The organism is Actinoplanes sp. G11-F43 (assembly GCF_050589265.1).
Lineage (GTDB): Bacteria > Actinomycetota > Actinomycetes > Mycobacteriales > Micromonosporaceae > Actinoplanes.
Genome location: NZ_JBNZCE010000035.1, coordinates 54,107 through 99,479, shown reverse-complemented (window position 1 = coordinate 99,479; position 45,373 = coordinate 54,107). Strand labels below are relative to the sequence as shown.

Below are 45,373 nucleotides of genomic sequence, written 5' to 3'. Positions count from 1 at the left end.
CCGCCACCCGGACGAGCGTAGCCAACGGGCGGGGCCGGCTGTGTGGTGGCCACGCGATCACCGCCGTCACCTCGGGAGCGTCCGACTCCGACTCCGGCCCCGGCCCCGGCCCCGGCCCCGGCCCCGGCCCCGGCTGGCCGCCATCCTCGAGCGGCCACCGGGCCGGCGGCAGCCAGCACCTTGACCGGCATCACGCCCGGTTCGGCCGTGTAGACGTCCAGCACCTTCGCCATCAATCGGCCAGGCGCGCCGGCCTTCGACACCGGCACCAGACCGGCCGGTCCGGGACGGGCGCGGCGGGTCGGGCGCTCGGCCGCCGCCACCGCGTCCAGCGCCGCCCGGCCCGCCGCATCGCGCATACCGCCCGGAGACGGCGCCGAACCCCGGTCGGCGCCCACGTCGGTGGATCGGGTGCTCAAGGCGGTGTCCTGGGCTCGGCATTCGCTCCCAGCCTGGGATGTGTGTGACGCGGACGGGCCGGGACACCCGACGCCCGCACACGAACGGGGAACATGCGCACTCGCCGGCTCCGCGGCGGGGCTCCATCGGCGGGGTGGGTTCCCCTCGCACCGCAACTCGCCACATGCCCCGAAAGCCCCCGCCGTGTGCCGATTTGCGGCTCGGATCGAGCCGCAAATCGGCACACGAACGGGGACCTATCGCGTGGCGAGCCGCCGCAGGATCTCGTCTAGGACCGGGCGGGACGTGGCGAAGTTGAGCCGCATGTAGCCGTCGCCGCCCGGGCCGAAGTCGGGGCCCGGGTTGAGCAGCACACCCCAGCCGGCCGGATCGGCCATCCGCAGCCAGGCCAGATAGGTGCCCTCCGGCGGATGCTGGCCGGGGAATGCCGCCGCCACCAGGTCACGGTTGCGGGCCAGCAGGGCGCGGACCTCGGCCAGCCACGGATCGCCGTGCTCCCAGGCGGCCAGGGTGCCCAGGATCCCGGCGGTGCCGGGCTCGCCCAGCATCCGCGGCGGCAGCGCGTCCAGGGCCTTGCGGACGTGTGGGACCGCCACGTCCGCTATCGCGCACCGCAGCCCGGCCAGGTTGAACGCCTTGCTCGCCGACGCCAGGGTGATCGTGCGATGCGGGGCGAACGATGCGAACGGCAGGTGCCGGTGCGGCTCGTAGGTCAGCTCGGCGTGGATCTCGTCGGCGATCACCAGCAGGTCGTGGGTCTCGGCGACCGCGGCGAGGGCGGCCAGCTCGTCGTGGGTGAACACCCGGCCGGTCGGGTTCTGCGGGTTGACCAGGATCAGCGCCGTGCACTCGGCCAGGGCCCGGCGGTCGATGTCGAACGTCCAGCGGGACCCGGTGTCGACCATCGGGATCGGCACCAGCCGCCGGCCCATCAGCTCGATCGTCTCCAGGAACGGAGGATAGGACGGCGTGTGCATGGCCACCGCGTCGCCGGGTGCGGTGGCCACGTACAGGATCGCCTGCAGGGCCTGAATCATCTCGGTGAAGAATCGGATCGAGTTCGGTTCCGGGCGATGACCCCATTTCGATTGGGTACGCCGGACGTACGCCCCGATCAGCGGGTTTGCTCCGGGGTCCTGTTCCCACACCGGATAGCAGAGGTCGGCGCCGGCGATCGCGTCCCGGACCGGGTCCGGTGGCGGGAAGTCCATGTCGGCGACCCAGGCCGCGATCGTGCCGCCGGTGGCCCGCGCCCATTTCAAGCCGGGACGGTGTGACAGTTCGGCGATGTCGATGTCGTCCAGCATGAGGCTACGTTAAACCGCTTTTCGTCGACGGGCATCGATGAGAAGCGCGGTTCCGGTGGCGAGCGCGCCGACCGCCTCCCAGATCGCGACACCCAGGAAACCGGCCGGTGCCACATCGATCAGCACCAATGTGGTGAACACGGTGAACGTGAGCAGCCGGAACGGCACCGTGAACACGAAGAACGGCCGCCAGTCGGTGGCCGCGGCGACCAGGTAGTAGACGCCCATGTTCAGCGAGGCCATCGAGGAGGCGGCCAGGAAGGTACGGCCGTCCGGGCCCAGCGCGTCGAATCCCACACTCGCCTGCGTCGTCTCCGGGGACACCAGCCCGGCGACCCCGAACAGCGCCGCCATCGCCCCGAACACCGCGATCGTCCAGCCCGTGACACTCCGTGGAAGCATCCGCCCATTTAAACGGTGATCGATCCGAGAAGGTAGACCGTCATGGATCGCATCGGGAACGGCCGGCCCGCCACCCTCTCCATCCGCCGGTGATCGGTGGACCACCGGCGGATCACATCGCGGTGAAGAGGACCGCTCGGTGGGCGGCTGCGGCTCGCTGGAAGAACCTCTGGAGGTCGGCGAAGTTGGTCCAGGTGTAGTCGAAATCGTCATCGTCGCCGGCGCCGCTGTAGTCCGGGTCGTCGATGAGATCGAAACGCTGCCGCAGCCACCGGCGGTCGACCTCTTGAAGCGCCTTGGCCACCTCGGGCACCTCGGACGCGGTGATGAGGACGACGTGGTACTCGTCGTGCAGGTGACGGCCGCCGGTCACCGCGTGGGACAGCGGGAACTCGCCACCGTCGGGGTCCAGCGTGCCGTCGGTGAGGCTGCGGTGGATGGCATCCCAGGCCTTGTCGGTGTCGACCTTCAACCGGTCGTCGCCCCATGACTCCTCGATCTCCGAGACGATCGACCCGACCTCGGCGAGATCGCCGTCCGCGGCCAGGAGGGCGTTCTCCTGTTCCGGCGTGATCGCGAAGTGCACACCCAGCATGGCGCCGAGTCTAGGCATCGATCCACCGGCCATCGCAAGGCCTGATGAATCGACGGGTCAGCTGATGGCCGGCAGCGACCGCCGTCGCCGAGCGGGGTGCCGCCGAGGATCGCCGGCCGGGGCACTCACTGCTCCGCGGAGAGCCGCCTGCCAGTCATGATCATGCCCGTGGACCTCACCCTACGGAAAAATGATCAGGTGAGGGCCATGATCACCGCCTGTCCCCCGGCCGCCGCGGAGCGGTAGAAGTCGCGCAGCGCGTCGTAGTAGGGGCCGAGGAAGTCGTCGAAGCCCTTGTCCGGCCACGCGCCCGGATAGACGTCGGCCTCCTCCAGGACCTCGGGGTCGTAACGGGCGCGCAGGGTCGGCGGATCCGTGGCATCCAGGGCGGACGCGACGGCGGCCACCTCGTCCGGAGTGAGGAGCCGGGGTGGGCCGTAACCGGGGTCCTCGCCGATCTCGGTGCCGCCGAGGATCGCCGAACCCACGCCCGCTGACACCCTCCCCCGAGTGCCGGTGAGCAGGTAGTGCAAGCCCTGCCAGGACTTCTGCAGATGGATGCCGGGATCGTCCAGCACCCGCCACGCCCGGCCCGGGTCCTCGATCACGGCCTGCCACTGATCCACCGGCAGCCGGCTCCCGATCATGCTGATGCCCACGTCGCCCCTCCCCGCCCATTCCAGAACTGGCCACAGGAGAACAGCGGGGTATGACAAAAACGCGGGTTGGCGGAGACTGAGGATTGTGCCCGTCACCCCTCTGCTGGCCGGCGATCCGCCGCGGCTCGGTGAGTTCGCGCTGCTCGGACGGCTCGGCGCCGGCGGGATGGGCACCGTCTATCTGGCCGAGGATCCGGACGGCCGGCGGGTCGCGATCAAGGTGGTGCGGCCGGAGAAGGCAGCGGATCCCACGTTTCTGGCACGGTTCCGCAGCGAGGTGAAGCGCGCCCGGCAGGTGCCACCGTTCTGCACCGCGGCGGTGCTGCACGACGATCTGGAGCACGATCCGCCCTATCTGATCGTGGAGTTCGTCGACGGGCCGAGCCTGGACTGGAGCGGGTGATCGCCGCCGATCCGGGGCGCGGGCTGGCCACGGTGTTCGAGGACCAGTCGCGGATCCGGGTGTTCCGGCTGGCGGCCGGCGCTGATCCGGTCCCGGCTGCGGAGATCCCCGCGTCGTGGGTGGCGGCGGCCACGTTCGACGAGGTCAGCGGGGATCTGGTGGTGGCCGAGGACAACGGCGGTTCGGAGTCGTCGCTGACCGTCTGGTCGATGACCGATCCGGCCGCGCCGCGCCGGGCGATCACCGATCCGGCCGGGCCGCGCCGGACGATCACCGATCCGGTTGTACCGCTTGTACCGCGCCGGTCGGCGACGATCGCTACGCAGGGTGGTATTCAGACGGTCGAGGCGCGCGGCGGCCTGATCGTTGCCGGTCAGCGGGACATTATCGTGTGGGATGGACAGAACGTTCGTTCTCTCCCGCGCCGTGGGCGGGCATCGGTGACGGTGAGCCTGTCCGCCGATCGCACCATGCTGGCCGTGACCGGCGGCTCCGGCACCGAACTGTGGCACCTGTCCACCGCCGACCCGCTGCTGGCTGCGGTTCTCCCGGGCCGCGCGGTCTCCGCCGCTTTCAGCCCCCGCGATCCGCTACTCACGGTCGGTGATCCCCGCGGCGTCACGGTCTGGGACGTCAGTGCCCTGCAGATGACCCTGCGTGACCCACTGTCCGAGGGCTGCCTCCGCCAGGGCGGCCTCACCGAGCCGGAATGGCGGACGCACCTGCCGACGTTGCCGTTCCACCCTGCTTGCCGATGATTCCGGTACGGGTACCGAAGCCCCGTGGCTACCCTTCGACCGTCACCCGGTTCGCGCGAATCCCCCGCGCGAGCGCTCTCCCTCGGCAGATCTTGGTCGGTTTACCACCGGAATGAGCCTTCTTCTCAGCTGCTGGCCCGCTCGCGGTCAATTCCTCGCGCGAGTGTCCGTATTCCAGCTCCGCCCTGGCCGACCNGGTGGATTTACCACCGTTTCCGGTGGTAAATCCACCAAGGTCTCTGCTGAGCGGGTCCCCACGCGAGGGATTGACCGCAAGTGATCAGGCGGTCGAGAGCAAGGCTCGAATGAGTCTTCTTCGTGGTGGAGGGCCGGGTGTTGTGCAAGTCCTCGGCTGGGCGGCTCGGCTCCGTCCCGGTGGGGGCACACCGTGGCCGGTTGTGCGCGAGCCCGGAGGCCCTGGGGCCGGTGGGGCGTCACGGTCCGCTGGTCGTGTTCCCGCGTCGGTGTCCTCGGCCTGGCCAACGCATACGAACCGCGAAAGTGTGCGCCGGCCAGGCCGGTGTCGGCGGCTGACAGCTGACGGATGGCGGATGACGGCAGACAGCTGGCGGCTGACGGATGGCGGCTGACAGCTGGCGGCTGACGGCTGACGGATGGCGGCTGACGGATGGCGGCTGACGGATGGCGGCTGACGGATGGCGGCTGACGGAGGGCGGCTTGCGCTGGGGGACGCCGGCTGGGACTACGTTCGGTGGGACAGGAGTGCCACTGCGGTCAGCATCGTCAGTAGGGCCGCTGCGAACCAGGTCATCACCGTCATCACTCCGGTGAACAATGTGGCCACGCCTATCGCCAAGGCGGAGATCGCCAGGGCCGCGTAGGCGATCAGGAACAGGCCGGCCATCGCCGCTCCCCGTTCGGTGGGGGTGGCCAGGGCCGCCACCGTGCCGATCGAGGCCTTGAAGAGGATGCCGGCTCCGATTCCGGCCAGGATCCCGCCGGCCAGGAACACCGGGAGGCTCGTCTGGTGCATGCCTGTCACCAACGTCACCACGCCGACGGCCTGGGAGGTCAGGCCCAGGACGGTTCGGGTGCGGGGTGGCAGGCCGGTGGTCAGGGTCTGCGCCAGCGCTGAACCGCCGAAGACCGCGAAGACGATCGCGCCGGCCAGTAGGCGGGACGGGTGGTGCAGGGTGCCGGCCACAAAACCGGGGGCCACCGAGGTGAAGAAGCCGAAGACCGAGAACGCGGCGAACGTGCCGGTGGCCGCGGCCAGGTAGGCCGGACCGGACGCGGTGGTGACTCGTTGCGGACGGTAACGGTAGCCGGGTTCTGGGCGGACCGTCTCCGGAGCGATCAGCACAGCGCCGATGCCTGCCAGGAGGAGGACCAGGAAGAGCAGGTACGGCGTACGCAAAGGGGCGGTGAAGTATTGGGCCAGGAAGCCGGCGAGCAGTGTGCCGAGGCCGAGCCCGCCGATGTTGGCCGCCGTGGAGACGATCTCGAAGCGGGTGCCGGTGGCGTGCGGGCGGTGGGCGGTGTGGAGTTCGTGCAGGTGGGCGGTGGCCGTCGCGGTGATCATGCCGACGCCGAGGCCGGTGATGAAGCGGGCGGCGAGGAGCACGGGCAGTGACGTGCCGGTCAGGAACAGCACGGCGGCGAGCGCTTCGAGGGCGAGCGCGGGGATGAGGACGCGCCGGCGGCCGAGTTTGTCGGAGACGTGACCGGCGAGGACCAGACTGACCACGACCCCGATTGCGTACGCGGCGAAGACGACCGTCACGGTGAACGTGGAGTAACCGTAGAGCGGGAACAACGGCGCGGGCACCGTCGAGAACGCCATCGCGATCAGGAATGCGCCCGCGACCGCCCAGAAGCCGGTGCGGGTGTCGGCGACCGGCCGGGCGCGAGTCTCCAGAAGAACCATGCGGCTGACTGTGCGCCGATCGGAGTATCAGCACCAACGAAAGTTCACGCACGTTCCGATCGCGATCAGTGATACTTCGAGGTGTGGAACTGCGCCAGCTCGAGTATTTCGTCGCCGTCGCCGAGGAACTGCACTTCAGCCGGGCGGCGGCCCGCCTGCACGTGGTCCAGTCCGCGGTCTCCGCCGCGATCAAGACCCTGGAGCGCGAGTTGGGTACGCCACTGCTGGACCGCAACGCCAAACGGGTGCTGCTCACCGACGCCGGTCAGGCTCTGCTGCCGCGCGCCCGGATCGCCCTGGACGCGGCCCGCGACGCCCGGGACGCGGTCGCCGAGGTCAGCGGCGGACTGCGCGGGACGTTGCGGATCGGGACGCTCACCTCGATCCGGATCATCGACCTGCCGGCGCTGCTCGGCGAGTTCCATCGGCGTCATCCGGGGGTGGTGCTGCGGATGGCGGTGTCGCCGACCGGTTCCGGCGGGCTTGTCGACATGCTCACCGATCATCGGCTGGATCTGGCGTTCGTGTCGGTGCCGGGGCCGCGCCCGGCCGGGCTGCGGATGACCGAACTGGCGTCGTCGGTGATGGACCTGACGGTCCCGATCGGTCATCGGCTCAGCACCGCGGCGACGATTCCGATCGAAGAGCTGGGTGGTCTCGACTTCATCGACCTGCCGGCCGGTTACGGGAATCGTGATGTGGCGGACCGGGCGTTCGCGGCGGCCAGTGTGCGCCGGCACGTCACGATCGAGCTGACCGACATAGGAACGAGCGCGGATTACGTACGAAATGGGCTCGGTGTTGCTCTTCTGCCTCGTTTTCTGGTCGCCGATCGGGAGGGGATCGTGACGATTCCGGTCACCGGGGCCGATTTGCGGTGGCCATTGTCGCTGGCGGTGCCGGACGATCGGCCGCCCAGTGCGGCGGCTCGGGCGCTGATCGCGCTGACCGGGGAGTTCGTGACTAGAGTGGGCCCTCATGAGGACGTTACGGGTGGTGGTCCTGACGGGGGCGATGGTGGCCGGGGTCGGCGGCGGGGGAGTGACCGTGTCGCGTGACGTACCGGCGCCGTCCGTGAAGTTGACAGCCGTTTCGTCCGCGCTGCCGGTTTTGCCGGCACTACCCACGCAGGCTCTGCCGGTGCCGGGTGCCGCCGAATTGGCCGCCGCCGATCGGGCGAAACAGGTGAAAGCGCTGAACGCGGCGTTGAAAAAACTCGCCGGGAAGACGCCGGATTTCTCGGTCGCCGTTCTCGATCGCCGGACCGGTTTGCGGTACGCCTACCGGGGCTCGGTCAAATTCGACACCGCCAGCATCGTGAAGACCCAGATCCTCACCTGCATGCTCCTGAAAGCGCAGGACGCCAAACGGAAACCGACCGCCGCCGAGATGAAACTGGCGCGGCCGATGATCCGGCTCAGCGACAACAACGCGACCACCACGCTGTACAAGCGGATCGGCGGCAAGAGCGCGGTCACCAAATGCAACAAACGGCTCGGACTGACCCAGACCGTGGTCAACGTTCGGTGGGGGCTGACCCGGACCACCGCGTCCGATCAGATCCGGCTGCTCAGCGAGCTGGTCGACACCGCGGGGCCGCTCAACTCCAGTTCGCGCAAGACCGCGTTCACCCTGATGAACACGGTCAGCAAAGCCCAGGACTGGGGTGTGCCGGCGATCGCCAGGAAGTCCGAGACCTTCATCGTCAAGAACGGCTGGGACACCCGCTCCGCCGACGGCGGCCTGTGGGCGGTCAACTCGATCGGCCGGGTCACCACCAAGAACGGCAAGGTCGACGTGTCGGTGGCGGTCCTCTCGCACAACAACAAGTCGATGAAAGCCGGCGTCACCCTGGTCGAAAGAATCGCCAAGTTGACCCGCCAGCACCTCAAGTACTGATCTCGCCGGGAGCCGGCAGCCTTTCCGGCGGGGGATCGCCCCGTTCGGTGGCGAACGCCGTCAACAGCTCGATCGTCCGGCCGACCAGATCCTGGCCCACCTCGTCCGGGAGCCGGCCGACCGGAGGCGTGGGCACGTCGCGGAACATCGGGTGCGCCTCGATCAGGATCGTCCACCAGACACGGTTCGAACAGTGGCCGAGGACCCGCTCGGCCACCCAGGGCTGAAACCCGGACAGCGACTGGTCCGTGCCTGCCGAGAAACCCTCGATGAATGCCACGAGCGAGGCGAAACTGTCGTCGGGCAGATACATGCGCCGTCGACGGGTCAGGTGGAAGACGAGCACGCCCAACCGCATCGGCCCAGTTTGGCATAGACGATTATCGTGACGGTGTTCGTCCGTCTCTGATCACGGGGTCGCTCAATGGGATGGCTGCTGGGACTGATCACGGCCGTCGTCGTCATCGTGCTGGCCACCTGGCTCCTGTGGGCCTTCATGGCCGGGGTGTACTGGTTCAGCGAGTACCACCCGGATCAGTTCTTCGGCGTGCTGCTGCTGCTCGTTGCCGCGCCGGTCCTGGTGATGCTGCTCAAGCGGGTGCGTGCCGGGTACCTGACCGGCGCGCACGCCACCTCGTCCGGGTGGGAGTCGATCGACGACCCCCGGCAGCACGAATGGCCGTGGAGCGGGCTCCGGCTGCGCGGCACGATCCGGGTGCGGCGGGCGTGGGCGTTCCGGGCCGGAGGGTTCCCGGTGATCGCCGGGGACGTCAAGTGGACCGGGAACGCGCTGTCCGGCGCGGTCGACCCCAGCGACGGCAGCGGGGTGTTCGTGATCGTCCGGCTGCCCGCCGAAGCGGAACCGATGGCGATGCGGCTGCCGTTCGAGATGGTCGGGGACTCGCCGCTGCTCGAACGCGCGTCGTTGCGCACGGCGTTCCTGTCCAATCGGATCCCGGCGTGGACGGCTCGCGGTCACGAACTCTTCACCATCGAGCCGGTGTCCGGCCCGATCGGTCCGGAACGGATCGAGGAGTGCGTCCAGCGGGCTCTGCTCGTCGTCGAACTGCTCCGCCCGGACGATGGGGAGCCGCTTCGGCCGGATGCCGGCGGGCCGCTTCGGGGGGAGGACGGGTAGCCGGTCAGTGGGGATCGCCGCCCGGCGGCCGCCGGGCGGTCCGGTGTGCCGCGGTGCTCGCGGGGACGACACGGGCGGTGTGGCCTGCGGTTGTGGGGCTGTGGGGCGTACCAGAGCAGGGGTTTGACCTGGGGTTTGGTGATGATTGACACGGGAGCCTCGGTCCGGGCCCGATGACCCTGGCGTGCTACGTTCCGTGGGGGAGGACGCATGCAAAGGCGCACGGATCTCATCGAAGATCTGATGGGACGATTCCCGCACATCCCGCGTGAAGCGGTGATCAAGGAAGACCTGCTGCGGGGCGGGATGGCGTTCGACGAGTCGGCGCTCACCGACAATGAGAACGGTGAGGTGAAACCGAAGTCGTATTTCATCTTCTCGTTCGATCACCGGACTCTGCCGGAGCTGGGTGAGGCGGCGCTGCGGCGTCCGCCGGAAGAGGTCGTGCTCACCGGCGGGCCCTATGATCTGCGGCGGACCGTGGTGTCCGTGCGGGTCAACCCGTCGTCACCCTATGTGGTGAAACCGACCGAGGATGGGAAGCTGATGCTTCACCTCGACGGTCGGCCGATCGCGGATGTCGGGTTGCCGCCGATGCCGGACTATTACCGGCACACGCTTGACAACGGCAAATCGGTGATGGAGGTCGCGCCCACCATTCAGTGGGGCTATCTCGTTTATCTCACCGTTTTCCGGGTCTGCCAGTATTTCGGCGCCAAAGAGGAATGCCAGTACTGCGACATCAACCACAACTGGCGTCAGCACAAGGCGGCCGGGCGGCCCTACACCGGTGTCAAGCCGGTCGAGGAGGTCCTCGAAGCCCTCGCGATCATCGACAAGTACGACACGGCGAAGACGTCACACGCCTACACGCTGACCGGCGGCAGCATCACCAGCAAGGTCGACGGGCTGGCCGAGGCCGACTTCTACGGGCGGTACGCGCAGGCGATCGAGGAGCGTTTCCCCGGCCGCTGGATCGGCAAGGTGGTGGCGCAGGCCCTGCCCCGTGAGGACGTGCAGCGGTTCTACGACTACGGCATCCGCATCTACCACCCGAACTTCGAGGTGTGGGACAAGCGGCTGTTCGAGCTGCACTGCCCCGGCAAGGAGCGGTATGTCGGCCGGGCCGAATGGCACCGTCGCATCCTCGAGTCCGCCGAGGTGTTCGGCCCGCGCAACGTGATCCCGAACTTCGTGGCCGGGATCGAGATGGCCGAGCCGTTCGGTTTCCGGACCGTCGACGAGGCGATCGAGTCGACCACCGAGGGCCTTCAGTACTTCATGTCCCGGGGCATCCTGCCGCGGTTCACGACCTGGTGCCCCGAGCCGACCACGCCGCTCGGCAAGACCAACCCCGAGGGCGCCCCGCTGGAGTACCACATCCGGCTGCTCGAGGCCTACCGCGCCACGATGGACGCCAACGGTCTCAGCACCCCGCCCGGTTACGGCCCGCCCGGCGCCGGCAACGCGGTGTTCTCGGTCAGCTCGTTCATGGACACGCTGCCGCCGGAGTGATCCGCTCCGGTTGAGCTTCGGACAGATGCCGCCTCGACGCCTTTCACAGGCGCCGGGGCGGCTCGTTTTCGCCCTCGCCTGATTCCGCCGCCACTCGTTCTGCCCGCCTGATCTGGCGCCGTTGTTCCCGCCCCGCCGGGCGCTCGTTCTGCCCGCCTGATCTGGCGCCACTTGTTCCTCCCCGCCTGATCTGGCGTCGCTGTTCCCGCCCCGCCCCGCCGGGCGGTGGAAACAGCGGCCCCGCCTCAGTTCTGGCCCTCGCGCGTGGTGGCTTTCGGTTTGGCCCGCACGTGCATCCGTTCGCCCTGGCGGCCGAAGATGCTGAGGATCTCGACCGGCTGATCGCCCGCGGTGCCGAACCAGTGCGGCAACCGGGTGTCGAATTCCACCGCCTCCCCGGGCCCGATCACGAAGTCGTGCTCACCCAGAAGCAGCCGCAACCGCCCGGACAGCACATACAGCCACTCGTACCCCTCATGAGTCCGCGGATCCGGCTCACACTGCTCCGGCGGAATGATCACTTTCCACGCCTGCAGCGACCCGGCGTGCGGGGTCAGCGGCAACACGATCCGGCCGTTCGCCCGCCGGGGAACCGGCCGCACCCGCGGATCCGCGATCTGCGGTGCGCCGATCAGTTCGTCCACCGGGACCCGGTGCGCCTGCGCGATCGGCAGCAACAGCTCCAGGCTGGGCTTGCGCTGGCCGCTCTCCAGCCGGGAGAGGGTGCTCTTGCCGATGCCGGTCATCTCCGCCAGGGCGGTCAGAGTGATGTTGCGCTGGGTACGCAACCGCCGAAGCCGCGGCCCGACCTCAGCGAGCGCTGCGGCGATTCCTTGTTCCACCTGGTCATTGCACTCCGGCCCCCGCCGATCGGCAACCTTTGTTGCCGAAACCGGGAATTCTCTGTTTCCGCAACGTTCTTTGCCGCAGCCCTGAAGCATGCGGAGGCTGTGCCGCATGAACGAGTACGACATGAACAGGTACGGCACGCACGAGTTCGCCAAGGACCAGTCCGTCATGGGCCAGCCCGTCATGAGCCAGCCCGTCATGGGCCAGTCCGTCATGGATCAATCCGCCGCGGACCAGCTCGCTGCGGCCCGGTTCGCCGTGACCCCATCCGCTGTGGCCCCGTTCGCCGTGGACCAGTTCGACGCCGTCGTCGTCGGTGGCGGCCTGGCTGGCATGAGCGCGGCCCGGCTCCTCGCTCGATCCCGGCGCCGGATCGCAGTCATCGACACCGGCTGGCCGGCTGCCGCTCGCGTGGACGGAGAGATGGCCCGGCCCAGCCATGGCGTCACGACCTTCGACGCGGATCGTCCGACCGACGCAGCCGGCCCGGATCCCGTGGTTGCTCCTGACCTCGTGGTTGCTCCTGATCCCGGGGCTGTTCCTGACCTCGCGGCTGTTCCTGATGCCGTGGTTGCCCCTGATGTGGCGGTTGCGCCTGGTCCCGTCGTTGCGCCTGGTCCCGTGGGTGTCCCTGGTTCCGGTGGACGCCTCGCTCCGGACGGCTCGCAACCGTTCGGATCATCGGCGGCGGCTCGGGCCGAGCTGATCGGCTACGGCATCGTCATCGTGCCCGGCACAGTGGTGTCGCTCACCCCGACCCTCCCTGTCGGTGTCTCCGCGGGCATGGTGGCCGGGGACGCGGGCTTCCTGGTCCGGCTCGGCTCCGGGAAGATCCTGTCCACCCGGCGGGTACTGCTCGCGACCGGTCCGCTCGGTGATCTCCCGGCCATTCCCGGCCTGGCCGAACGCTGGGGCCGCGAGGTGCTCCCCGGCCCTTACGAGCACGGCTACGAGTTGCGCGACCGGCCCCTGGGCGTGCTCGGTGGCAGCCCTGATTCCGTCCAGCTGGCGCTGCTGGTCCGGCAATGGTCAGCGGACGTCGCCTACTTCGCCCACACCCGGACACCGGCCGGCGACGAACGACAGCGGCTCACGTCCCGGGGTATCCGCATCGTCGAAGGCCGGGTGACCCGCCTGATCCGCGTCGACGACCGCCTGGCCGGCATCGAACTCGACCGGGCCAGCGTGGTGGCCCCCCACGCCTTCTTCGTCCGCCCGGTCCCGCCCCCGTGTAACGGGCTTCTCACCGCCCTCGGCGCGGTGGTGATCGATTCTCGAACCGGCCGTACCACCGTCCCCGGCCTCTGGTCCGCCGATGACCTGATCGTCCCGCAAGCCCCCGCGGCCACCGCTGCTGGTGCCGGGTTGGCTGCCGCCGTCGATCTGCACACCGACCTGATCGAGGAGGACGTCCGGGCGGCCCTCCCGTTCTCGGCAGCCCAGGAACGCCGGGTGGCCGCTCTCCGCGTCACCCTCTGAGATCACTCACCAACGCCCTCGAAGGGCGCAGCACATCATCAATCAGGAGTTATCGCCATGTCGTATGAATCGAGCCGTCACCAGATGGCCGTCATGATCTGGCTCGCGGTCTTCCCGACCCTCACGATCCTGCAGACCCTGCTCGGAGGCCTGCTCAGAGATGTCCCGATGGTCCTCCGGACCCTCATCATGGCAACTCTCGCGGTGCCGATCGTCGTTTACGCCCTTCTTCCCCTGTTGCAACGTCTCCGGGCCAGGTTCGTCACGCGGGTTCCGGGCTGACCCGGACAGTGCCGCTCTGCCCCCGCTCCGGTGCTCGCCGCTGCGGGAGACCGAGGGGACGGGATCTCCCCGCCGCTCCCGTGGTGGCCGGGGCCTCACAGCAGGCTCGGGCGCGAACGATGCCCAGGTCGGGGAGGTAATCTTCCCGGCGTGAGAAGTCGTCGGTTCGCTCTGATCCGGTCGGATCTCGAAGGGTCCGTGTGCCCGCTGCCCGATGATCTCGTCGAGACGTTGCGGCAGCGCGAGTCGGTCACGGTGGTGCTCGACCACAAGGTCCTCGGGGTCACCCCGCTGCAGGAGACGTTCGAGTCGGCCGCGGTGCAGGATCCGGGCTGGCGTCTGGCGGATGTGCCCTGGCCCGCCGATGTCCGGCCGGGTGTGCTGGTCAGCGTGGCCTGGAAGTCGGCCGAGGACTACGTGCATGTGCGCACCACGGTGCTCGACGAGCCGATTCGGGTGGACGGCGTGGATTACTACCACGACTACGACCCCAAGGTGATCACCCGCGAATTCGATCCCGGTCTCTCCAACCGCGGCCAGGTCCTGAACGCGGTCCGACGGCTGGGCCGGGTCTTCGACGACGGCAGCGCGGTCTTCCCGGAGGCTGAGCTGCCCGCACACTGCGGCCTGGGACGGGGCAAGAAGGGAACGTTCCTCCTGCGCAACGCGGTGGATCAACTTCTCCGGGAGGGGTACGTCACCCGCGTCCCGGGCAGCACCGGCCCCGACGGCGAACTGAACTATCCCGCCATCGACGGCGAGGAGACCCTCGACCTGCTGTTCTACGCACCGCTCCTGGAGGAGGCCCCGCTCCCCGGCGAGTCCGGCGAACACGGTCACGGCGAGGCGGGTGACCGCCGCGATCACTGGGTCAACGGTTTCGTCCGGCGCCTGCCCGCCGGCGCCCACGCGTCGAAGAAGCAGCAGTCCCTGCATCAGCAGGCCATGGAGAAGGAACAGGTGGACGGCTTCACCCTGGAACCGGGCTACACCTTCGTGAAACGGCATCACCGCAACGGATGAGCCGGGGGCTTGTGGAGGCCTGTAACGCTCTCGTCCGGTTCCCTCATGGCCCAGTCGGCTCACAGGATGATCGTGCACCCTTGGCGGATGAAAGCCCTTGCCGGCCTCGGCGTCGCTTGCGTGATCGGTTCGCTGTCGCTGTACGCCGCACTGCACCTGCTGCCACCGTCAGCCGAACTGGACTGGAGCCGGCGCACCATCAGTCAGTACGCGCTGATGCCCAACGGCTGGATGTTCGACACCGCCACCCTGTTGCTGGCGGCCGGTTCGGCTCTGATCCTGGCAGCTCTGCACCGGGCCGGGGTGCTGTCCCGGGCCGCTCTGGTAACCCTCGGCTTGTGGGTGGTCGGCCTGGTCGGGGTGGTCTGGTTCGAGAAGCACAACTGGCAGGTGGGCCCGTCGATCAGCGGTGACGTGCATCGGGTCGCCAGTGTGGTCGCGTTTCTGAGTCTGCCGATCGGTGCGCTGCTCGCTGCCCGTCGAGGTGGTGGCGCGGCCCGGTGGGTGGCGCTCGGGGGCGTGGTCTCGCTGCTCTGCTTCATGCCCATCCTGTGGGCGGTGGCCTCGGAGCCGTGGACGGGAGTCCGCTGGTGGCATGCCATCCCGCTCGGGACCGTCGAGCGCCTGCTAGGCCTGGCCGAGGTGATCACTGTGCTGCTCCTGGCCCGCTGGGCGTGGCTTGTCAAAGAGCCGGCTCGCCGCCTGGTCCCCGCCGCGGAGCTCTCCTGACGGTGTCCTGACCGTCTATGGAGCCGCGTTTGCCGTCATACCCTAATCATGGTGGCCGGTGGCCGGACCACAGGCAGGTCCTCCGGCGGAGCAGTCCGTCGCCGAGAGGCATGTCGAGCATCCGCGCCTTGAACTCGGCCCTGTGCGGCTCGGGCAGGGCTTCCACGAAGGCCCGGTAGCCGTGTGTCATCGACCACCGCCATAGCATCGCGGTGTCGTGGACGGCGACCTCGACGGTCGCGTGATCCTCTCGAAGGCCGACGAACCCGGCGGCCTCCAGAAGATCAGCCGCATCGATCGGACGGCCGATGCCGCCACCCGGAGGCAGATGGGGCGCGAACTCCAGGAACAGTGTGTCGAGCCGATCGGTGAGTGGCGACGACCAGACCGCCGGCATCTCATCGCGGTGACGGGCGCTGCCGCCGGTCAACACGAACCTCCCGCCCGGTTTGAGGACCCGGAGTGCCTCGGCCGCCCCGGACGCCGGATCGTCCAGGAGGTGGATCACGAAGGAGGCCGCCACCAGGTCGAATCCGCCGGACGGAAGCTTCAGGTCCTCGGCGTCCATGACCCGGACCGAAGCGTCCGGGTAGTCGGCGGCGAGCAACGCGGCCATCGCGGGTGCCGCGTCGACGGCGGTCACCTCACAACCACGGCTCAACGCGGCCGCGGTCAGCGCACCCCGGCCCGCGCCGAGGTCGAGGAAGCGTGAGCCCGCCGACGGTGCGATCGCCCGCACGATCGCCGCGCCGTACTCCCGGAAGAACGGCACGACCTGGTCGTAATCGCCGGCGACCCGGTCGAACAGCCGCCATGTCTGCTGCACGCCGTCATTCGAACCCGTCCGGCTTCCCGCGGGCAATCGAAATCCGGACTCCTCGGCACTCTCTCGACACCGCTCCGGTCAGTGTGGTGGCAGGCTGATCCTCTCGACGATCCGCACCACCTCGGGGAATGTGGCGATCGATGCGGTCACCCAGCGTTCCTCGAACTCGTCGAGACGCCGGACCCCGCTCTGCAGGCAGGCGATGAACGCCAGGCCGGCTCTACCCGCCGCGCTCGCGTCGCCGGGTGAGTCGCCGACGTACACACATTGCCGTGGAGCCAATCCGGTGTGTGCCAGCAACTCGTCGAAGGCACGGGGGTCGGGCTTGCCGTATCGGGTGTTGTCGCGGTGGTAGACACCGCTGATCCGGCTGGTCAGCACATGATCGGGTTCGAGCATGTGCCTGATCTCGGGCCCGGTGCGGGAGGTCAACAACATCACGGTCCGCCCGGACAGCACCAGCTCGTCCAGCGCGGCCAGATTCTCCGGCGGAATCACGTCGATCCGCCCGTCGGCTATGTGGCGCCGCATGAAGTCGTGGAACAGCGGTCCGAACCGCTCCAGATCGATCCCGGGTGATCTTTTGGGCATGGCCTCCAGGAGAGGCTCGCCCCAACTGGCCAGATGCAGGCTTCGTGGCATCGGCGGCCGGCCCATCGCGGCCAGCACTTCGTTCTCCAGGGTGAACGATGTCGCCTCGGTCAGGCACAGTGTGTCGTCCACGTCGACGATGACTGCCTTGATCATGTGGTGAGGTTATCCGGCTGCGTTCCGATATCCCTGTGGAGTTGTGCTCCCATCATCGCCGCTCGGGTCGGCGAGGGCAGTCGTGCTGGCTCTACCTTTTCGCCTCGTGCCAGCCGTACCACCGGCAGCGTGCTGGCACGACTGTGCCGGACCGTTGTGTCCGCTTGACTTGCTCCCATGACAGACGACGCGAAGCCCGTACGGACCACTCAGTCCCTGGAGAAGCCGGGTCTGACCCGCCGCCGCTCCAGGACGCGACTCGGGGCGGCGGCACGGGCGGCCCAGGCGGTCAGCGACGGTGGAGGGCGGGAGCCGGCGGTTGACCTGAAGCGGACTTGAAGACCTACGTTCGGGCGCCATGACCATCGATCAGAGAAGCGACGAGGAGTTGGCGGCGCAGCCGGCCGCCTACTGGACCCGCCTGGCGTACGAGGCGACGATCGGATTCACCCGGGCGAGGCAGGCCGAGGCGGGGTTCACGCAGCCGCAGTTCTGGCTGTTGCGCAACCTGTCCCGAAACGATCTCTGGCCCGATGGGCGAGGGCGCACCATCGCGGAGCTGACCGTGGCCATGGCCGGTTATCTGCGAGCCGAGGACGACCTGACGTCCGAGGCGGAGACATCGGCGGAGAAGGGGTGGCTCACCAGTGACGCGGAGGACCGCTGGTGGATCACCGACGAGGGGGAGAAAGCTCGACTGGAGATGAAGGCCGTCTCTCCCGGGATCCGCGCGCGAATTCATGAGGGGATCGATGATGCGGACTATGTGACCGCTTTGCGGGTGCTCCTTCGGATGATCGACAACGTCGAGCGTTGACATTATGCAGGCAGTTGCCTGCATAATGCTGGTCATGGCCAGTGACATGGACAAGGTGTTCAAGGCGCTCGCCGACCCGACACGGCGTCGGCTGCTCGACGACCTGCGGGTCGAGGGCGGTCAGACCCTGGGGCGGCTCTGTGCCCGGCTGGCCATGACCAGGCAGTCCGTCACCCAGCATCTCGGAGTGCTGGAGGAGGTGAACCTGGTCGGTACGGTGCGGCGCGGTCGAGAGAAGTGGCACTACCTCAATCCGGTGCCGTTGCACGAGGTGCGGCAGAGATGGATCGCTCCGTTCGAAGAGCCCCGTCTACAGGTCCTCGACACGATTCGCCGCGAGGCGGAAGAGCCGAGGAAGGAGGGCGGGGAGCCAGCGATGGGACCAATAGGGGAGTCACCGATGAAACCTGAGTACGTCTACGTGACCTACATCCATGCCAGCCCGGAACGTGTCTGGGAGGCGCTGACCTCGGCCGACCTGACCGGTGAGTTCTGGGGGCACAGCAACGTCTCCGACTGGCGGCCGGGATCCTCGTGGGAGCACCGGCGCACCGACGGCTCCGATGTCGCCGACGGGGGTGGGGTCGTGCTGGAGGTGGAGCCACCGACGCGGCTGGTGATGACGTTCGGGGAGGCGGGGGCGGGTGCTGGTCCCGAGGTTTCGACGGTGACGTTCCTGATCGAACGGCACGAGGACATCGTCCGGCTCACCGTCACCCACGCCAACCTTCAGGACGACGGGGAGCTGAGGGAGATCTCCTCCGGTTGGCCGGCGGTCATGGCGAACCTGAAGTCCCTGTTGGAGACCGGTCGGGCACTGCCACAGGCCCCCTGGGAGATGCATGCCGATCTAAGCGGACGATGAGATCGGCGAACGCTGACGGCGCGTTAACGGCCTCTGCCGGAGCCGATCTCGCCGGCTCTGAGTAGGGCGACGGCCCGGGTTCCGACCCTGAACTTCTCGATCGGGCGGAGATTGTCGAGAGGGACCTTGCGGCCGCGGACGGCTACGACGATGACTGCCTCGGGAGGGAGCACTGCGGCGACGGCCGTGAGCATGCCGGCGATTCCCGCGTCGGCTTGGTCGCCCTGCCAGACGGTCTGCTCACCGTAGGGGACGTCGGTCAGGACCACCTGCGGACGGTTGCCGCCGAGAGCGACGGCCAACTGGACGGGATCCAGGGCATCGGCGACGTTCGCGGAGGAGAGGAGATCGCCGCCACCGGCAGTGAGGCGGCGGGTGAGACGGCCGGCGGCCTCGACGGCGCCGGCGTGTGACGGCTTGCCGAAACGGGTTGCCAGATCGGACAGCTCCGCCGTCCGGGCGCGCAGCCCGTCGGCGGTCAGCAGGGAGAAGTTCCGGCGGGCCAGGGCCACCGCGTTCTCGTCGATGTCGGAGCCGATTGCCGCGGACAGACGTTCCCGGTGTTGGAAACCGAGCACAGTAAGGAGGTAGCCACTGCCACAACACGGATCCCACACCGTGACCGGGCCACTCATGCCGGCGGCCGCACAGCCGCGCTGGAACATCTCCGAAGCCAGCCGGACCGGGAACGCGGGGTGTCCCGGGGCCGATTGGAGTACCGATCCGCTGGCCAGATCCGCGTAGTTGGCCGCAGTGGTCGCAAACCGGTAACTCATCGTCGACCTCTTGTCACGGAACGACCCGGGCGCCGAGGTTCGGCGTGGGCGGTGAGCTGAATGACCACGAGTCGAATGACCACGAGCTGAATGACCACGAGCTGAATGGCTACAAGCGGGGGAGGGCGCGTTGACGAGCGGCTTCGTACAGGACGACAGTCGCGGCCGTCGCCGCGTTGAGGGAGCTGGCAGTTCCGGACATCGGGATTCTGACCATGTCGTCGCATGCGTCGCGCCAGGACGAACTCAGGCCGTTGGTCTCGTTGCCGATCAGGGCCAGGGTGGGGCGAGTGAAGTCGTACTCCGCCGCGTCGGGGGTGCCGTTCTCGTCGGTGCCCACCACACGCAGGTCGACGCCGGTGGACCGCACCTCGTCCAGCCAGGTCAGGACCGCCTGGTGCGATGGGACCCGGACCACGGGCAGGCCGAACAGGGAGCCGGTGGTGGCCCGGACCGCTTTCGGGTCGTACACGTCGGCGGCATGGCCGGTGATGATGACGCCGTCCGCGCCGAACGCGTCGGCGGAGCGAACGAGTGTGCCGATGTTGCCGGGACTGGACGGCCGGTCGAAGAGGACCACCAGCATCGACGGGCCGGCCGGGATGCGGTCGAGGCTGTCCTCGGGGATGCCGACGACGGCCAGCAACTCCGGGACGGTGTCCGCCTTGCCGCCCAACTCGTGCATCAGCTCACGGGAGACGGCGAATCGTTCGGCCCGGACGTCGGCCAGGGTCTCCCGAGCCCAGGCCGACAGTTGGGCGCTGGAATCGAAGAGGAGTTCCCGGATCTGCCAGCCGTTCTTCACAGCCATGCTGATCGGGCGTACCCCCTGGACGAGGAACTCGCCGCGGCGCTGGCGCTTGGTCCGGTTGCCGAGCAGGGACTCCCACTGCTGGAACCGTGCGTTGCGAGTGCTCACCCGCAGGGTCTGGGGCAACCCCGCCTCCGTCGATCTCGTTCGTTCGTGCCCGGGGTGCACGTCCGATGGTTCGGGACGTTCCGTGACCTGTCCAGAGAGAGGGTATCGGACAGACCCGGTGCCGCCGGTTCTGCGTTCGCGACGAACTGCCAGGCGGCCCGGTTTGTGCCCGAGAGCGGTGGGACCGAGAGCGGTGGGACCGAGAGCGGTGGGACCGAGAGCGGTGGGACTGAGAGCGGTAGGAGTGGCGAACGGTCAGCGGTTGAGAGCGGTGGATTGGCGGACCAGTGGGAGGGGATGGGGAGGAATCGGTAGGGAAGAATCGAAGGGTGCTGCTGGATGATCAGGAACTGCATGCCTCGTCGGTTGTCGCGAACAACGCCATGAATCGGGAGCGGCAGCTCAGCGGGGTGAACAGCTATGCGAAAGAGATTGGTTTCGACCCGTTGAGCCGGCTCGGTGGGGCGGACAGTGCCTGGCTCGACCTTTGCTGCGGCAGCGGGCGGGCGTTGCGGCAGGCCGCCGAGCGGTTGACCAGCGTAAGCAGCGCGGGCGGCAGAGGCAGCGCGGGCGGCAGAGGCAGCGCGGGCGGCAGAGGCAGCGCGGGCGGCAGAGACAGCGCGGGCGGCAGAGACAGCGCGGGCGGCAGAGGCAGCGCGGGGGACAGAGACAGCGCGGGGGACAAGGCTGGTCGTCTGGACAGCGCGCGGGGTGGTGGTGGGCCGGACGGATCCGGGGGTTGGGGGGCGACTCTGGTCGGGGTGGATCTGGTGGGTGGGGTCGACATTCCGGGGGTGACGTTTGTTGAGGCGGCTGTCGAGACTTGGGTGCCTGAGCGGCGGTTCGACCTGATCACCTGTGTGCATGGGCTGCATTACGTGGGGGACAAGCTGGGCGTACTCAAGCGGGCTCTGTCCTGGCTCACGCCTGCCGGGAGCTTCGTCGCCGACCTGGATCTCGCGTCGGTGCGGTTGGGTGGGGGCGGGGCGCGGCGGCTTGCCCGGCTGCTGCGGGACGCCGGTGTCGACTATGACGCGCGACGGCGGCGGGTCACCTGCACCGGGCCTCGCGACCTGAAGCTGCCCTACCGGTATCTCGGGGCCGATGACAAGGCGGGGCCGAACTACACCGGGCAGCCCGCGGTTGATTCCTACTACGAAAATGGGTTGACGCTACCGATAATCTGATCCTCCGTGCCTGCGGTCTTGAGGGACGAGGGGGGCTTTGCCCTCTTCGACACCACGGGAGCCGTAGATGCACCGGGCACCAGCCCTCCACTTCCTGCTCGTCACCGTCTTCATCGACATGCTCGGGCTCGGCCTGCTCGTGCCGATCCTGCCCGCGCTGCTGACCGAGGTCACCAGCGACCTCACCACCGCCGCGCTCTGGTCCGGGATCCTGGGATCCACCTATGGCGTGCTGCAGTTCGCGCTGTCGCCGCTGATCGGGCGGATCTCCGACCGGTACGGGCGACGGCCCGTCCTGCTCGTCTCGCTGACCTGCCTCGGCGTCGACTGGCTGGCCCACGCCAGTGCCACCGGGCCGTGGACGCTGCTGTTCTTCCACGCGCTGGCGGGATTGTGTGCCGGCACCGGGACCGTGATCAACGCCTATGTCGCGGATGTCGTCGAACCGGCGGAGCGGGCCCGGGCGTACGGGCGGATCGGTGCCGCGTTCGGCCTCGGCTTCGTCGCCGGACCGGTCCTCGGCGGGCTGCTCGGCGCCGTCGACGTGCGACTGCCGTTCCTGGTGGCGGGGCTGCTGTGTTTCGCCAACGCCGCCTACGGCTGGTTCCTGCTGCCCGAATCCCGCCCCGGCGACCGGGTCACCCCGCTGTCACTGCGGATGTCGAATCCGGTCACCGCGATCACCGCGGTACTGCGCCGGCCGGTGCTGGGCAGGCTGACGTGGGCGCGACTGTTCGCCGACGTGGCCCGGATGATCCACCAGTCGTTGTGGACGTTCCTCCTGACCGCGCAGTTCCTGTGGAGCACCGCGCACATCGGCCTGGTGATGGCGGCCGGCGCACTGGCCGGTGCGGCGGTCCAGATGTGGATCACCGGGCCGGTGACGCGACTGCTCGGTGACAAGCGCGCGGCGGTCGCCGGTGGGCTGCTCAGCGCGGTGTCGTTGCTGGGTGTGGGCCTGGCGTCCAGCCCGTGGATGCTTTACACGGCACAGGCGGCCGGGGTGCTCGGCGCGTTCGGCGGGGCGGCCGCACAGTCCTGGATCTCGCGGACGGTCGGCGCCGGCGAGCAGGGCACCGTGCAGGGCGCGCTGACCGGGGTCGGTGCGATGGCCGAGGCGGTGGTCCCGGTCACGGCCGGTGTCACTTTCGGCGTTCTGCTGACGTACGGCAATCCGGGCTTGATCTTCGTGGCCGCCGCCGGTCTGGCGATCGTGGCGGTGGTGCTGCACGCTGTCACACCGGCGGTGGATCCCGCGGAACCACGCCTCCAGCAGCGGTAACACCATCCGCAGGCGGTCGCCGTCGACGTTCGGGTGAGCCGTCCGCCGGGCGGCCGGTGACGCGTCGACGGCGACGGCCGGCCCGGCGTCGGCGAACAGCGGCGAACCCGGACCGTTCGCGCGGGTAGCCGCGACGACGTCTCACGCCAGGATCGCCAGGATCGCCAGGATCGCCGGCGCCGGCCGGATGCCCCGGGCAAGAGGACGCGGCGCTCGTACCCACCTTCGATGATGATGGAGAACAGTCATCCTAGGCCACGCAGTAGTGGCCGCCAGGCGGCCAGATCCGGCACCGGCGGGGGTGCGGGCACGTCCAGGGCGGCGTTGCGGATCAGTGCCAGGGTCATCCGGGAGAGACGGATCTCCTCGGTGGTACGCGCCCGCCAGTCCCGGGGCAGCTCGGCCGCCTCGACACGGCTCATCGGCAGCGCGGCCAGGCACGCCGCGGCAATCTCACCGGCCGGGACGCTTCCCGGGCGGTCGAGAACGAAATCGGACCAGCGCCACGCCCACTCGTCGGCCGGCCACACCGCGCGGGCCCGGTCCAGCACCCACAGCCCGAACGCGGTCCAGGTCTCCCGCCGCGCCGGTTCCATCGTGTGCAGGTACGACATCCGCGCCAGGCAGCCGGCCCACCGGTCGGGCGGCAACCGGTCGAGCCAGCCGTCCCAGGTCTCCCGTTGCCGGAGCGCGGCGGCCCGGATACCCGGCGGCAGCGGCCGGACCGGGCCGGGCAGCGGCGGCCGGGCGGCCACGCTGATCTTCATGATCCGGCCGCTCTCGGTGTCGACGCAGATCTGGCTGTCCGAGGCGAGCACCCGGAAGTACTCCGACCCCGGGACCTGGAGGTGGGCGACGGGCTCGACGCCGTACGGCTCGATCTGGTCCCGCAGCTTCTTCCATCTGGGTGGTTTGCGCATCCGGTGCGCCTGCACCACGAAGCACTCGCACCGCCCGCTGACGAAGTGCGCCTCGAACAGGCCCCAGTCCCGGACCATCGAGCCCCGGCCCAGCCCGCTCTGGGTGAACGACGAGTTCATCGCCAGGTAGTCCGGGTCGTGGTTGGGGGAGAAACCATGCACCCGCCCGGTGGCCATCGCCTCCAGGCACACCTCGATCGCCTCGGCCCGGCTCCAGCGCGGCGGGATGATCACCGGCAGGCCCCCCGGACGGCCGTCGTGCGACAGGGCAGAGTGAGAGGGCGCACTGCGTTCACGCGTGGAGGGTATACAGCGAGTCAAATGAGATCTGCACTGGTCATCGGCGGCACCGGGACGATCGGCGGGGCCGTCGCCCGCCACCTGCTGCGGGACGGCTGGCGGGTGACCGTCACCGGGCGGACACCCCGGCCCGTCCCGGACGGCGTCACCCTGACCCTGGCCGACCACGACAGCCTGCCCACCGGCGAGTTCGACCTGGTCGTCGACGCCGCCTGCTACACCGCGGCGCACGCCCGTCAGGTGCTGCCGTTGATGCGCGCCGCCGGGTCCGCGGTGATGATCTCCAGTAAGGCGGTCTACACCGACGCCGACGGCAACCACGTCAACTCGCCGGAGCCGCCGCGCTTCACCGGGCCGGTCACCGAGGCGCAGCCGACCATGGCGCCGGGGGACATGCCGTACGACTCGCCCCTCGGGTACGGCGCCAACAAGGTCGCCGCCGAGCACCTGCTGCTGGACAGTGCTGCCCCGGTCACCGTGCTGCGGCCGTCGAAGGTGCACGGCATCGGCGCCCGCCCGCCCCGCGAATGGTGGTTCCTGAGTAAGTGTCTGGAGCGTCAGCCGTACATCAAATTGGCTGGTAACGGTCTTGGGGTCGACCACCCCTCGGCCGCCGCCAACATCGCCGCGCTGGTCGCCCGCGTCGCCGACCGGCCCGGCCGGCGGATCCTCAACGCCGCCGACCCGGACGCGCCGAACGGGCTGACCATCTCCCGGGTGGTCGCCGCGCGGGCCGGGCACACCTGGGAGGAGATCCTGCTGCCCGGCGACGACGAGGAGGGCCGACATCCGTGGCACCGGATCCCGCCGATCATCCTCGACACCACCGCCGCGGAGGAACTCGGCTACCAGCCGGCCGGTGACTACGCCGGCACCGTCGCCGAGGAACTCGACTGGATGCTCGGCGAGGTCCGCCGCGACCCGCGATGGAGTCCCGGGTAACTTCTGCCGGTCGTCCTGCATGGTCGACACGCTGCGGGAACGGTTGCATCATCGGCATGTCAACCGTTTCCCGCCGTACCGTCCTGGCCGGCACCGCGGCAGCCGCGGCCGTCGCCACCGCCGGTGTTCCGGCCTCCGCCGGCGGCAAGAAGACCAAGCCCACCATCGTCCTCGTGCACGGCGCCTTCGCCGACGCCGCCGGCTGGAACGGCGTCCTCACCCGCCTGATCCGCGCCGGCCATCCGGTCCTCGCCCCGGCCAACCCGCTGCGCGGCGTCGCCTCCGACTCCGCCTACCTGGCCAGCGTCCTGGCCACCATCACCGGCCCGATCGTGCTGGCCGGCCACTCCTACGGCGGCGTGGTGATTACCAACGCGGCGCTGAACAATCCCAACATCAAAGCGCTGGTGTACGTGGCCGCGTTCGCCCCCGCCGCCGGTGACGACGTCTACCACCTGCAGACACAGTTCGACGGCACCGAACTGACCCTGGACGCCCTCGACTTCCGTGAGCACCCCGGCGGCGTCGACGGCTACGTCAAACGCTCGTACTTCCACCGGGTCTTCGCCGGCGACCTGCCCCGCGCCGACGCCGACCTGCTGTGGGCCACCCAGCGCCCGGGCGACTCCAGCACCCTGCAGACCCCGTCCGGCGAACCGGCCTGGAAGACCATCCCGTCCTACTTCCTGGTCGCCCGCGACGACAAGCTCATCCCCGCCCAGGCCCAGCGGTTCATGGCGGCACGAGCGAAATCCAAGACCACGATCGAGGTACGGGCCTCGCACGTCGCCCACATCTCCCAGCCCCGCGCCGTAGCCGACCTGATCGAAAGGGCCGCCCGATGAGCTTCGTGACCACCACCGACGGCACCCGCATCCACTACAAGGACTGGGGCACCGGCCGTCCCGTCGTCCTCAGCCACGGCTGGCCGCTCAACGCCGACAGCTGGGAGGCCCAACAGCTGTTCCTGGCCTCCCACGGCTACCGGGTGATCGCCCACGACCGCCGCGGCCACGGCCGGTCCACCCAGACGTGGAACGGCAACGAGATGGACACCTACGCCGACGATCTCGCCGCCCTGATCGACCACCTGGACCTGCGGGAGACCACCCTGATCGGGTTCTCCACCGGCGGCGGCGAGATCACCCGCTACATCGGGCGGCACGGGAGCGCCCGAGTCGCGCAGGCGGTCCTGGTGTCCGCGGTGCCCCCGCTGATGCTGCGGGGCCCCGACAACCCCGGCGGCGTACCCGTGGAGGTCTTCGACGGCATCCGGGCCGGATCGCTGGCCGACCGCTCACAGCTCTACCGGGACCTGGCCGACGGCCCGTTCTTCGGCAACAACCGCGACGGCGCCGACGTGTCCGAGGGCATCCGTGCGGCGTTCTGGCTGCAGTCGATGGCGTCCGGCCACCGCAACGCCTACGAGTCGATCGCCGCCTTCTCGGCCACCGATTTCCGCGACGACCTGGCCCGCTTCGACATCCCCACCCTGGTCATCCACGGCGACGACGACCAGGTGGTCCCGTTCGAGGTGGGCGGCAAGGCCTCGGCGGAACTGGTGAAGGACGCCCGGTTGCTGGTCTACCCCGGCGCCCCGCACGGCATCACCGACACCCACAAGGACCAGCTGGGCAACGACCTGCTGTCCTTCCTGAACGAGTACGGCGCCTGACGGCTGCCTCACTCGCGGGAGCTGTCCGCGCGGTCCACCCACGCTGCCAGCTCCCGCATCGCCGCCACGTCGTGAGTCCCGAACGCGTCATCGTGGAATGTCAGCGATCGATCGTCACCCCGGGTGTCGGGGAGATGACCGGTTCGGGTTGGGCGGTGGGGTGGCGGGGCAGGTCGAGGATGGGCTCGTCCTTGTCGGTGCGGAGTGCTTCGGCCAGCTTGTCGCCGTGGATCTTCTTGGGGGCCTGCGGAATGTGCGTCATGTCCTCATCGTCGGCCCGCGCCGGGCTCCATGTCCGCCGAATCGGCTGCGTGCGGCGGTGGGTTTCGGCTCGCCGGGGCGCACGGTGGCCGGATCGTGTGCGGGACCGGGTGTTCCCGGACCACCGCATCCGGCCCGGCGGTCGCCGGGCGGTCCGGTGGTGGCGCCCGCCTCGCGTGGACCGGACAGGGCGGCCCGATCGGCGTGGACCCGATTGGCGTACCCCCATGGGTTTGAGATCGACCGCCGTCCTGGAGTCGGACGCGGACCGGGACCACCGCGATCCGGGATCTCGATAGTGTTGTCCGATGTCGACGGTTATCGTGTTCGAGACGCATTCGTGGAGTGCGGACAACGACCGGGGGATCGCCACCGGCTGGCTGCCCGGGCAGCTGTCCGAGAAAGGCCGGCGGCTGGCGGCCGAGCTGGGGGAGCGGCGGCGGGACGACGGGATCGCCGCGGTGTTCTCGTCGGATCTGCGGCGGGCGGCCGAGACCGCGGAGATCGCCTTCGCCGGGCAGGACGTTCCGGTGCTGCTGGACTGGCGGTTGCGGGAGTGCGACTACGGGACCGGCAACGGGATGCCGGCCACCGAGCTGCACCGGACCCGGGCCGGGCATCTGGACGTGCCGTACCCGGGCGGCGAGAGCTGGCGGCAGGCGGTCGAGCGGGTCGGCGGGTTCCTGGCCGGGGTGCCGTCGCGCTGGGCGGGGCGCCGGATCCTGGTGATCGGGCACGTCTCGACCCGGTGGGCCCTCGATCATCTGGTCGACGGGGTTCCGCTGGAGCAGTTGATGGCCGCCGATTTCGGATGGCGGGAGGGCTGGGAGTACCGGCTGCCCCGACACCCGGCCGCACCGTGACGTCTGCTCAGGACTGGCCGCTCACCGACTTGAGATAGGCGCAGGTCAACGCGGCCTGTGCGGGTTTGGTGTCGGTGAGTGCGAGAAACTCCGGATCGGCGTCGGCGGGCATCACACACGACCGGGCCTCGTCGATCCGCTGCATCGCCGCGGTGATGTCCGGTTCCCGGCCCGGACAGCGGTAGTTGATGTCGACGTAGACCTTGTTCAACGTGCCGTCATCGGTGTTGATCGCGACCCAGTCGGCGAACTGGTCGTCGTCCCACCGGCAGGCCATCCCGGAGATCTCCTCGATCTTGGCGAAGTTGACGTCGGTCAGCTTGTGCCCCGCCTCCCGTTCCAGCGCCGCCCGGTAGTCGCCCGGGTCATACGGCTGCATGGCGACATCGGCGGCGTCCGGCGCCGCCGGATCCCGCGGCATCAGCACCCACCCGACCGCCACCCCGCCGGCCGCCAGCAGGACCAGCGCCCCCGCCGCCGCACGCTCCTGCCAGTCCACCGGCTGAACATGCCGCCCCCGGCTCCGCGCGTGCACCCCCGGAGCATGCCGCCCCCGGTAACGCCCCGCCATGCCCGTCCTTCCGTCCCGCCGCCGAGATCCCCCCTGTTCTCCCCTTCGACCGAAAATCAACGGCATTAAGCGATTCGGTACGCCCTACCTGAACGCCGGCCATGCCCACCCCGCGAGCCAGGCGCCCCGTCCGGGCCGCCCGGCGCCCGCCGGGCTGATGCGTCCCGTCACGGTCCGGGCGGAGGCGGCGGCACGATCACCCGCGACCACTCGGCGATGTAACCGGTCCGCTCGGCCAGCTCCCGGACACCGGCGTCGGTGACGGTGACGGTGTTGTGCTTGCGCCGGACCAGCCCCGCCGAACTCAGCGGGCGCAACTGCCGGTCGAGGGTGGCCACCGGGATCGTCAGGACGCCGGCGAGCACGTCCAGGTGCACCGGGGCTCCGGGAGTCAGCGCGCCGAGCACCCGCAGCCGTGGATCGTCACGGATCCGGTCGAAGATCTCCACGAACCGGCGGGCGTCGTGATAGGGCCGGACGGCGACCTCCGCGTACGACTGGTCCGTGCACATGACCCGCAGCCGGTGCCGCCGGCCCTCCCGGACCGGCAGATTGTCCACGTCCACGATGTGCTGGCTGCCGCGCAGCGTGAGAATCCCGTAGGCGCGCTGGATCAGCGAGATCGACCGCACCCGGCCCAGCGGCACGATCCCGGCGATCGTGCCGTCCCGGTCCCAGGCGTGGAAGGCGGACGGCGACACCCCGAGCATGAGCCGTGCCCCGTCGGGCAGGGCGCCGATCGCCAGACAGTCGCAGGCGCCCTGCTCCCGGGGCCGGTGCCGGACCGTGTCGACCCGCACCGGCAGCACCGCGAGACACCCGTCGCGGGGTGTCGGCTCCCACGGCGCGGCCCGCAGGTAGTGCTCCCGCATCCGGCGTTCGATCAGCCAGCCGATCAGGGCCAGCATGCCGAACAGCACCAGGCCCAGCGCCACGAAGACGGCCGCCACTCCCAGAACGCCCATCCCGCCAGGATATCGACAGACGTCACATCGACCGAGGGCTTCCGTGGCCGACGTTAAACCGTGTGCCGCGTTGTGGCTCGAATCGAGCCACAACGCGGCACACGGCCTAGTCGCCCTTCACGTTGACCAGCTGGCGGAGGGTGTGGCGGATCTCGACCAGCGAGGCGGCGTCGTCCATCACGACGTCGATCGGCTTGTAGGCCTGCGGGATCTCGTCGAGGAAGGCGTCGGTGTCGCGGTATTCGATGCCTTTCATGGCCGTACGCAATTGGTCGCGGGTAAAGGTCTTCCGGGCCTTCGTCCGTGAATAGGCCCGGCCGGCGCCGTGCGGGGACGAGTTCAGCGACTCGGCGTTGCCTCTGCCCACCACCACGTAGGAGGCGTCACCCATCGAACCGGGGATCAGGCCCGGCACACCGCGGGCCGCGTTGATCGCGCCCTTGCGGGACAGCCACACCTCTTCGCCGTAGTGCGTCTCCCGCTCGGTGTAGTTGTGGTGGCACTGGACACGTTCGCGCTGCTCGACCGGGCCGCCGACGAACTCGGCGAAACACTCGATCACCCGGTCCATCATCTCGTCCCGGTTGAGCAGGGCGAAGTTCTGCGCCCAGCGCAGCTCGCGCAGGTAGGCGTCGAACTCCGGGGTGCCCTCGGTCAGGTAGGCGAGGTCCCGGTCGGGCAGGACGACACCCTGGGCCGTCATCAGCTCCTGGGCGACCCGGATGTGATGGCTGGCGATCTTGTTGCCGATGCCGCGCGAACCCGAATGCAGGAACAGCCACACCGCGCCGTTCTCGTCGTGGCACACCTCGATGAAGTGGTTGCCACTGCCCAGCGAGCCGAGCTGCATGGTCCAGTTCCTGGCGTACGCCGCGGGGTCGAAGTCGGCGGTCTCGGTCAGGTGGGCGATCCGGGGCTTGGCGGTCTCGGTGAGCCGGCCGTTGTAGGCGCCGGCGGAGGTCGGGACGGCCGCTTCGATGGCCGTACGCAATCCGCTCCGGTCGGGTTTGAGATCGTCGCGGTGATACTGGGTGCGCACCGCGGCCATCCCGCAGCCGATGTCGACCCCCACGGCGGCCGGGATGATCGCCCCACGGGTGGGGATGACCGAGCCGACGGTGGCGCCCTTGCCCAGGTGGGCGTCCGGCATCAGGGCGATGTGCGGATGGATGAACGGCAGCGTCGACGCCTTCGACGCCTGCGCGAGCGTTTCGGGTTCGAGGATGCTGGCCCAGTTGAGCAGCTTGTCGTTGATCCTGTTCACCTGGCGCCCCCGATGTCCAGCGGCCCCGGACGGAGCCGCTGGACGGCGATGCTACGACACGGTGCGGGTCCACTGCTGGTTGTTTCCGGTGCCGCAGGTGTACTGGGTGATGTCGGCGCCGTCGGCGGTGTTCGACGAGACCACATCCAGGCACTTGCCGCTGTGCCGGGCCTTCAGCTGGTGGTAACCGCCGGTCGCCACCCACTGCCATTGCTGGTTGGTGCCGGTGCCGCAGGTGTACTGGACGATGTTGGCGTTGTCCGCGGTGGACCCGGACGCCACGTCCAGGCATTTGCCGCTGTGCTGGGCGACGATCTGGAAGTAGCCGCCGCCGGCGTCGCGGAACTCCCACTTCTGGTTGCCGCCGCCGTTCCAGCTGTACTGCTTGACCTCGGCGCTGTTGGCCTGCGAGCTGCTCACCACGTCGGCCACCTTGCCGCTGTTGCGGTTGGTCAGCCGGTAGTACGTGGCCGGATTGCCGGTGATCGTGCCGGCCGCCGCGTCGACGGTGATCGTCGGGTACCACGTCAGCGACATCGACGTGTTCGACGGGAAGCTGATCGGCAGCCACACGTACCGCGAGTCGTTGACCGGCCCCGACCAGGCCCCCGCCCAGCGGTCACCCATGTAGAGGTAGCTGGTGCCGGACGTGCCCTGGACCGGCAGGACGTAGGCGGGCTGTGAGCCGTACGACGTGGAGTCGCCGACGTTGGTCCAGCCCGACCACGGGCCGCTGATGCTGGTGGCGGTGGCGTACTTGGACTGGTTCGGGTTCCAGCCGGACGTCCCCGAGGTGAGCAGGAAGTAGACGCCGTTGCGCTGGAACATCGCCGGCGCCTCCCGGGTCGCGTTGTCCCAGAAGTTCCCGACCACCGTCGACACGTTGAGGAAGTCCGCGGTCAGCCGGTAGATCATCAGATCCCGGTTCTCGTCGGCCGCGGAGATCATGTACCCGGTGCCACCGTCGTTGTAGAGGGTGATGTCCCGGGACATGTAGGAACCGAAAGGCCGGAAGCTGCCGTGGTACGTGTAGGTCCCGTCCACCGAGTCGGCCGACGCGACAGCGGCTCGCGCTTCGCCGTAATCGGTGGCGTTCTCCTTGTGCATCCACATCACGTACTTGCCGGTCGCCGCGTTGTAGATCACCTTGGGCCGTTCGATCTTGGCGCTGCCCAGCTCGGCGGCCGACGACGAGGTGAGCACGTTGTTGCGGAACTCCCAGGTGCGCAGGTCGGTGGAGCGGTAGACGGAGACCGCGCGGAACGTGTCGTCGGCGTTGCGGTTCTCGCCGAACCAGTACCAGTACGACCCGACCTTCAGTACGCCGCCGCCGTGGGCGTGCAGCCCGGCCCCGGACGTGTCGGTGAACTGGACCCCGTTGGTGATGGTGACCGGTGCCGCCTGCGCGGGCGCGGGGAACGCCAGCAGCAGGAGGAACACCGCGACGGCGGAGAGAAGCCTCATCCGGACTCCCGATCGATGCGTAAGAATGTGTATTAACGTCTTCGTAAACGGTCGGAAACGGTGGGGCCATGGTGCGGTCGCGGTCGGTCGGAAACGCAACCAATCGAACAGCGATGTTCCAGGTCCAGCGGCACGAGCGGCTGCTCTCCGAACTGCGCCGCAGCGGCGCCGTCCGGGTCAGCGACCTCGCCCGCGACCTGGGCGTCAGCGAACTCACCATCCGCCGCGACATCGCCGCCCTCGCCGCCCGCAACCTCGTCCACCGGGTGCACGGCGGCGCCACCCTGCCCACCCCGGCCCGGTCACTGCCCGCCCGGCGCACCGCGTTCACCGTCGGCATGGTGGTGCCGTCCCTCGACTTCTACTGGCCGCCGATCGTCGCCGGAGCCCGCGCCGCCGGAGCCGCCCTCGGCGTCAACGTGCAGTTGCGCGGCTCCAGCTACGACCCCGAAGAGGACCGGCGCCAGATCGGCCGGCTCGTCGACGCCGGACAGGTCCAAGGCCTGCTGCTGGCGCCCAGCCTGGACGGCGACGACGCCGACCGGATGATCGACTGGATCACCCGGCTGCCGGTCCCGACCATCCTCGTCGAACGCCAGCCACGCCGGTGGACGAGCACCCCACGACCCATCGAGTGGGTACGCAGCGATCACGAACTGGGCATGGAGATCGCCGTTCATCACCTCTACGAACAAGGACACCGGCGGATCGGGCTGCGGCTCTCCGACGGCAGCCCCACCTCCGCGCACCTGCTACGCGGATGGCGCCGGGCCTGCGCGGACCTCGGCATCACCGCCGACGCCGGGGACGGGCTGACCGCTCTCATCGTGCACAGCGATCCCGAAGCCATCGCCGTCGCGCAGACCTGCGCCGACCGGGGCATCCGGATCCCCGACGACCTGGCCATCGTCTCCTACGACGACGAGGTCGCGCACCTGGCCGAACTCACCGCGATCCGGCCACCCAAGAACCACGTCGGGCGGCTGGCCGTCGAGATGATCGTGTCCCGGCTGCTCGACGGGGACCGGCGGCCCGCGCAAGGGGTGCTGGTCGCGCCGGAACTCGTGGTCCGGCAGTCGTCACTGTCCCGCCGGGTCCGGGTGTGACAGGGGCATGCCACCCGTGAAGATCTCGGTGCCGTCCGGCGCCCAGGCCCGGAAACTGCCGCTGCAGTCCCAGATCACCAGCCGGCCCGGCTCGTAGATCAGTCCGGCCCCGGCGGCGCTTGCCGTCCACTGTGCGCGGGCCGGCGCGGGAGCCTCACCGCACCACGGTTCCCAGAAGGTGTTCAGCGGTTCACCGGTGGCGTTGTGAAACCGGAACTCGTGTATCTCCGTTCCGTCGCGCCGGGTGCTGTTCCAGAGATCGGTGACCGTCGCCGGGTCCGGAGCGGAGACGGTGACGGTGCCGCCCGGTGGCGTCCGGAACGTGATCTCCGACGGCCCGCAGATCAGGTCGGCGGTGCCGGTCCACGTCCACTCGACGACCAGGTCCTGACCCGGTGCCATCGAGTGGGCCGCGACTCTCAGAGGGGTGTCGTGGCCGTTCCGCAGCACGATCTTCATCGGATCACGGTAGTGGATACGGTCTTCCGGCTCTGGCCCATGCGGCATGCGACCGTCGTGCGTCGCCGATCCTGCCGGTGCCGGGCGGCTGAGCTGCACCGGGCCGGAATCGCACCCGCGGCCTGCCGTCGCCCGGCCCTCTCAGCGGCAGGCCCGCGGGGCCGGTGGAGGAGCCCCATGACACACACCGACGACACCCCCGTCGGCGCCACGGCCGACTACGGATTCGGCTCCCGTCCCGGCAGGCTCCCGGCCGTCCGTGCCGCCGGAGCAGGACCGCTCTGATCAGCGCCGTCTGCGCGTTGATGAGGGCTCCGTGTTGACGCCGTCTCGGTGCTCGGGCTGGTCGGGGCCGGGAGGGTCAGCGTGGGGCGGCTGCTGAGTCGCGGATGCGCAGGGAAGGGCTGATCACTGTGCGGTGGGTGGGGCGGCCCGGGTCGGACAGGCGGTCGGCTGCCAGGCGGACCGCTGCGCGGCCTATCGAGCGGCGGGGCGGGCGGACCGCTGTCAGCGCGGGACTGAACAAGCCGGCCACCTCGTCGTCGTAGGCGATCACCGACAGGTCACCGGGGATGGACAGGTGGCGTTCCTCGCAACGCTGGACCAGCGCTATCGCCTCCGCGTCGGCATGCACCAGCAAGGCCGTCGTGCCCGTTTCCAGGCAGAGGTCGAGGGTCTTGTCGAGCGCTGCCCGGCAATCGGGGGACTTGGCGTCGGGGACCAGCATGTCGACCGTGTCGGTCAGGTCCAGGCCGCACTCCGTCACACCCTCCAGCCAGCCCCGGTGCACATGCGGGCGGGTCGGGCTCGGGGTCGCCAGGACGACGCCCACCTTGCGGTGGCCCAAGCCCGCCAAGTGGCGGACGGCCATCGCGGCGCCCTGGGCGTGATCGGACACCACCGACTCCAGGTGGGCGTGGTGCGGGCCGGCCGTCGCCGTGCGTTCCAGCAACACCACCGGGAGGCCCAGGCCGGCCAGCCATTCGATGTTCTGCTGGGCGGTTCGGACATCCATCCGGGGGGCCACGATCAGCGCGTCCACACCCTGATCGACCAAGCGGTTGAGTTGGGGGCGGTCGTCCTCGGTGTCGTACGACGAACCGCGCAACACGATCCGCAAGTCCAGGTCGCGGGCGGCCTCCTCGGCGCCCCGGGCCACATGCGGCCAGTAGTAGTCCAGCGACGGCACCAGCATCCCGACCGTGCCGGCGAACGGGCCGTCCACGTCCGGAACACGCCGGTCGCCGGCGGCAGGCAGGGCCACACCACCGTGCACCCGCCGGACCAGGCCCTCGGACGCCAGCTGGGCGATGTCCCGGCGGATCGTCACAGTGGAGGCGCCGAGCGCGTCGGTCAGGTCGGAGACCCGCAGCACACCGTCGCGCCGCAACTGCTCCAGCAGCCGGGCCCGCCGGGCCACCTGAAGCGGTCCCCGCTTGTCTGAAGTGCTCACCGACGCTCCTTAACGATCAGTTCGAATGTACCGGCGGGGCCCAGCGAGGAGACGTCGATGTCCAGCCGGGTCAGCCGGGGCCCCCACACGTCGGACAGCATCGGGTCGTCGAGCTCCCGAACGACGGTGGTGAAGGGAAGACCAGCCGGCCAGGACAGGACCAATCCGCCGACTGATACCTCGATAACCGATAAATCGGATTCGGGGAGGGAGCGCGTCGACTGATCCGTGGGCGTTGCGGGCCGGATGGGAGCAACCGCGAGTGTCGCGTCTGGGGAGGGCGGGATGTCGGGTGTTGCCGGCGACGTGGGAGCGGCGGCGGATGTCGCGGGTGGGGCCTCGGGCGCTGGGGATGGGGAAGGGACCACCGTGGGCACCGCCGGGGTCACCAAGTGGATCACGGTGGGGGCTGTGGCGCCTGGGGCCATGTTCCAGGTGTCGCGGATGGTCACGGTGCCGGTCGAGCGGTCCAGGCGAGCGGTCCGGATCCAGCTGTGGATGTCGTCACGCGGGTAGGCGGCGGCTATGTCGAGCGTCAGGGACGTGTCGTCGGACGCCACCAGGCCGGCCGCGAAAGGGCGGCCGGGGGACTGGGGGGTGCCCCGGATGGTGGGGGTGTTGTGCCACGACGACTGCATGGTCCAGATGTCGTAGCGGTGCGGGCCGAACGTCTGCGCCGTATAGGTGGGGCGCCCGGGATCCACCAGCACCGGGGCCCCGTCCAGCGCCACGATGAAGCTGCCCACGTCGTTGTGGTTGTGGTTCTCGTCGTTGTGACCGCCTTTGGCCACCAGCGTGAGGCCGGATGCGTCCCCGGCGGAGCGGCGCGTCACCAGCACCTGCGTCGACGGGAACCACACCGTTCGGGGTAGCGGGGACGGGCCGGGCACCGCCGTGATCCAGTCCGGGTCGGTGAGGGCGCCCAGTACGTACCCCAATCCCTGGGTCTCGTGGGTCGCCGGGAGCCCGGGGCGGCGCTGTGCGGCGGCGTGCGCGGCCGCCTCGCCGGCGCCGGCCGACCGGGCCAGGCGGTGCAGGACATGCCAGGGCTGCTGGTACGACGGACGGGCCGGGCCGTCGGCATGATTCAGATACCACGGACCACCCAGGTGCACCCGGTGCGGGAAGGCCAGCAGTTCGGCGTCCAGCGGCTGCCCGAGCAGTTCCATCGCCTCCAGGTAGCGGAGGGCGCCGTACCACCAGTAGTGGTATCCCTCGTCGATCGCCCCGTCGGCGGGAACCGCGTCGCCGTAGCGGGAGAGCCCGGATCCGACCAGGTCGATCAGGGGTGCGGGGTCGTCGGCGAGGACGCGGGCGGCGATCAGGATGTTGCTGTGGATCCACGGGTTCCAGTTGTGGACCCGGCCGGTCAGGCCCAGCCAGTGCCAGTCGCGGCGCTCGGTGAACGGGACGAAGACGCGGCGGTCCACCTCGTAGCGGATCCGGTCGCGCAGGCCGGGGTAGCGCTCGTCCAGCACGGCGCCCAGCACGTGCACGGTCCAGGCCAGATCGGCGGCCACCTCGCCGGCGCCCAGGTCGACGGTCGGGTCGGTCACCGTGGGCAGCACCGCGCCGTGCCGCTGGAACGTCTCGTCGTGGGCCGGCCAGCACCAGGTGCTCTGCTCGCAGAACAGGATCACCCCGTCGGCGACCTCGTCCAGCCACATCGGATCCAGTGTGGCGGCGGCCAGCACGACGGCCCGGGTGAGACGCTCGTGCCGCGCCCAGATCGCCTGCTCGTAGGTGTCCCGGTCGCCGTCGCGGAAGTAGCGGCCGAAGTCGCTGGCCCGGGGGGTGGGCCACGGGGTGCCGAGGTCGGCGCGGGCGCGCTCCTCCAGCGCCCGGAGGGTCGGCTGGTCGACGCTCTCCCAGGCCCGGCGGTCGCCGGCGGTGGGCACGCGCATGTCTCCCCCTGTGATCGATTGCGATCGTATCAGATCACTTTAACCACCCTGTGACATCGAATCCGGGTCCCGATGCCCTTGTGGGCAGTTCGCAGATCCTCCGAAAGTCCATTTCAACGACGTTACGCGAGCACTTTTGGCGCTCTCTGAGCGAAGTGGTCATTGACATGCTCGATTGTGAGCGTTTAACGTCCCGGAAACCGATCACGGTGCCCGTCCGATCGCATGCGGAGCGTGATGTGAAACCCGTGAACCATGCCCTCGTCACCCGGGCCGACTGGACCGGATACGCCGACCGCCTGCTCGCCGCCGCCCTCCGGCACGCCTCACCGGGCCATGCGCAGATCCTGCTGCCCGGCGCCGAGGGCGGTTACGGGCGCGCCGTCGACGGCCTGGAGGGCTTCGCCCGGACGTTCCTGACGGCCGGCTTCCGCCTGGCCGGCGAGCGCGGCCAGGGACAGGACGAGCTGCTGGAACGCTATGCGGCTGGGCTCGCGGCGGGCACCGATCCGGGTTCGCCCGAGAGGTGGGTACGCCTCACCGAGCACGCCCAGGCCAAAGTGGAGGCGGCCTCGATCGCGCTGATCCTGGACCTGACCCGGCCGTGGCTGTGGGATCGCCTCGACGCCGGTGTCCAGGAGCGGATCGTCGACTATCTGGCTCCGGCGGTCGGCGACGACACGTACCCGCGGATCAACTGGGTCTGGTTCCGGCTGGTCGTGCAGACCTTCCTGAAGTCGGTCGGCGGGCCGCACTCGGACGCCGAGATGGCCGAGGACCTGGCCACCCACGACACGTTCCGCCGTGCGGACGGCTGGCTGGCCGACGGCTCGTCCCGGGCCTACGACCACTACGCGGGCTGGGCGCTGCACCTCTACCCGGTGCTGTGGTCGCGGATGGCCGGCGCCCCGGGGCTGCGGGACCGGGACCGGGCCGGGCTGGACCGGTTCCTGTTCGACGCGCTCGCACTGGTCGGCGGGGACGGCTCGCCGCTGATCCAGGGCCGGAGCCTGATCTACCGGTTCGCGGCGGCGGCCCCGTTCTGGGCCGGTGTCCTGGCCGAGGTGCCCTCGCACTCACCCGGACGGCTCCGGCACGCCGCAGCCAGTGTGGTCGGGCACTTCCGGGACGACGGTGACCTGCTGACCGTCGGCTGGCACGGGGAGTGGCCGCGGCTGGCGCAGTCCTACTCCGGGCCCGGTTCGCCGTACTGGGCCAGTAAGGGGCTGCTCGGCATCGCGCTGCCGGCGGACCATCCGGTGTGGAGCGCCCCGGCCGAGCCGCTGCCGGTGGAGCAGGGCGACGTGCTGCGGGCGGTGGCCGCCCCGGGCTGGCTGATCTCCGGCACCCGGGCCGACGGGATCGTCCGGGTGATCAACCACGGGACCGACCACGGTCACCAGGGCGTTCCGGGTGCGGATTCACCGTTGTACGCGCGGATCGGCTACTCGACGGCCACCTTCCCGGTGCTGGACGACAGTGGCTGGACCGACCCGCTCGACCAGTCGGTGGTCCTCGTCGACGCGGCCGGGCGACGATCGCACCGCACGGGGATGCGCTCGATGGGCGTACCCCATGAGGGTTGTGCCGGGTCGATCGCCGAGGCGCACTGGCTGGAACCCGGTCCGCCGGACCGCAACCACGGCGAAGGCCTTGCCGGAAAGCTCCATCGGGCCGGGACGATAACCACGATTTCGCTGGTACGGGGTCCGTGGGAGCTCCGCCTCGTCCGGATCGGACGACCGTCCCCGGATGCCGTCCGGCTCCGCATCGGCGGCTGGCCCACCTCGCGTGCCGAGCTGCGGCTCGATTCGGGCCGGAAGCCGGCACGCAGCAGGGTGGTGCCGATCCTGGGGGACGGGACCGGCGGGGTCACCGAGTTCGTGGACGCGTCGCCCCTTGGCGGGACCGTCCACGTGCCGTGGGCCGACTTCCCGGTGACCGGGGACTGGGTCGCGGCACTCGTCGAACTCTCCGGCCACCCCGACGACGGGGAGAGCCGTCCCGTCGACCGGGAGTGCCGTGTCGAGACGCACCAAGGGCAGGTCCGGGTGGTCTGGCCGGACGCCGTGGAAACACAAACCCGCATCGAGATAGAGGAGTAAGGATGAAGCGCTCCCTCGCCGCTGTCACGGCGCTCCTGTTGGCACTGACCGGTTGCAGCGGCGGTGACCCGGAGGAGTCCGGGCCGATCACGCTGAGCCTGGCCGGCTGGAGTCTGGCCACCACGCCGGAGTTCCAGAAACTGGCCGACGGCTTCAAGACCGCGCACCCGGACATCGCCGTGGAGGTCAAGGAGTACGACGCCAACAACTACGACACCCAGATGATCGCGGACCTGGCCGCCGGCAAGGCCCCGGACATCTACGTGCAGAAGAACCTGAAGAACTTCTACACGTACCAGAACGGCAAGCAGTTGCTCGACGTCTCCGACGTGGCCGGCAAGCTCGGCTCCGGAGTGGGCGGACTCAGCGGTTACCAGGTCGACGGCAAGACGTGGGCGATCCCCTACCGGGCCGACTCCTGGGTGCTGTACTACAACAAGGCGCTGTTCGACAAGGCCGGGGTGAAGCACCCGGACGGGTCGTGGACCTGGGCCGAGTACGCCACCACCGCCAAGGAGCTGACCACCAAGCTGAAGGCGGCCGGGGACAAGGCGCTCGGCGCGTACCAGCACACCTGGCAGTCCACCGCGCAGGGCTTCGCACTGGCCCAGACCGCGGGCGCCAGCCTGGACACCGGCGACTTCGCCTTCCTCAAGCCCTACTACGAGACGGCTCTCGACCTGCAGACCGCGGGTGCCCAGGTGAGCTTCGGTGACGCCACCACCAACAGCCTCACCTACCAGGCCCAGTTCGGGAAGCAGTCCACCGCGATGATGCTGATGGGCAGCTGGTACATCGCCACCCTGCTCAGCCAGCAGGCGGCCGGCGAGGCGGACACCTTCGACTGGGGCATCGCGCCGGCCCCGCAGCTGACCAAGGACACCACCGGCACGTCGGCCACCCCGCTCACCTTCGGCGACCCGACCGGGCTCGGCGTCAACCCGAAGATCAGCGAGCGGAAGATCCAGGCCGCGAAGGACTTCCTGGCGTACGCCGCCGGGCCGGAGGCCGCGAAAGCCCTGGCCGGCATCGGGGTCACCCCGGCCGACACGGCCACCGCAGCGGACACCATCTTCGGGCTCAAGGGGGTGCCCACCGACGAGCTGTCCAAGTTCGCCTTCACCACGCACGACACCAAGCCGGAGAACCCGGTCTCGCAGTACACCGCCCCGCTGCAGAACATCCTCAAGGACATGCACACCGCGGTGCTGTCCGGCAGCACGCCGGTCGACGCGGCCATCACCCAGGCGCAGGACCGGGCCAAGAACGAGGTCCTCAAGTAAGTGACGTCCCGCGGGCCCCGGTCACGGGGCCCGCGGTCCTACCCCTGGAGCTCGTTGATGACCGCAACAGTCGCCGAGACCCGCCGCCGGCGCGGCCGGGTGGTCGCGCGCAACACCGCGCTGGGCTGGTCGTTCCTGCTGCCCAACTTCGCCGGGTTCACCGTTCTCACGCTGGTGCCGGTGGGCCTGCTGTTCTACTACGCGTTCACCGAATGGAACGTGTTCGGCGGGGCGACCTGGACCGGACTCGACAACTTCCGCCAGCTGGTGGGCGACAGCAGTTTCTGGACCGCCCTGTGGAACACCGTCTACTACGCGGCCTTCCACATCCCGCTCACCCTCGTGCTGTCGCTCGGGCTGGCGATCCTGCTCAACCGGAAGCTGCGCGGGGTGGCGTTCTTCCGCACCGTCGCGTTCTTCCCGTACATCACCTCGATCGTGGCCATCGCGCAGATCTGGAACATGCTGCTCAGCCCGGGATTCGGGCCGGTCAACGAGGTGCTGCGGTGGATCGGGGTGGACCACCCGCCGGGCTGGACCACCTCGGCCGACTGGTCCATGCCGGCCGTCATCATGGTCAGCACCTGGCGGGACATGGGTTACTACATGCTGCTGTTCCTGGCCGGGCTGCAGACCATCCCGCGCCAGCTGCACGAGGCCGCGATGGTCGACGGGGCGAGCGCCTGGCAGCGGCTGCGGGCGGTCACCCTGCCGGGGCTGCGGCCCACCATGTTCTTCGTCACCGTGCTGCTCACCATCAACAGTTTCAAGGTCTTCGACATCATCCTGGTGATGACCGACGGCGGGCCCGGCCAGTCCACGCTGGTGCTGTCGCAGTACATCTTCCAGAAGGGCTTCGAGGAGAACCAGTTCGGTTACGCGTCGGCGGTCTCCATCGTGCTGTTCGCCCTCTGCTTCGTGGTGACGGTCGTCCAGTTCCTCGTCAACAAGCGGAGCGAACGATGAGCAAGCGGATCCTTCGCGCGATGGTCCACCTGGCGCTCGGCGTCGCCGGGGTGCTGATCCTGCTGCCGTTCTACTGGATGGTGATGTCGTCACTGAAGACCAACAACGACGTCTTCACCATCCCGGTACGGTGGATCACCACCGATCCGGTGTGGAGCAACTACGCCGACATCTGGACCAAGTCCGAGATGACGACGTGGCTCGGCAACACCGTCTTCCTGTCCGCCCTCGTCACCTTCCTGCAGCTGCTCACCGGCAGTTTCGCGGCGTACGGCTTCGCCAAGATCCAGTTCCCGGGCCGGGACGTGCTGTTCCTCGCCTACATCGGCACCCTGGCCGTGCCGTGGGCGTCGTACATGGTCCCGCAGTTCGTGATGATGACGAAACTCCAGCTCACCGACACGCTCTGGGCGATGGTGGCGTTGCAGGCGTTCGGCGCGCTCGGCGTGTTCATGATGAAACAGTTCTACGAGAGCATCCCGGACGAACTGCTGGACGCGGCCCGGATCGACGGGATGAGCGAATACGGCATCTACCGCAAGATCGTGCTGCCGCTGTCCACCCCGGCGCTGGCCAGCCTCGCCCTGATCACCCTGGTCAACACCTGGAACGACTACCTCGGGCCACTGCTCTACCTGCGCAGCCCGGACCTGTGGACGATCCAGATCGGGCTCAAGTCGTTCATCAACCAGTACAACGCCGAGCACGCGCTGATCATGACCGGATCGGTGCTGTCCATCCTGCCGGTGGTGGCGATCTTCCTGGCCGGGCAGCGCTACTTCGTCGAGGGCATCGCGACCACCGGGCTCAAAGGATGAGGCACTGGCGGATCTTCCAGGGCGTGTACGCCGCCCTGATGACCAACCTGCTGCTCGCGGTGGCCTGCGCCCCACTGCTGCTGATCGTGCTCACCACCGATCCCGGGCGTACCTGGCCGCTGCTCGTGCTGTTCGCGCCCCTCGGCGGGCCGGCGCTGGTGGGGGCGTTCGCGGTGCTCCGGGCGTACGAAAGCGGGGTGGTGAAGGTCTTCGGGAACGCCTGGCGCGCCTCGGCGCGACCCGCCCTGGCCACCGCCGGGATCGCCACCGTCGCGCTGCTCGTCCTCGGCGTGGACGCGGCCTGGGCCTGGGAGAAGCCGATCGGCGCGGTGGTGCTGCCGATCATCGTGGTGGCGATGACCCTGATCGTGATCACCACGCTGCTGGTGCTGGTGGTGATCGCCGAACGGCCCGGCACCCGGCTGCGCGACGCCGCCCGGGCCGGCGTCTACCTGGGCGTGCGCCGCTGGTATCTGAGCCTGTTCTCGCTGCTGGTGCTGGCGCTGTTCCAGGCGCTGCTGGCGGCCCGCCCGGCTCTCGCGATCGGGATCGCGGCCAGCCCGCTGATCTACATCGTCTGGGCGAACAGCCGATTCACGCTCAACCCCTTTATCGGAAGGACACCATGACGGCGATCGCCGACCAGACCGGAACCGCGGTGAGCGCCGCACTGAGCACCGTCGACGCCAACATCGCCGAGTTCGGCGACCGCTATCCGGCCGACACCACGACGAACGACCGTTACCCACCGCGCCCGGCCAACCGCGGATGGACCACCAGCTTCTGGCCGGGGATGCTCTGGCTCGCGCACGATCTGAGCGGCGATGAGACCTACCGGAAGGCCGCCACCTCCCATGTACGGTCGTTCGTCGATCGGATGGACGGCGGTGTCGATCTGGACACCCACGACCTGGGCTTCCTCTACACCCTGTCGTGTGTGACCGCGTGGCGCCGCAACCGGGACCCGGAAGCCAAACGGGCCGCCCTGGCCGCCGCCGACCACCTGCTCACCCGGGTGCTGCCGTCCGCCGGGATCATCCAGGCCTGGGGCGACCTCGCCGACCCGCGGCAGCAGGGGCGCACCATCGTGGACAGCCTGATGAACACGCCGTTGCTGTTCTGGGCCAGCCGGGCCACCGGGGATCCGCGGTACGCGGCGGCCGCCCGCCGGCACACCACCCAGCTGCGCGATCACCTCATCCGCGAGGACGACACCACCTACCACACGTTCTACTGGGATCCGGCCACCGGCGCCCCGCTGCGCGGCGAGACCGAACAGGGCAGTGCGGACGAGTCGTGCTGGGCCCGGGGACAGGCCTGGGGGATCTACGGGTTCACCCTCAATCACCAGTACACCGGGGATCCGACCCTGCTGGCCGCCGCGATCCGGTGCGCCGACTACTTCCTCGCCCGTCTGCCCGCCGACGGGGTGGCGTACTGGGATCTGATCTTCACCGAGGGGTCCACCGAGGAACGGGACAGCTCGGCGGCCGCGATCGCCGTCAACGGGCTGCTGGAACTCGCGGCGGTGGTGCCGCCGGCCCTCGGCGAACGGTACCGGGCGGCCGCCGGGACGATCCTGGCTTCATTGATCGACGGATATTCGACGGTGCGGCGGCCGGACTCCAACGCGCTGTTGCTGCACGGTGTCTATGACAAACCCAAGAACGTCGGGGTGAACGAGGGGAATCTGTGGGGAGACTACTTCTACCTGGAAGCCCTCACCCGCGTCACTCTGCCCGGCTGGAAGCACCCCTGGTAAGGAGCGATTCTGATGGAGTACCGGTTCCACACGAACATCCCGGCGGCGCCGGGGTTGAACACGTTGCCGTTCAATCCGTGCTCGATACTGGATTTTCAACTGCTGACGCTCGCGGCGGGGGAGACGTGGGCGGGCAATTCCGGGGATCGGGAGATCCTTGCGGTCATCCTGGGCGGGACTGCCGACTTCACCATCGGGGACGCGCAGTTCGCCGCGGTCGGTGGGCGGGCCAGTGTCTTCGACGGCAAGCCGCATTCCGTGTATGTCCCGATCAACTCGGACATCTCGATCCGGGCGGTGTCGGATGTGGAGATCGCGCTGCCCAGCGCGCCCAGCGATCTCGAGGTCGATCCCTACGTGATCGCTCCTGATCAGGTCGCCGAGGGGCGGTGGGGGGCGGCGAACTTCGGCCGGAACTTCCATCAGATCCTGACCGAGATCGCTCAGCCGGATCTGCCGGCTCGGCGGTTGATCGTGGGGGAGACGTTCACGCCGTCCGGGAACTGGAGCACCTATCCGCCGCATCGGCACAAGACGGACAATCTTCCTGCTGAGGCGGCGCATGAGGAGATGTACTACTTCCGGGTCGCGCCGAAGGGTGGCTTCGGGATCTGCCGCCTCTACACGGATGAAGGGTATGAGGAGAACTTCACCGTCCGGGACCACGGGATGCACATGATGCCCGAGGGGTATCACACGGTGGTCAGCGCGCCCGGGTACACCACGTACTACCTGTGGTTCCTGGCCGGCACCCAGCGCACTCAGGGGGCCCACGAGGACACCGAGCTCAAGTGGGTCGGGCAGACCGTGCCCACGCTGCGCGGCCTGGGACTCTGATGGTCAGTTTCCGCCTCGACGGCCGCGTCGCCCTGGTCACCGGCGGCAACCGGGGACTGGGGAAGGCGTGCGCGGAGGCCCTGGCCGGGGCCGGGGCCTCGGTGATCGCGGTCGGCAGCAAGGAGCTGGATCTGGCCACCGCTGATCTGGACGCCTATGTGGACCATCTGGATCGGCTGGACATCCTGGTCAACAATGCCGGGATCATCCGTCGTGCCGATGCCGTCGACGTGACCGACGGCGACTGGGACGACGTGCTGACCGTCAACCTCGACGCGGCGTTCCGGCTCAGCCGGGCGGCCGGCCGGCGGATGCTGGCCCAGGGCTCCGGGAAGATCATCAACATCGCGTCGATGCTGTCCTTCCAGGGTGGGGTGCGGGTGCCCGCCTACACCGCGAGCAAGCACGCCGTCCTCGGGCTGACCAGAGCTCTCGCCAACGAGTGGGCCGGGCGGGGCGTGAACGTCAACGCGATCGCCCCCGGGTACATGGCCACCGACAACACCGCCGCCCTGCGCGACGATCCGGACCGCAGCGCGGCGATCCTGGACCGGATCCCGGCCGGGCGCTGGGGCGAGCCGGACGACCTGAAAGGCGCGGTGATCTTCCTGGCCTCGGACGCCGCCCGCTACGTCCACGGCGCGGTCCTCCCGGTCGACGGCGGCTGGCTGGCCCGCTGACGGCATCGTG

At 69.4% G+C, this 45,373-nt stretch carries 47 protein-coding genes and 2 pseudogenes; 28 read left to right on the top strand and 21 right to left on the bottom strand.

Going from position 1 to position 45,373, the window contains the following annotated elements:
* The 5 genes and pseudogenes from ACQ0O7_RS35005 to ACQ0O7_RS34985 form a co-directional block, all read right to left on the bottom strand.
* Positions 1-419: pseudogene (locus tag ACQ0O7_RS35005) on the bottom strand (hypothetical protein); the annotation flags it as partial.
* A gap of 237 nt (positions 420-656) precedes the next feature.
* A complete protein-coding gene (locus ACQ0O7_RS35000) occupies positions 657-1,727 on the bottom strand; it encodes an aminotransferase class I/II-fold pyridoxal phosphate-dependent enzyme (protein WP_430788763.1) in 1,071 nt (356 codons plus the stop codon).
* A gap of 9 nt (positions 1,728-1,736) precedes the next feature.
* Positions 1,737-2,129 carry a hypothetical protein gene (locus ACQ0O7_RS34995; RefSeq protein WP_430788761.1) on the bottom strand — a complete coding sequence of 131 codons (393 nt, stop codon included), beginning with the start codon at positions 2,127-2,129 and terminating at the stop codon, positions 1,737-1,739.
* A 112-nt stretch (positions 2,130-2,241) separates the two neighbouring features.
* Entirely contained in the window at positions 2,242-2,742 is a 501-nt protein-coding gene (locus ACQ0O7_RS34990) for a YfbM family protein (RefSeq protein ID WP_430788759.1), read from the bottom strand.
* A gap of 176 nt (positions 2,743-2,918) precedes the next feature.
* The gene (locus ACQ0O7_RS34985; RefSeq protein ID WP_430788757.1) at positions 2,919-3,383 is read right to left on the bottom strand and encodes a YfbM family protein; all 465 of its coding nucleotides are present in this window, start codon (positions 3,381-3,383) and stop codon (positions 2,919-2,921) included.
* An 85-nt stretch (positions 3,384-3,468) separates the two neighbouring features.
* On the opposite strand from ACQ0O7_RS34985, the gene ACQ0O7_RS34980 reads away from it, so the two are divergent.
* Both ACQ0O7_RS34980 and ACQ0O7_RS34975 read left to right on the top strand, forming a co-directional pair.
* Complete coding sequence (locus ACQ0O7_RS34980) at positions 3,469-3,786, top strand: hypothetical protein (RefSeq protein WP_430788755.1); 318 nt, start codon at positions 3,469-3,471, stop codon at positions 3,784-3,786.
* Positions 3,783-4,544, top strand: a complete 762-nt coding sequence (locus tag ACQ0O7_RS34975; RefSeq protein WP_430788753.1) for a hypothetical protein — start codon at positions 3,783-3,785, stop codon at positions 4,542-4,544. Before ACQ0O7_RS34980 ends, ACQ0O7_RS34975 begins: the two co-directional genes overlap by 4 nt.
* A 703-nt stretch (positions 4,545-5,247) precedes the next feature.
* Here the strand turns inward: ACQ0O7_RS34975 and ACQ0O7_RS34970 are convergent.
* Positions 5,248-6,432, bottom strand: coding sequence for an MFS transporter (locus ACQ0O7_RS34970; RefSeq protein ID WP_430788751.1), 1,185 nt, complete (start codon positions 6,430-6,432; stop codon positions 5,248-5,250).
* A gap of 83 nt (positions 6,433-6,515) precedes the next feature.
* Between ACQ0O7_RS34970 and ACQ0O7_RS34965 the strand changes: the two genes are divergently transcribed.
* Positions 6,516-7,490 carry a LysR family transcriptional regulator gene (locus ACQ0O7_RS34965; RefSeq protein ID WP_430788749.1) on the top strand — a complete coding sequence of 325 codons (975 nt, stop codon included), beginning with the start codon at positions 6,516-6,518 and terminating at the stop codon, positions 7,488-7,490.
* Positions 7,411-8,331 (top strand): serine hydrolase, encoded by a 921-nt coding sequence (locus ACQ0O7_RS34960; RefSeq protein ID WP_430788747.1) that lies wholly within the window; start codon positions 7,411-7,413, stop codon positions 8,329-8,331. Before ACQ0O7_RS34965 ends, ACQ0O7_RS34960 begins: the two co-directional genes overlap by 80 nt.
* Here ACQ0O7_RS34960 and ACQ0O7_RS34955 read toward each other — a convergent pair.
* Positions 8,321-8,689, bottom strand: a complete 369-nt coding sequence (locus ACQ0O7_RS34955; protein WP_430788745.1) for a hypothetical protein — start codon at positions 8,687-8,689, stop codon at positions 8,321-8,323. The two genes, ACQ0O7_RS34960 and ACQ0O7_RS34955, sit on opposite strands and share 11 nt — an antisense overlap.
* A gap of 66 nt (positions 8,690-8,755) precedes the next feature.
* Between ACQ0O7_RS34955 and ACQ0O7_RS34950 the strand changes: the two genes are divergently transcribed.
* Together ACQ0O7_RS34950 and ACQ0O7_RS34945 are read left to right on the top strand one after the other, a co-directional pair.
* Entirely contained in the window at positions 8,756-9,469 is a 714-nt protein-coding gene (locus ACQ0O7_RS34950) for a hypothetical protein (protein ID WP_430788743.1), read from the top strand.
* 210 nt (positions 9,470-9,679) lie between these two features.
* Positions 9,680-10,984 (top strand): radical SAM protein, encoded by a 1,305-nt coding sequence (locus ACQ0O7_RS34945; RefSeq protein ID WP_430788741.1) that lies wholly within the window; start codon positions 9,680-9,682, stop codon positions 10,982-10,984.
* A 245-nt stretch (positions 10,985-11,229) separates the two neighbouring features.
* Here the strand turns inward: ACQ0O7_RS34945 and ACQ0O7_RS34940 are convergent, their stop codons facing one another.
* The gene (locus tag ACQ0O7_RS34940) at positions 11,230-11,826 is read right to left on the bottom strand and encodes a helix-turn-helix domain-containing protein (RefSeq protein ID WP_430788739.1); all 597 of its coding nucleotides are present in this window, start codon (positions 11,824-11,826) and stop codon (positions 11,230-11,232) included.
* Positions 11,827-11,923: 97 nt separating this feature from the next.
* Here ACQ0O7_RS34940 and ACQ0O7_RS34935 point away from each other — a divergent pair.
* The 5 genes and pseudogenes from ACQ0O7_RS34935 to ACQ0O7_RS34915 all read left to right on the top strand — a co-directional run.
* Positions 11,924-12,262: pseudogene (locus ACQ0O7_RS34935) on the top strand (NAD(P)-binding protein); the annotation flags it as partial.
* Positions 12,263-12,454: 192 nt separating this feature from the next.
* Positions 12,455-13,312, top strand: coding sequence for a thioredoxin reductase (locus ACQ0O7_RS34930; protein ID WP_430788769.1), 858 nt, complete (start codon positions 12,455-12,457; stop codon positions 13,310-13,312).
* A 93-nt stretch (positions 13,313-13,405) separates the two neighbouring features.
* Positions 13,406-13,594 (top strand): hypothetical protein, encoded by a 189-nt coding sequence (locus ACQ0O7_RS34925; protein WP_430788737.1) that lies wholly within the window; start codon positions 13,406-13,408, stop codon positions 13,592-13,594.
* A 150-nt stretch (positions 13,595-13,744) separates the two neighbouring features.
* On the top strand, positions 13,745-14,617 hold the full coding sequence (locus ACQ0O7_RS34920; RefSeq protein ID WP_430788735.1) for a hypothetical protein: 873 nt from the start codon (positions 13,745-13,747) through the stop codon (positions 14,615-14,617).
* Positions 14,618-14,704: 87 nt separating this feature from the next.
* Positions 14,705-15,346: a DUF998 domain-containing protein gene (locus ACQ0O7_RS34915; RefSeq protein WP_430788733.1), complete on the top strand. Its 642-nt coding sequence runs from the start codon at positions 14,705-14,707 to the stop codon at positions 15,344-15,346.
* 46 nt (positions 15,347-15,392) lie between these two features.
* On the opposite strand, the gene ACQ0O7_RS34910 is transcribed toward ACQ0O7_RS34915, so the two are convergent.
* Both ACQ0O7_RS34910 and ACQ0O7_RS34905 read right to left on the bottom strand, forming a co-directional pair.
* Positions 15,393-16,172: a class I SAM-dependent methyltransferase gene (locus ACQ0O7_RS34910; RefSeq protein ID WP_430788731.1), complete on the bottom strand. Its 780-nt coding sequence runs from the start codon at positions 16,170-16,172 to the stop codon at positions 15,393-15,395.
* Positions 16,173-16,250: 78 nt separating this feature from the next.
* Entirely contained in the window at positions 16,251-16,919 is a 669-nt protein-coding gene (locus ACQ0O7_RS34905) for an HAD family hydrolase (protein ID WP_430788729.1), read from the bottom strand.
* A 358-nt stretch (positions 16,920-17,277) separates the two neighbouring features.
* Between ACQ0O7_RS34905 and ACQ0O7_RS34900 the strand changes: the two genes are divergently transcribed.
* Positions 17,278-17,736 carry a MarR family transcriptional regulator gene (locus ACQ0O7_RS34900; protein ID WP_430788727.1) on the top strand — a complete coding sequence of 153 codons (459 nt, stop codon included), beginning with the start codon at positions 17,278-17,280 and terminating at the stop codon, positions 17,734-17,736.
* 34 nt (positions 17,737-17,770) lie between these two features.
* Positions 17,771-18,601 (top strand): ArsR/SmtB family transcription factor, encoded by an 831-nt coding sequence (locus ACQ0O7_RS34895; RefSeq protein ID WP_430788725.1) that lies wholly within the window; start codon positions 17,771-17,773, stop codon positions 18,599-18,601.
* 23 nt (positions 18,602-18,624) lie between these two features.
* Here ACQ0O7_RS34895 and ACQ0O7_RS34890 read toward each other — a convergent pair whose 3' ends face one another.
* Positions 18,625-19,377 carry an rRNA methyltransferase gene (locus ACQ0O7_RS34890; RefSeq protein ID WP_430788723.1) on the bottom strand — a complete coding sequence of 251 codons (753 nt, stop codon included), beginning with the start codon at positions 19,375-19,377 and terminating at the stop codon, positions 18,625-18,627.
* Between the two features lie 109 nt (positions 19,378-19,486).
* The gene (locus tag ACQ0O7_RS34885) at positions 19,487-20,314 is read right to left on the bottom strand and encodes a TrmH family RNA methyltransferase (RefSeq protein WP_430788721.1); all 828 of its coding nucleotides are present in this window, start codon (positions 20,312-20,314) and stop codon (positions 19,487-19,489) included.
* Between the two features lie 311 nt (positions 20,315-20,625).
* On the opposite strand from ACQ0O7_RS34885, the gene ACQ0O7_RS34880 reads away from it, so the two are divergent.
* Both ACQ0O7_RS34880 and ACQ0O7_RS34875 read left to right on the top strand, forming a co-directional pair.
* On the top strand, positions 20,626-21,483 hold the full coding sequence (locus ACQ0O7_RS34880; protein WP_430788719.1) for a class I SAM-dependent methyltransferase: 858 nt from the start codon (positions 20,626-20,628) through the stop codon (positions 21,481-21,483).
* A gap of 67 nt (positions 21,484-21,550) precedes the next feature.
* On the top strand, positions 21,551-22,765 hold the full coding sequence (locus ACQ0O7_RS34875; protein ID WP_430788717.1) for an MFS transporter: 1,215 nt from the start codon (positions 21,551-21,553) through the stop codon (positions 22,763-22,765).
* A gap of 245 nt (positions 22,766-23,010) precedes the next feature.
* On the opposite strand, the gene ACQ0O7_RS34870 is transcribed toward ACQ0O7_RS34875, so the two are convergent.
* On the bottom strand, positions 23,011-23,919 hold the full coding sequence (locus ACQ0O7_RS34870; protein WP_430788715.1) for a hypothetical protein: 909 nt from the start codon (positions 23,917-23,919) through the stop codon (positions 23,011-23,013).
* Positions 23,920-24,006: 87 nt separating this feature from the next.
* On the opposite strand from ACQ0O7_RS34870, the gene ACQ0O7_RS34865 reads away from it, so the two are divergent.
* Genes ACQ0O7_RS34865 through ACQ0O7_RS34855 form a run of 3 tightly spaced genes read left to right on the top strand, consistent with a single transcriptional unit; the run spans position 24,007 to position 26,602 of the window.
* Positions 24,007-24,927 (top strand): NAD-dependent epimerase/dehydratase family protein, encoded by a 921-nt coding sequence (locus ACQ0O7_RS34865; RefSeq protein WP_430788713.1) that lies wholly within the window; start codon positions 24,007-24,009, stop codon positions 24,925-24,927.
* Between the two features lie 56 nt (positions 24,928-24,983).
* A complete protein-coding gene (locus ACQ0O7_RS34860) occupies positions 24,984-25,772 on the top strand; it encodes an alpha/beta fold hydrolase (RefSeq protein WP_430788711.1) in 789 nt (262 codons plus the stop codon).
* Entirely contained in the window at positions 25,679-26,602 is a 924-nt protein-coding gene (locus tag ACQ0O7_RS34855) for an alpha/beta fold hydrolase (protein ID WP_430788767.1), read from the top strand. The genes ACQ0O7_RS34860 and ACQ0O7_RS34855 overlap by 94 nt, the downstream gene beginning before the upstream one ends.
* A 100-nt stretch (positions 26,603-26,702) precedes the next feature.
* Here ACQ0O7_RS34855 and ACQ0O7_RS34850 read toward each other — a convergent pair whose 3' ends face one another.
* On the bottom strand, positions 26,703-26,864 hold the full coding sequence (locus ACQ0O7_RS34850; protein ID WP_430788709.1) for a hypothetical protein: 162 nt from the start codon (positions 26,862-26,864) through the stop codon (positions 26,703-26,705).
* A gap of 307 nt (positions 26,865-27,171) precedes the next feature.
* Here ACQ0O7_RS34850 and ACQ0O7_RS34845 point away from each other — a divergent pair, with 307 nt between their 5' ends.
* Positions 27,172-27,726, top strand: a complete 555-nt coding sequence (locus tag ACQ0O7_RS34845) for a histidine phosphatase family protein (RefSeq protein ID WP_430788707.1) — start codon at positions 27,172-27,174, stop codon at positions 27,724-27,726.
* A 7-nt stretch (positions 27,727-27,733) separates the two neighbouring features.
* Here the strand turns inward: ACQ0O7_RS34845 and ACQ0O7_RS34840 are convergent, their stop codons facing one another.
* From ACQ0O7_RS34840 to ACQ0O7_RS34825, 4 genes are all read right to left on the bottom strand, one after another.
* Entirely contained in the window at positions 27,734-28,225 is a 492-nt protein-coding gene (locus ACQ0O7_RS34840) for a hypothetical protein (protein ID WP_430788705.1), read from the bottom strand.
* A 239-nt stretch (positions 28,226-28,464) separates the two neighbouring features.
* Entirely contained in the window at positions 28,465-29,262 is a 798-nt protein-coding gene (locus tag ACQ0O7_RS34835) for a winged helix-turn-helix domain-containing protein (RefSeq protein ID WP_430788703.1), read from the bottom strand.
* Positions 29,263-29,368: 106 nt separating this feature from the next.
* Positions 29,369-30,526 (bottom strand): RtcB family protein, encoded by a 1,158-nt coding sequence (locus ACQ0O7_RS34830; RefSeq protein WP_430788701.1) that lies wholly within the window; start codon positions 30,524-30,526, stop codon positions 29,369-29,371.
* 51 nt (positions 30,527-30,577) lie between these two features.
* The gene (locus tag ACQ0O7_RS34825) at positions 30,578-31,990 is read right to left on the bottom strand and encodes an RICIN domain-containing protein (protein ID WP_430788699.1); all 1,413 of its coding nucleotides are present in this window, start codon (positions 31,988-31,990) and stop codon (positions 30,578-30,580) included.
* Between the two features lie 113 nt (positions 31,991-32,103).
* Here ACQ0O7_RS34825 and ACQ0O7_RS34820 point away from each other — a divergent pair, with 113 nt between their 5' ends.
* The gene (locus ACQ0O7_RS34820) at positions 32,104-33,096 is read left to right on the top strand and encodes a substrate-binding domain-containing protein (protein ID WP_430788697.1); all 993 of its coding nucleotides are present in this window, start codon (positions 32,104-32,106) and stop codon (positions 33,094-33,096) included.
* On the opposite strand, the gene ACQ0O7_RS34815 is transcribed toward ACQ0O7_RS34820, so the two are convergent.
* From ACQ0O7_RS34815 to ACQ0O7_RS34805, 3 genes are all read right to left on the bottom strand, one after another.
* Positions 33,070-33,555, bottom strand: a complete 486-nt coding sequence (locus tag ACQ0O7_RS34815) for a hypothetical protein (protein ID WP_430788695.1) — start codon at positions 33,553-33,555, stop codon at positions 33,070-33,072. The genes ACQ0O7_RS34820 and ACQ0O7_RS34815 overlap by 27 nt on opposite strands.
* 361 nt (positions 33,556-33,916) lie before the next feature.
* Entirely contained in the window at positions 33,917-35,008 is a 1,092-nt protein-coding gene (locus ACQ0O7_RS34810) for a substrate-binding domain-containing protein (protein WP_430788693.1), read from the bottom strand.
* Entirely contained in the window at positions 35,005-36,912 is a 1,908-nt protein-coding gene (locus tag ACQ0O7_RS34805; RefSeq protein ID WP_430788691.1) for a heparinase II/III domain-containing protein, read from the bottom strand. The genes ACQ0O7_RS34810 and ACQ0O7_RS34805 overlap by 4 nt, the downstream gene beginning before the upstream one ends.
* Before the next feature lie 248 nt (positions 36,913-37,160).
* Here ACQ0O7_RS34805 and ACQ0O7_RS34800 point away from each other — a divergent pair, with 248 nt between their 5' ends.
* Genes ACQ0O7_RS34800 through ACQ0O7_RS34765 form a run of 8 tightly spaced genes read left to right on the top strand, consistent with a single transcriptional unit; the run spans position 37,161 to position 45,363 of the window.
* Positions 37,161-39,017: a DUF2264 domain-containing protein gene (locus ACQ0O7_RS34800; protein WP_430788689.1), complete on the top strand. Its 1,857-nt coding sequence runs from the start codon at positions 37,161-37,163 to the stop codon at positions 39,015-39,017.
* 2 nt (positions 39,018-39,019) lie between these two features.
* On the top strand, positions 39,020-40,300 hold the full coding sequence (locus ACQ0O7_RS34795) for an extracellular solute-binding protein (protein ID WP_430788687.1): 1,281 nt from the start codon (positions 39,020-39,022) through the stop codon (positions 40,298-40,300).
* Between the two features lie 57 nt (positions 40,301-40,357).
* Entirely contained in the window at positions 40,358-41,266 is a 909-nt protein-coding gene (locus tag ACQ0O7_RS34790; RefSeq protein WP_430788685.1) for a carbohydrate ABC transporter permease, read from the top strand.
* Positions 41,263-42,084 (top strand): carbohydrate ABC transporter permease, encoded by an 822-nt coding sequence (locus ACQ0O7_RS34785; protein WP_430788683.1) that lies wholly within the window; start codon positions 41,263-41,265, stop codon positions 42,082-42,084. The genes ACQ0O7_RS34790 and ACQ0O7_RS34785 overlap by 4 nt, the downstream gene beginning before the upstream one ends.
* Positions 42,081-42,713: a hypothetical protein gene (locus ACQ0O7_RS34780; RefSeq protein WP_430788681.1), complete on the top strand. Its 633-nt coding sequence runs from the start codon at positions 42,081-42,083 to the stop codon at positions 42,711-42,713. The genes ACQ0O7_RS34785 and ACQ0O7_RS34780 overlap by 4 nt, the downstream gene beginning before the upstream one ends.
* On the top strand, positions 42,710-43,846 hold the full coding sequence (locus ACQ0O7_RS34775) for a glycoside hydrolase family 88 protein (RefSeq protein ID WP_430788679.1): 1,137 nt from the start codon (positions 42,710-42,712) through the stop codon (positions 43,844-43,846). The genes ACQ0O7_RS34780 and ACQ0O7_RS34775 overlap by 4 nt, the downstream gene beginning before the upstream one ends.
* A gap of 12 nt (positions 43,847-43,858) precedes the next feature.
* Positions 43,859-44,683: a 5-deoxy-glucuronate isomerase gene (gene iolB / locus ACQ0O7_RS34770; protein ID WP_430788677.1), complete on the top strand. Its 825-nt coding sequence runs from the start codon at positions 43,859-43,861 to the stop codon at positions 44,681-44,683.
* The gene (locus ACQ0O7_RS34765) at positions 44,683-45,363 is read left to right on the top strand and encodes an SDR family oxidoreductase (protein WP_430788675.1); all 681 of its coding nucleotides are present in this window, start codon (positions 44,683-44,685) and stop codon (positions 45,361-45,363) included. Before iolB ends, ACQ0O7_RS34765 begins: the two co-directional genes overlap by 1 nt.
* The last annotated feature ends 10 nt before the right edge of the window (positions 45,364-45,373 follow it).

What these genes read in the sequence shown, in the direction of transcription:
- ACQ0O7_RS34775 (WP_430788679.1), top strand. Translation starts at nt 42,710, where the DNA reads ATGACGGCGATCGCCGACCAGACCGGAACCGCGGTGAGCGCCGCACTG.
- ACQ0O7_RS34815 (WP_430788695.1), bottom strand. Translation starts at nt 33,555, where the DNA reads ATGAAGATCGTGCTGCGGAACGGCCACGACACCCCTCTGAGAGTCGCG.
- ACQ0O7_RS34900 (WP_430788727.1), top strand. Translation starts at nt 17,278, where the DNA reads ATGACCATCGATCAGAGAAGCGACGAGGAGTTGGCGGCGCAGCCGGCC.
- ACQ0O7_RS34960 (WP_430788747.1), top strand. Translation starts at nt 7,411, where the DNA reads ATGAGGACGTTACGGGTGGTGGTCCTGACGGGGGCGATGGTGGCCGGG.
- ACQ0O7_RS34790 (WP_430788685.1), top strand. Translation starts at nt 40,358, where the DNA reads ATGACCGCAACAGTCGCCGAGACCCGCCGCCGGCGCGGCCGGGTGGTC.
- ACQ0O7_RS34780 (WP_430788681.1), top strand. Translation starts at nt 42,081, where the DNA reads ATGAGGCACTGGCGGATCTTCCAGGGCGTGTACGCCGCCCTGATGACC.
- ACQ0O7_RS35000 (WP_430788763.1), bottom strand. Translation starts at nt 1,727, where the DNA reads ATGCTGGACGACATCGACATCGCCGAACTGTCACACCGTCCCGGCTTG.
- ACQ0O7_RS34995 (WP_430788761.1), bottom strand. Translation starts at nt 2,129, where the DNA reads ATGCTTCCACGGAGTGTCACGGGCTGGACGATCGCGGTGTTCGGGGCG.
- ACQ0O7_RS34860 (WP_430788711.1), top strand. Translation starts at nt 24,984, where the DNA reads ATGTCAACCGTTTCCCGCCGTACCGTCCTGGCCGGCACCGCGGCAGCC.
- ACQ0O7_RS34765 (WP_430788675.1), top strand. Translation starts at nt 44,683, where the DNA reads ATGGTCAGTTTCCGCCTCGACGGCCGCGTCGCCCTGGTCACCGGCGGC.
- iolB (WP_430788677.1), top strand. Translation starts at nt 43,859, where the DNA reads ATGGAGTACCGGTTCCACACGAACATCCCGGCGGCGCCGGGGTTGAAC.
- ACQ0O7_RS34845 (WP_430788707.1), top strand. Translation starts at nt 27,172, where the DNA reads ATGTCGACGGTTATCGTGTTCGAGACGCATTCGTGGAGTGCGGACAAC.
- ACQ0O7_RS34950 (WP_430788743.1), top strand. Translation starts at nt 8,756, where the DNA reads ATGGGATGGCTGCTGGGACTGATCACGGCCGTCGTCGTCATCGTGCTG.
- ACQ0O7_RS34970 (WP_430788751.1), bottom strand. Translation starts at nt 6,432, where the DNA reads ATGGTTCTTCTGGAGACTCGCGCCCGGCCGGTCGCCGACACCCGCACC.
- ACQ0O7_RS34890 (WP_430788723.1), bottom strand. Translation starts at nt 19,377, where the DNA reads ATGAGTTACCGGTTTGCGACCACTGCGGCCAACTACGCGGATCTGGCC.
- ACQ0O7_RS34990 (WP_430788759.1), bottom strand. Translation starts at nt 2,742, where the DNA reads ATGCCTAGACTCGGCGCCATGCTGGGTGTGCACTTCGCGATCACGCCG.
- ACQ0O7_RS34875 (WP_430788717.1), top strand. Translation starts at nt 21,551, where the DNA reads ATGCACCGGGCACCAGCCCTCCACTTCCTGCTCGTCACCGTCTTCATC.
- ACQ0O7_RS34895 (WP_430788725.1), top strand. Translation starts at nt 17,771, where the DNA reads ATGGCCAGTGACATGGACAAGGTGTTCAAGGCGCTCGCCGACCCGACA.
- ACQ0O7_RS34795 (WP_430788687.1), top strand. Translation starts at nt 39,020, where the DNA reads ATGAAGCGCTCCCTCGCCGCTGTCACGGCGCTCCTGTTGGCACTGACC.
- ACQ0O7_RS34915 (WP_430788733.1), top strand. Translation starts at nt 14,705, where the DNA reads ATGAAAGCCCTTGCCGGCCTCGGCGTCGCTTGCGTGATCGGTTCGCTG.
- ACQ0O7_RS34805 (WP_430788691.1), bottom strand. Translation starts at nt 36,912, where the DNA reads ATGCGCGTGCCCACCGCCGGCGACCGCCGGGCCTGGGAGAGCGTCGAC.
- ACQ0O7_RS34905 (WP_430788729.1), bottom strand. Translation starts at nt 16,919, where the DNA reads ATGATCAAGGCAGTCATCGTCGACGTGGACGACACACTGTGCCTGACC.
- ACQ0O7_RS34820 (WP_430788697.1), top strand. Translation starts at nt 32,104, where the DNA reads ATGTTCCAGGTCCAGCGGCACGAGCGGCTGCTCTCCGAACTGCGCCGC.
- ACQ0O7_RS34785 (WP_430788683.1), top strand. Translation starts at nt 41,263, where the DNA reads ATGAGCAAGCGGATCCTTCGCGCGATGGTCCACCTGGCGCTCGGCGTC.
- ACQ0O7_RS34825 (WP_430788699.1), bottom strand. Translation starts at nt 31,990, where the DNA reads ATGAGGCTTCTCTCCGCCGTCGCGGTGTTCCTCCTGCTGCTGGCGTTC.
- ACQ0O7_RS34945 (WP_430788741.1), top strand. Translation starts at nt 9,680, where the DNA reads ATGCAAAGGCGCACGGATCTCATCGAAGATCTGATGGGACGATTCCCG.
- ACQ0O7_RS34865 (WP_430788713.1), top strand. Translation starts at nt 24,007, where the DNA reads ATGAGATCTGCACTGGTCATCGGCGGCACCGGGACGATCGGCGGGGCC.
- ACQ0O7_RS34955 (WP_430788745.1), bottom strand. Translation starts at nt 8,689, where the DNA reads ATGCGGTTGGGCGTGCTCGTCTTCCACCTGACCCGTCGACGGCGCATG.
- ACQ0O7_RS34850 (WP_430788709.1), bottom strand. Translation starts at nt 26,864, where the DNA reads ATGACGCACATTCCGCAGGCCCCCAAGAAGATCCACGGCGACAAGCTG.
- ACQ0O7_RS34925 (WP_430788737.1), top strand. Translation starts at nt 13,406, where the DNA reads ATGATCTGGCTCGCGGTCTTCCCGACCCTCACGATCCTGCAGACCCTG.
- ACQ0O7_RS34835 (WP_430788703.1), bottom strand. Translation starts at nt 29,262, where the DNA reads ATGGGCGTTCTGGGAGTGGCGGCCGTCTTCGTGGCGCTGGGCCTGGTG.